Genomic DNA, 57,671 nt, shown 5'->3' on the forward strand with positions numbered 1-57,671 from the left:
ATCAGCTGACGCCAGCCGTTCCCCACCTCGCCGACGACCGCATCCGCGGGGAGGACACAGTCGGTGAAGTAGAGGTCGTTCGTCTCCTTCTGGCCGCCCATCAGCTCGATCGGGCTGATCTTCAGGCCGTCCGTGCGGGCAGGCACGTGGAACATGGTCATGCCCTCGTGCTTGTTCTCGCTGCGGCTCGTACGCGCGACGAGCAGGATGTTCTCCGAGATGTGGGCGTTGGAGCACCACGTCTTCTGGCCGTTGACCAGCCAGCCGTCCGACGTCTGCTCGGCCTTGGTGCTCAGGTTCCCGACATCGGAGCCGGCCTCGGGCTCGGACATCGAGATCGACTGGGACGCACCGCGGACGATGCCGCGCAGCACATCGTCCTTCTGCTGCGGGGTACCGAACTTGGCGTATGCCCCGCCGGTGATGAGCGTCGGCCCGATCGCGCCGATCGGCAGCATCCCGCGTTGGGTCTGCTCGAGCAGGATGCACATGTCGACCATGGTCGCGTCGGAGCCGCCGAATTCCTCGGGGATGGTCAGCCCGAGCCAGCCCAGCTCGGCCATCTTCTCGTATACGCCCTGGTTGTGATTGTGCGCGCCGTGATCCGTCAACTGATCGCGCTTCTCGCGCGTGCCGGCCTCGCGCTTGCAGAAGTCCGTGACGGACTTGGCGAATGCCCTCTGTTCTGTGGTGAATTCAACGCTCATCTTCGTATGGCTCCCGCTGGTCGTGTGGGCGCACGGTGCGCGCCGGGGGATCAGTGTCGATGTGGTCTTGTCGGCGAGCCTGCCGCCGCCTAATGTGATCTTCACAACAGTACATCACATCAAATATATTTGATGCGAAGTATCTACAGCGATCGGCGACGGAGGGAACTGTTCATGCCACAGCAGGCGGCCAAGAAGCGCGAGCTCACCGAGACGGCAGGGTCTCCCGCGGGGGCGGGGGTGATCGAGTCGCTCGATCCGCGCACCGACGAGGTCATCGCCAGCTACCCGGTCGCGGACGCGGGCGAGGTGGCGAGGGTGGTCGAGCGGGCTCGCCCCGCCGCGCGATGGTGGGAGTCGCTTGGCTTCGACGGGCGCAAGCGATGGCTGCTGGGCTGGAAGACGGCGATCGCGTCCGACGCGCAGGCCCTGGCCGCCGTGATCTCCCGCGAGACCGGGAAGCCGCCGGGCGACGCCCTGCTGGAGGTGATGCTCACCGTCGAGCACCTGGATTGGGCTGCTCGCAACGCCGCCAAGGTGCTCGGCAAGAAGAAGGTGCGCGCCGGGTTGGTGAGCGCCAATCAGGAGGCGACCGTCCGGTACCAGCCGCTCGGCGTTGTCGGGGTGATCGGGCCGTGGAACTATCCGCTGTACACGCCGATGGGTTCGATCTCGTACGCACTGGCGGCGGGCAACGCGGTGGTCTTCAAGCCGAGTGAACTCACGCCGGGTGTCGCGGTGTGGATCGCCGACAAGTGGCAGGCGCTCGTCCCCAACCAGCCTGTGCTGCAGGTGATCACGGGTGACGGCGGCACCGGGACCGCGCTCTGCAGGGCCGGGGTCGACAAGGTCGCGTTCACCGGTTCCACGCCGACCGCCAAAAAGGTGATGGCCTTGTGCGCGGAGACCCTGACCCCGATGGTCGCGGAGTGCGGTGGCAAGGACGCGATGCTGGTGGACGCAGATGCGGATCTGGAGGAGGCGTCGAACTTCGCCGTCTTCGGCGCCATGGGCAACGCGGGCCAGACCTGTGTCGGCGTGGAACGAATCTATGTGGCGGACGGAGTGTTCGACACGTTCGTGCAGAAGGTCACCGAGAAGGCCAAGCGGTTGCGACCTGGCGGTGCCCCGGACTCCTCGTATGGGCCGATGACGATGGCACGGCAGTCGGAGGTGGTGCGTGGGCAGATCGACGACGCCCTCGCCAGGGGCGGTCGCGCGGTGCTCGGCGGCCCGGAGTCGATCCGCGGACCCTTCGTCGAACCGGTGATCCTCGTCGATGTTCCTGAGGACAGCAGCGCCGTCCTGGAGGAGACCTTCGGGCCGACGGTGGTGATCAACCGGGTCGCGGACCTGGACGAGGGGATCGCTGCGGCCAACGCCTCCACGTACGGACTCGGTGCCTCGATCTTCGCCGGTGACCGCAGGCGGGCGGTGGCCGCGGCCGAGCGGTTGCGAGCCGGAGTGGTCACGATCAACTCGGTGCTGGGATTCGCGGGCGTTGCCGCGCTCCCGTTCGGCGGGGTTGGGGAGTCGGGCTTCGGCCGGATCCACGGCGCCGACGGACTGCGCGAGTTCAGCCGCGCCAAGTCGGTGGCCCGGCAGAAGTACCGGGCGCCGTTGAACCTGCTGTCGATGGAACGTAAACCCAGGGACATGAAGATCGCCGCGTGGTTGCTCAAGACTCGGCACGGCCGGAGCTGAGGGGGCACCATGTTGCTGGTGAACGAGAACCCGTCCCGACCGCGCGGCAGGTATGGCTGGCTCCACCGGATCGAGCAACTCGATCCGGTGACGGACAACCACGAGATCCATCGGATCACCGCCGGCTTCGAGTTTCCATGGGACTACCAGCGCGCGCTCGAGTTCGCACTGTTCCGGACCTACTGCGTGCCCACGATCTCCGCGTTGCTGCGCAGGACCGGGGAGTTCGAGAAGCGGCCGCAGAAGCGCTATGACGACACCGCGCTGCTGATGGCCGAACTCGTCGAGCACGGCTACGACTCGCCCCGCGGCACGGAGTCGCTGCGAATGGTGAACCGGATGCACGCGAAGTACGACATCGACAATTCGGACATGTTGTACGTGCTGAGCACCTTCGCCTTCGATCCGTTGGACTGGATCGACCGCTACGGATGGCGCCCACTGCACCCGAACGAACGGCTTGCCTCCTTCCTCTTCTACCGGGAGGTCGGACTGCGGATGGGCATCAAGGACATTCCGGAGGACTTTCAGGAGTTCTACCGGTTCAAGATCGAGTACGAGGCCGAGCGCTTCCGGTACACCGAGGACAATCATCTGATCGGCGTCTACACCCGGGACCTGTTCTGCGCGTGGTTCCCCGTCCGCTTCGGCCTGCCGTGCGTCAGGGGGTGTACGCGTTGCTGGATCAGCAGATGCGCTCCGCCTTCGGGTTCCCGGCCGCACCGGCCTGGTTGACGGGCGTCGCGCAGCGTGGATTGGTTGCCAGGTCCAAGGCTGTCCGGCTGCTGCCGCCGCGCAGGAGGTCGAAGGCCGCAAGGGACCCGCACAACCGGACCTATCCCGGTTATCCGGTGGGCTACCGGCCGAGCGATCTCGGAGTGGACCAGAACCACGGTCGGGGCTGACCTGCGGGGACCGCGCATCGTCCCGCGCTGCGGGAGCCTCGGTGCGCGAGGCTTAGTGTCAAACGGTACCGTCTCGCCGGCAGGGGTCGACGAACGGGGAGTTACGTGCTGCAGGTCGATCCGCGGGACGCGGTGTTCCTCTATGTGGAGCGTCCCGTCGCCTGGCAGACCTTTCTGTCCGCCTACGCGTTCGTTCCCGATCGTTCGCAGGCTCGCCCTGCTGATCACCGGCAGATCGCCCGGTGGATCGCCGACCGCGCTCGTGGGATCGCTGTGCTGCGGCAACGACTGGTCCGCGTTCCGTTCGACCTCGACCATCCGTACTGGGTGGAGGATCCCGAGCACTCCGTCGAGGATCACCTCTTCTTCCATGACGGCTCGGGATGGGAGGAGTTGCGCGAATGGATGGCGCTGCTCGTGCAGCAGCCGATGGATCGGTCCAGGCCGCTGTGGGAACTCCACGTCGTCACCGGGGTCCGCGGTATCCCCGGCGTCGAGGGGGAGGCCACGGTCGCGGTGATGAAGTTCCATCACTCGATGGCGGACGGCGAGTTGAGCACCACCATCTCCAGGGCGCTGTTCGGGGCAGACCCGGTCCCGGACATTCGCCAGGGCGCACCGGTCGCCGCACTGCCGGTACCTGCCCCGGCCGGCCTGTTCGCCTCCGCCGTCCGAGCGTGCCCTCGCAAGGTAGGCGAGCTCGTCGGCGGCCTGCGAGAGTTCCGCGCGATGCGCCACCGGCTCCTGGTCGAACGTGAGGAGGGCACGCACACCCTGCCCGTCGCGAAGCGGCCGCGGACCGTGCTCAACCAGCCGCTTGGCCCCGACCGGGTGTTCGACGTGGCGTTTCTCCCGCTCGACGAGGTGCGGGACATGAGGACCGCGCTCGGCGAGGTCACCGTCAACGACCTCGTACTGACGGTGATCGCGGGCGCGTTGCGGAGGTACCTCCAGGAGGTCGATGGCCCGACGACGGGTTCGCTGGCCGCCGCGGTTCCGATGTCCATCCGCAACGCCTGCGCATCCGAGTCACGAAATCAGTTCCTCACGATGGCGGTGGACCTGCACACCGCCACGGTCGATCCGATCGCACGGGTCCGCGCGATCCATCGGTCGGTCCTGGGGAGCGCGAGCGGTTGAGCATTCCGGCCGAGGCCGTTGCGGCTTCGTGTGATGTCGTCGGCGTCATACCCGGATGGGCGATCCGAGCCGCGCTGCGGATCGGTTACGGACGACCGAAGCGACGGGCGGACTCGATTCATTACGTCAACACTCTGGTCAGCAGCGTGCGCAGCGGCGGTGCGGACCTGCACCTGTGCGACGCGACCGTCGTCGCCGGCTTCGGCCTCGCGCCGCTCGTGGGTTTGGGCGGGGTGGCCCACGCCATCGGCTCGGTGGGCAACTCCCTCACCGTCAATGTCACCGCCGATCCGCTGCAGTTGGCCGACATCCGCCGCTATCGCGAGCTCCTGCTCGAGTCGTTTGCCGAGCTAAGGGACCAGATCTGCCTCGGGAATGGTTCGCCGGTACGGTTGGACATCGGGAGCGTCGCCTCGGGGTGAAGCGGCGCGTGTTGGGGATGGGGCGGTACATGGAGCAGATGCATCCGAGAGACACCGTATTTCTGTACGTGGAGAAGGAACAGGCCAAGCAGGCCACCATGACCGCGTATGCCTTTGTGGCCGAACGTGATTCGGATCGACATCCGGATCCTGCGGAGATCACCCGGTGGATCGCCGATCGCGCGGGCGGGATGGAGATCCTGCGACAGCGGGTTGTCCGCGTGCCGTTGGACCTCGACCATCCGTACTGGGCGGAGGACCCGGAGTTCTCCGTTGACAATCACCTCGCCTTCCACACGGCCGAGCGCTGGGAGGACGTGCGGACGCTGCTCGCCGACCTGCTGCAGAGCCCCATGGACGAGTCAAGGCCGCCATGGGAACTCCACGTGATCTCCGGCGTCCGCGGGATCGATGGCATCGCGGGCGAGGCCACCGTGGCGGCGCTGAAGCTGCATCACGCGGCGGCCGACGGCATGTTGAGCGCCGCGATCGCACGCCGCCTCTTCGCGGCGGAGCCGGACGAGCAGGACGAAATGGTCGAGGTCGTGGACCCGGCCGCGCCGCCCTCGCAGGTCGGAATGCTGGCGCGGGCGCTCGGATCGACCCCACGGAATCTGGGTCGGCTCGCGCAGGAACTCCTCAGGGCGCGCTCGGCGCAGCGTGCACTGCAACTCGGGAGCGATCTGGGGCTGTACCGGACGCCCACCGCCGTTCGTCCGCGCACGACGCTCAACCAGCCGTTGGGTCCGGATCGGGTTTTCAACACCGCGATACTCCCGCTCGGCGGCCTGCGTGCGATGAAGGCGAGGCTCGGCGAGGTCACGGTCAACGATCTGGTGCTCGCCGTGATCGGTAGGGCGATGCGGAATTACCTGCACGCGTCAGGCGAGGTGCCTGCCGGTTCGCTGGGTGCTGGGGTCCCGATGTCGACCCGCTCGACAGTGGAGGCGACGTCGCGAAACCGGTTCGTGACCATGTACGTGGATCTGCACACCGAGACCGAGGACCCGGTCGAGCGGGTTCGGGAGATCCACGATTCGGTCCTCGAGGAACGGGTCCGCACGACCACTCCCGCGTCGTTGACGCTCGATGAGCTCCCCGGTGCCGTTCCTGGCGCCCTTCTTCGCGCGGGCCTCGCGGTTCTCGGCGCGCTGCCCAAACCGGAGTCGTCGACTGTCAGTCTGGGGAACGCGCTCGTCTCGAACGTGCCCAAGGGGCCTGCGGACATGAAACTCGGCGATGCGACGGTGGTCGCGAGTTTCGGCCTGTGCCCGCTCTCGGGGCTCGCCGGTCTTGCACACCGGGTCGACAGCGTCGGGGACGTCCTCACGATCAACGTCACCGCGGATCCGCTGCAGTTGCCGGACGACGATCGATACGTCGAAATGCTGCACGAGTCGTACGACGAGCTCGAATCGGCGATCATGAGCGGCGCCACGGTCTGAGGCGACGGCTCGCGGCCGGTCAGCTGTGCAGCACCGTCAGCATGAGGGTCTGCATCCGGCCGCGGGCCTGTGCGCCGGTGTCGAAATGGAGTAGCCGGCCCACGTCGAGGGTCTGGCCGAGAGCCGCGTGCACCAGGAATCTGGCCTCGACCGCGGACAGCTCGGGCCGAACCGCGGTGAGCAGGTGGACCCACTCCTCGACGTGCAGGCGCTGCACGTTGCGGAGGTTGGTGCGCTCCTGTTTGGGCAGGTTGCCGATCTCCGAGAAGTACACGGAGAGCACCTCGGGATGCGTGAATGCCAGGTCGATATAGGTGGCCGAGAGTCGACTGAGCGCCTCGTCCGGGTCGGTGGAGGCGGCGAGCGCCGCGGCCGTCGCCATGGCCAGGCGATCGGCTGCCCGGTGGAATGCGGCCGCCAGCAGGTCCGCCTTGCTGGGGAAGTGTCGGTAGACGCTGGACGCGTTGATGCCCGCTGCAGCGCCGATCTCCTCGATGCTCGACTCGTGATAGCCGCGGTCGTGGAAGATCTTCACCGCCTCCGCGAGCAGTAGTTCACGCTTGGAGGTCACGGCGAGTCCGCGCTGTGCGGCGGGATCGTCGATCGTCGTCGTCGCGGGCGGCGCGCCGGCCAGGTCGCATCTCAACACGCCCCACGCGGTGCCGAGCAGGAGCTTCTCGATCTTGCGGTTCGCAAGCGCGGCGCTGTGGGCGGTGATGCTCCCGATCACGCTGAGCGCGGCTGCCGCGAGGATCACCGATTCGCGGTCGGTGAGTTCGGGTCGCAACTCGCGCAGCGGCCCCGCGACGTTCTGGGTCACCGCGACGAACTCGGTCCGCATCAGGTCCCGATCGTCCGGCCGGAGGTAGCGGCCCTCCCACCGGTAGAGCCCACCGGTCTTGCGGCTTTCGACGGTCGTCACGATCAGTGCTCGCAGCACGGAATCCAACTGCAGCTCAGGGGTGCGGTCCGGATCATCGGACTCGGCGGCGGCATCGGAGGCCGATCGGAGGGCGCCGACCGTTCCCATCGCGGCATGGACCAGCAAGGCGTACTTGTTGGGGAAGTGGCGATAGAGGGCAGGGCCGGAGATGCCGAGAGTGGCGGCTATGTCGTCCACGCCGACCGCGTGATAGCCCCGTTCGCTGAAGGCCTGCGCCGCCACCAAGGCGATCTGCGCCTTGCGGTCCTTCGGTCGTCGCCGAACGGGCGCGGCGGCCGAAGCCGGCCGGCCGGTGGTCGTCTGGGGCATCGACGTCTCCTGACTTCGGTCGCAGCAATCTTAACCGAGAGCCCGGCGGCTTCGGCTCGAAAGCGAATTCGGGATTCCTGTGCCTTCGTCGGTGCTTCCAGTGGATCTTCGACGCAAAGTCTGGACTAGCAACAATATTCGCTATTGACAACCTCGGGTGGGTGCATAAAAGTTAACCGCAATTCGCACTGTGTGAGCGTGCTCACTGACTCAGGCTCGACTGCGGGCCCGACTGCTCGTGCGCCGAATCGAAAGGGGAAGCATGACCGTGTCCCGACCTACCGGAGCGCCGTTGATCTTCGACGCCGTGCGCACACCACGCGGCCGCGGCAAGGCAACCGGATCGCTGCACTCGGTCAAGCCGATCGACCTCGTGGTCGGCCTCATCGATGAGATCCGACACCGCAATCCGGGGCTCGATCCCGGCGCGATCGACGACATCGTGCTCGGCATCGTCTCGCCACTCGGCGAGCAGGGCGCGGTCCTGCCGAGAGTGGCGGCACTGGCCGCGGGCCTGCCCGAGACGGTGGCGGGCGTGCAGGTGAACCGGTTCTGCGCGTCAGGACTCGAGTCCGTCAACCTCGCAGCCCAGAAGGTGGCCTCGGGCTGGGAAGACCTCGTCCTCGCCGGCGGGGTCGAGTCGATGTCGCGGGTGCCGATGGGGTCAGACGGTGGCGCATGGGGAATGGACCCCGCCACCAACTATGCGACCTACATGGTCCCGCAGGGGATCGGCGCCGACCTCATCGCGACGATAGAAGGGTTCAGTCGAACCCGTGTCGACGAATTCGCGGTCCGGTCACAGGAACTCGCGGCCAAGGCGTGGGCAGACGGGCGGTTCGACCGCTCGGTTGTCCCGGTCAAGGATCGGAACGGACTCGTGGTGCTCGACCGCGACGAGCACATGCGACCCGGCGCAACGGTCGAGGGCCTCGGGGCGCTCAAGCCCTCGTTCGCGTCGCTGGGCGAGCAGGGTGGGTTCAACGCGGTGGCGCTCCAGAAGTACCACTGGGTCGAGCGGATCGATCACGTGCACCACGCGGGCAACTCGTCGGGCATCGTCGACGGCGCAACCCTGATGTTGATCGGTTCCGCGGAGGCGGGGGCCAAGGCCGGCCTGACACCCCGTGCGCGCATCGTGGGAACCGCGGTGGTCGGTTCCGAGCCGACGATCATGCTCACCGGTCCGGCGCCTGCGGCCGAGAAGGCGCTGGCAAGGGCGGGCCTCACCGTCGACGACATCGACCTGTACGAGATCAACGAGGCCTTCGCCTCCGTTGCGCTCAAGTTCGTCAAGGACATGGACATCCCGATGGACAAGGTCAACGTCAATGGTGGCGCCATCGCCATGGGTCACCCGCTCGGCGCGACCGGGGCCATCATCCTCGGCACTCTGCTCGACGAGCTCGAGCGTCGCGACAGGAGGTACGGACTGGCGACCCTCTGCGTTGGCGCGGGCATGGGCATCGCCACCGTCATCGAACGCATCTAGGCCTCGATCATCCGAACTGGAGACCAAACACCATGAACGACAGCGCAATCCGGTACGACCGTGATGCCGATGGCATCGTCACGCTCATCCTCGACGACCCGGCCCAGTCCGCGAACACGATGAACGAGGGGTTCATCGTGTCCCTGGGAGAGGTGGTCGACCGTCTGGTCGCCGAGCGTGACTCCATCGCCGGGGTGGTCCTGACCTCGGCGAAGAAGACCTTCTTCGCCGGTGGCGATCTCGGTGACATCCTGAAATCCCGACCGGGTCAGGCCGAGGCCGTCACGGCAAACGTCAACCGGATCAAGGATCCGATGCGGCGGCTCGAGACTCTCGGCAGGCCGGTGGTCGCCGCGATCGGCGGGGCCGCGCTCGGCGGTGGTCTCGAGCTCGCACTGGCATGTCATCATCGGATCGCCCTGAACGTCGGGTCCACCCGGATCGGTCTGCCGGAGGTCACGCTCGGTCTGCTCCCTGGGGCGGCGGGATCGTCCGCACCGTTCGCCTGCTCGGCGTGGTGACCGCGCTGACTCAGGTCCTCCTGCAGGGCCAGCGCCACTCGCCGGACAAGGCGCTCGCGCTCGGGCTCGTCGACGAGTTGGTGGAGGACGCCGACGACCTGGTGCCTGCGGCCAAGCGGTGGATCGCCGCGAATCCCGGAGCATCGCAGCCATGGGACGTGAAGGGGTACAAGATTCCAGGCGGCACGCCCGCCACCCCCGCCTTGGCCGCGAACCTGCCTGCCTTCCCCGCGAATTTGCGCAAGCAGCTCAAGGGAGCGCCCTATCCGGCGCCGATCGCGATCATGAGCGCGGCCGTCGAGGGCGCGCAGGTGGACTTCGACACCGCCCAGACCATCGAGAACAGGTACTTCGCCGATCTGGCGACCGGCCAGATATCCAAGAACATGATCCGCGCGTTCTTCTTCGACATGCAGAAGGCGAACTCGATGGTCAAGCAGTACGGCGGAGCGGACCGCGAGCCCGTGCGCAAGGTGGTGGTTCTCGGTGCCGGGATGATGGGGGCCGCAATCGCCTATGTGTGCGCGAACTCCGGGATGGAGGTCGTGCTCAAGGATGTCTCCCTCGAGGCCGCACAGCGGGGCAAGGGTTACTCGAAGAACCTCCTCGACAAGGCCGTCGCCAAGGGCCGCAGCACACAGGAGGAGGCCGACGCGATCCTCGATCGGATCCGGCCTGCCGACCGGCCCGAGGAGGCCTCGGGTGCCGAGCTCGTCATCGAGGCGGTGTACGAGGACCCGGCCGTGAAGAACAAGGTGTTCGCCGAGATCGACGAGTTCATCACCCCGGACGCGCTGCTCTGCTCGAACACCTCGACGTTGCCCATCACCCTGCTCGGCGCGGGGGTCTCGCGCACCGAGGATTTCATCGGGCTGCATTTCTTCTCCCCGGTCGACAAGATGCCCCTCGTCGAGATCATCAAGGGGACAAGACCAGTGAGGAGGCGCTCGGTCGGGCCCTCGCGGTGGTCAAGCAGATCGGCAAGACCCCGATCGTGGTCAACGACAGCAGGGGCTTTTTCACCAGCCGCGTGATCGGTACCTTCACCAACGAGGGCATCGCCATGCTCGGCGAGGGTATCTCGCCCGCCTCGATCGAGCAGGCGACGCTACAGGCGGGCTACCCGGCCCCGGTGCTCGCGCTGATGGACGAGCTGACCCTCACCCTGCCGCGCAAGATCCGGGAGGAGACCAGGTCCGCGGCGATCGCGGCCGGCCAGGAGTGGGTGCCGCACCCCGCGGATGTCGTCGTAGATCGGATGATCGACGAATTCGACCGCAAGGGCCGCTCCACCGGTGCGGGCTTCTACGACTATGCCGACGGCAAGCGGGTTGGGCTCTGGCCCGGGCTCGGGGCCTTCGGCGGCACCGGCGAGATCCCGTTCCAGGACATGAAGGAACGGATGCTGTTCATCGAGGCCATCGAGACGGTGCGCTGTCTCGAGGAGGGCGTGCTCGACACCGCCACCGACGCCAACGTCGGCTCGATCCTCGGCATCGGATACCCGGGCTGGACCGGCGGCGTAGCGCGGTACATCGATCAATATCAGGGCGGTGTGGCGGGATTCGTGGAGCGGGCGCGCGAATTGGCCCAGCGCTATGGAGATCGCTTCGCCCCGCCGCAGCTGCTGCTGGACAAGGCCGCCGACGGTGACACCTTCGAGGAGGGCAACTGACATGCTGCGTACCCGATTCACCGAGGCGTTCGGGGTCGAGCATCCCATCGTGCAGGGCGGGATGATGTGGGTGGGTCGCGCCGAACTGGTCGCGGCAGTGGCCAATTCCGGTGCCCTCGGTTTCATCACGGCGCTGACCCAGCCGACGCCCGAGGACCTGACGAAGGAAATCGCACGCTGTCGGGACCTGACCGACAAGCCGTTCGGCGTCAACTTGACGATCCTGCCGTCGATCAACCCGCCGCCCTACGCGGAGTACCGCCAGGCCATCGTGGAGTCGGGCGTCACCATTGTCGAGACCGCCGGCTCCAACCCGATCGACCACCTGCCGCACTTCAAGGATGCCGGTATCAAGGTCATCCACAAGTGCACCAGCGTCCGCCACGCGCTCAAGGCCGAACAGGTCGGTGTGGATGCGGTGAGTATCGACGGATTCGAGTGCGCGGGCCATCCGGGAGAGGATGACGTGCCCGGCCTGGTCCTCATCCCGGCCGCGACCCGGCGGGTGCGCATTCCGGTCCTCGCGTCGGGTGGGATCGCGGACGCCCGCGGGCTGGTCGCCGCGCTCGCGCTCGGCGCGGAGGGGGTGAACATGGGCACCCGGTTCATGTGCACGCAGGAGTCGCCGGTTGCCGAGGAGGTCAAGCGGCGGATCGTTGCGAACAGCGAGCTCGACACGGCGCTGATCTTCCGCACGCTCCGCAACACCGCGCGGGTGGCAGCGAACGCCGTGAGCGCCGAGGTCGTCGACATCGAATCGCGCGGTGGGGCATCCTTCGACGACCTCAGGGACCTGGTCGCAGGGGCACGGGGGCGCACGGTATTCGAGGAGGGCGACCTCGACGCGGGCGTCTGGACGGCGGGACAGTGTCAGGGGCTGATCGAGGACATCCCGAGCGTCGAGGACCTGGTGTCGCGGATGGTGGGGGAGGCCGAACAGATCATCGCGGGTCGCTTGGCCGGGGTGATGGCCGCGAGCGAGCCGGTGGGGGCCCTCCGATGACGGCGACCCCCGAGCTCGAGGTGATCGCCGGGCTGCGAGTCGAATTCGGGGATGGGATCCTGCGGATCACCATCGACCGGCAGGAGCGGATGAACGCGATCGACCTGGCGACGATGGATGCCATGGGTGACCTGCTGACCGGGCGCGCGAAAGATCCGTCGGTCCGGGTCGTGGTGATCGGTGGAGCGGGCGCGGCCTTCTCGACCGGCGCCGACCTCGCCGCGGCGGCACACGGTCCCGAGGCGGACCCCCGTGTCGTGATGGACTCGGCCAACCGGGTGGTCCGGGCGATCCTCACGCTGCCGATCCCGGTGATCGCGGAGGTGAACGGGGCAGCGACCGGAGTCGGTGCATCCATTGCCTTCGCGGCCGATCTGGCATTCGCCTCGCCGAGTGCCTACTTCCTGTTGGCCTTCGTCAACGTCGGGCTGATGCCCGACGGGGGATCGAGTCTGCTAGTCCCTGCGGCGATCGGGCGGGCAAGGGCGAGCGAGATGGCGCTGCTCGGAAGGAAACTCGGAGCCACGGACGCCGCAGCCGCCGGATTGATCGCCCGGGTGCTCCCCGAGGGCGAGCTGCCGTCTCATGTGCGAGCGGTCGCGGCCAAGCTCGCCCGCGGTCCCCGGCGCGCGATCGAACTGACCAAACGCGCGCTGACCGCCACCACCCTCGCCCGGATCGACGAGACGCTCGAACGGGAAACCGAGGGCCAGATCGAACTCCTGGCGGCACCCGATTTCCGGGAAGGTGTCGCAGCGATGCTCGGTGGCAGGGCGCCCGAATTCGGCCGTTGACGCGCGGCGTGGCCTGCCCGCCGTGCGTCCCGGACAGGCCGGGCCCTGATTGAACAAACGTCCAGTCAGAGCTGGCTTTCGCGATGCGAATCTGTGTTAACAAAAATCCCGCGCGCGGGATCGCGTGTTGCCATACTGGGCGCATCCGTGAGGGTACGTCAGCCAGCCACACCGTGACAGGGAAGGAACACCAGGATGTCACTCAGCGATGATCTGCTCTCGCAGCCGCTGCAGGCCCGTAGGAACCATTGGAACAATCAGGTCGCCACCCATGCGGCCATGCGGCCGGACGCGGTGGCGCTCCGTTTCCAGGGAGCCACCACCACGTGGTCCGAGCTGCACCTGCGCTCGGAGTCGTTCGCGGACGCACTCGCTCGGCGAGGTGTCGGGTTCGGCGACCGGGTTCTGCTCGTCATGCTCAACCGCCCCGAGTTCCTCGAGGCGGTCCTCGCCGTCAATTCGCTCGGTGCCATCGCGGTCCCGGTCAACTTCCGCCTCACCCCGCCCGAGATCGCATTCATCGCGACCGACAGCGGCGCGACCGCGGTCGTGACCGACGTACCGCTGGCGCCCCTCGTCGCTGCTGTGCGAGCTCAGGTTCCGGCCCTGTCCACCTGTGTCGTCGTGGGGCAGCCGGGTGTGGAGGAGGTGCTCGGGTACGAAGAACTGCTCGACGAGGATGGCGAGGCGCACGCGCCGATCGACCTGATCGAGGACACCCCCGCGCTGATCATGTACACCTCCGGCACGACGGGCAGCCCCAAGGGTGCGGTTCTCTCACATGCGAACATGCAGGCGCAGGCCCTGACCTGTATCCGGGCCCTGCGGATGTCCGGTGGTGACGACGTCGGGTTCTGTGCCTCGCCGATGTTCCACATCGCCGCGCTCGGGAGCATGGCTCCGTCCCTCGTGCTCGGAGTGCCGACCGTGATCCATCCGCTCGGTGCATTCAACCCAACGGAGCTGCTGGAGGTATGGGAGTCGGAGCGGGTCACCACGGCCTTCCTCGTGCCGGTGCAGTGGCAGGCGGTGTGCGCGGAACCGACTGTCCGTCAGCGTGATCTGGCGCTACGGGTCATCAGCTGGGGTGCTGCGCCGGCTTCCGACGTTGTGCTGCAGGCGATGGCGGACACCTTCCCCGGCGCGATCAACGTTGCGGTGTTCGGGCAGACCGAGATGTCGCCGATCACGTGCGTTCTGGACGGCGAGGACGCGGTGCGCAAATTGGGATCGGTCGGAAAGGTCATCCCGACGATCCAGGCGCGCATCGTGGACGACGAGATGAACGACGTGCCCGCGGGGCAGGTCGGCGAGATCGTCTACCGGGGACCGACCATGATGCGCGAATACTGGCGGAACCCGCAGGGCACCGCAGATGCGTTCGCGGGCGGCTGGTTCCACTCCGGAGACCTGGTTCGGCAGGACGAGGAGGGGTTCATCTTCGTCGTCGACCGGAAGAAGGACATGATCATCTCCGGCGGGGAGAACATCTACTGCGCCGAGGTCGAGAACGCGCTTTTCGCACATCCGAAGGTGTTGGAAGCGGCGGTGATCGGGCGACCGGACGACAGGTGGGGTGAGGTGCCCGTCGCCGTCGTGGCGCTGCGGGGTGACGATCTCACCCTCGCTGAGTTGTCCGAGTTCCTCGATGGTCGGCTGGCCCGGTACAAGCACCCGAAGGAACTGGTGATCGTGGACGCGCTGCCGCGCAACGCCAGCGGCAAGGTGGTCAAGGGCGAGCTGCGTAAGGACCACGGATCGGTGTCGGTCAGAGCCGGCTGACACCCGCTCGGGGCATGGACGACGGGGAGGGTCGTCCATGCCCCTCTCTCGCATCGCGGGACCTCCGGAACTCCCTCTCGACGCGGTAGGTCGGAGTGCCCGCTAACTCGGCAGTCCGATCGACGTCATGTCGGACCGCATGAAATCCATTGACATAAAACGAGTAGCTGGGTCCACGTGGGATCTTCTCCGCGAGACCCGCTCGTCTGATCAGTGAGAATCACCGTTTACTTAATCCTTGCGACGGAGTGCATGCCGTGAGAGGCTTCACACATTCGAGGTCCGCGGTTTTCGATCGCGAACTGGTTGAGAGGGGGCTCTGGCGATGACATACGAACTACCGGTCGCCAAGGGGCCGGTTCGTGACGTCGCGAACCAGGGCGGGTACCTGATCGGATTCGCGGTTCTCTCACTCGTGGCTTTGGCCCGAGCGTTGTTCCGCCGCCGATTGTCTCTGCACGAGACCATCACTCAGACATTGTTCATCGGCAGGGTCAGCACCGGCCCCTCGCTGCTGCTGATGATCCCGATCGGCGTGTTCATCGCGGTGTCGGTGGGCGAGCTGGCAGGCCGGATCGGCGCGGGTGGGTATTCGGGTGCGGTGGTGGCCTTCATCATCGTCGGGCAGGCCGCTGCCCTCGTGTGCGCGCTGATGATGGCGGGTGTGGCGGGCTCGGCGATCTGTACCGACCTGGGGTCACGCAAGATCCGGGAGGAGATCGATGCCATGGAGGTCATGGGCATCGACGTCGTCGAGCGGCTGGTCGCGCCCAGGCTGGTCGCCGCGGTGGTGGTCTCGCTCGCGCTGTGTTCGATGGTGACCTTCGGCGGCGTGATGGCCTGCTACCTCTATCACATTTACGTTCAACATCTTCCGGCCGGAACCTTCATGTCGACCTTCAGTCAGTACGGACGGATGTCCGACTTCGTGATGGCGCTGGTGAAGGCGGCAGTCTTCGGTCTCACGTCCACCCTGGTCGCGACCTTCAAGGGCTTGCATACCAAGGGTGGGCCACGCGGAGTCGCGGATGCGGTCAACGAGGCGGTGGTGATCGCCTTCGCCCTCGTGTTCATCGTCAATGCCGCGCTCTCCGCGCTCTACACCGTGATCGTCCCGGCCGTGGGGTCCTACTGATGGTCGGCTTCGACACGATGGTCCGTGCGCGACGTCAGTCGACCGTGCCCGTCAGGGCGGTCTACGGAGCGCTGGTCGACGTCGGCAGGCACGTGACCTTCTATGCGCGGACCGTCGCATCGATCCCGTTCGCGCTCACGAGGTATCGCAAGCATGTCCTCGGTCAGATCAGCGAGGTCAGCTTCGGTACCAATTCGGTGCTCTCCGGGGCGGCACCATCGGAATCGTGTTCGCGATGTCCCTGGCCGCCGCGATGATGCTCGGCGTCGAGACGCAGCGCGGTCTCGAACTGGTCGGGATGACGACGATGTCGGGAATGCTCTCCGCCATCGCGAACACCCGCGAGCTCGCACCGGTCGTGGTCGCCATCGCGCTGGCGGCCAAGGTCGGCACCGGATTCACAGCTCAGATCGGAGCGATGCGGATCTCGGACGAGATCGACGCGCTGGATGCGATGGCAATCCGCTCGATCCCGTTCCTCGCCGGCACCCGGGTGCTGGCCGCCATGGTCTGCGTCCTCCCCATCTTCATGGTCGGATTGCTCGCGAGCTACCTCTCGACGCGGCTGGTGATCGTGTTCTGGGCGGTGCCTCGGCGGGTACCTACGACTACTTCTTCCACCTGGCGCTGTCCCCGCAGGACCTCGTCTACGCCGCTCTCAAGGCGGTGGTCTTCGCCGCGGTGGTCTCGCTGGTGCACTGCGCATACGGCTATTACGCCTCGGGCGGCCCCGCGGGGGTCGGGCAGGCCGCGGGCCGCGCGCTGCGCACCGCGATCCTCGCGATCGGGATCCTCGATGTGCTGATGACCTTCGCGCTGTGGGGCCTGGTCCCCGAGATCCCCGGAATGGGGGTCTGAGGTGGACCAGTTCACGGGACGATCGCGCGGGTGGCTGGCGCTGCGGGGGCGGTCGCGGTGCTCGTCGGTGTGCTCGTCGCGGTGACGCTGGTGTTGCGAGGATCGGGGAACCTGCAGCGCGATCCCGAGGTGGTCGTCGCCATTCCCGCGTCGGCGGGCCTGATCACCGGTGAAGCGCCGGTTCGCTATTCCGGTGTCAATATCGGCAGAATTTCCGGAATCGACTCGGGCACACAGTCTTCTGTGGTGCGCCTGCAGATCGATGCCGCCGCGATCGGTCAGGTGCCCTCCTCGGTCCGAGCGCGGGTGGTACCGCGGACGTTCTTCGGGACATCTACCTCCAATTGGTCGATGATCCGAACGCTCCGTCTGGGGTCGCGCTCGCGGACGGTGACGCGATCGCTGTCGATGCCGGTCCGGACGCTGTGGCCCTCTACGGGATATACACGAAGATGGTCGACGTCCTCGACCACATGCAGCCTCAGAAGATGCAGACAGCGCTGACCGCGCTTGGCCAGGCGCTCGACGGGCGGGGGGAGACGGTCGGCCGAATCGTCGACCGGCTCGGCTCGGCTTCGCGAACGCTTGGCCCCGCCGCCGAGCAGTTCGTCGGGGCGACTCCCGATTTCCGTTCGGTGATGGCGGCGCTCGACACGGCGACACCGGACGTGCTGGCCACCCTGACCGCGGCGACATCGGTATCGCAGCGAATGGTCGATCACGGCGAGCAGGTGGCGGCGATGTTCGGGAGCGCGGCGGGATTCGCCTCGGTGGCGGCGTCGTTCGTCGGCGAGCAACGCGATCAGATCATCACCGTGGTCGATTCGACGGGCACGATCCTCGCTACCACCGCGGCGAACCCGTCCGGCCTTGTCGACACCCTGTCCGGGGCCGAGACCTTCGGGCGGCGGGCGCTCGGGTGTTCGCCACGGGAAAGTTCAACATCACCGCGGTGCCGACGTTTCAGGGCCCGCTGCCGTACACGGCGTCCGACTGTCCGCGCTACGGCGACGAGTACGGCGCCGACTGCGGTGGGGCCCAGGTCTTATCCGCCCAACCGGGACGCCTGGCCGTGGTCGATGTGGGACGCGAGGCCCCCGTGTTGAACCTTCTCGAGGCGGGCCTGCGCGAGAATCGCGCGACCACCGACCCGGATGCCGTCCCGAACCCGGCCACCGTCGTCATGCTCGGACCGATGGTGCGGGGCAGTGAGGTGACCGTCCGATGAAGATCGGTTGGGTGCCCGCGCTGAAGGCCGTCGGATTCTGCCTGACCGGCGTGCTGTGCGGGTCGTTCGTGGTGAACACGCTGACGGTTCCGGTGCGCGGTGCCACCGACAGGTACACGCTCGAATTCACCGACGTGGAGGGCCTGAGCCCCGGCAACCCGGTGACCATGGCTGGCGTTCGGGTTGGGCGCGTCGAGACCATCGACTTCGCCGACGCGGGCGGCGGCACCAGCAAGGCCGTGGTCCGGATCGAGGTCGAATCGGAGCACCGACTGGCCAGGGACGTCACCGCAGCGGTCCGATACGGCGACATGCTGGGCGCACGCTACATCGCGCTGACCCAACCGGACGGCGCCGCGATCGACACCGTGGCGATCGGGCAGCGCCCGGCTGCCCTCGAACCGGATGGGCTGATCCCGGTCGCGCAGACAACGCCGCCGGTGGACCTGACCGCTCTGATGAACGGGTTTCGGCCGCTGTTCGACGCGCTCGCCCCCGATCAGGTCAACACCCTCACCCGTGGATTCGTCGAGACCTTCAGCGGACAGGGACAGACGATCGCGACCCTGCTCGCACAGATCGGCTCGCTGAGCACCGGGCTGGTCGATCGGCAGGACGTGATCGAGCAGCTGGTCGACAATCTGGTCTCCCTGCTCGGCTCGGTCGAAGCGAGGGCCCCTCAGCTCGAGCAGCTGTTGGCAGGGCTCAGCGGGCTGAGCACTTCGGTGGCGGGCAACAGCGACCAACTGATCGCGCTGCTCGGCGACGGGAACCGGGCAGTCGCTCAGATGGCGCAGGCGATGGCCCGGTCCAACGGGGCCTTCGGGAGGTCCGTGACCGATCTGAAGGCGGTGACCGACAGTTGGGTCGCGAGTACCGACGAGTTCAACGCCTTCGTGGCCAAGATGCCGGAGTTCGGGGCCGCGATCAACCGGATGGGCAGCTACGGCGGATTCGTCAATCTCTACCTCTGCAACTTCACCCTGAAGGCGGGCGATGTGGAAGCAAACATCTTCGGCAGCACGCATTCGCCGGTGTGCTCATGATGTTCCTGGTGAAGCTGATCGACGTGTTCGTCGGCGCAACGCGGTTTCTGTTCACCGGCGAGCGACGGCCTGGCAGTGGCACGCCGATGGTGCTGGGCGCCCTCGGGATCATCGCACTGGTGGCGGGCCTCGGGATCGCGATCGGCGCGCCGAAGGTGTGGTATCTGGCGCGGACCGGTCCCTTTGTCGCCGAACTCGACAACGCCGCCGGGTTGTCAGGAGGTGACCCCGTGTACGTGGCAGGGGTCCCGGCCGGCCGGGTGGAGGGCATCGAGTTGTCGGGTGACCACGTCCGGGTCGATTTCCGGTTGGACAAGCAGCAGCCACTCGGTAATCAGAGCACCGCAACCGTGCGGCTCAAGACGGTACTCGGCAAGCGGTACCTGGAGATCGTGCCCGCCGGGGTGGACGACGGCGGCACCGTCATCCCCCGTTCCCGCACCACCGTTCCGTACAGCCTCGACGACGTCAGCAGGGACGCGACGGCGGCCGCCGATGGTGTCGATGTCGACTCGATTCAGGCGATGATGACCACGCTGTCCCAGATCATGCCCGCCGATTCGGACCAACTCGGGAAGACCCTCGCCGGGCTCAGCGGCGCATCGGCCGCGTTCGCCGAGAACGGGCAGCAAATAGACGAACTCCTCGTCATGTCCCGTTCGCTCATCGATCTCGTTGTCCGTCAGAGTGATTCGCTCGTGACGACGATGTCGAACGCGCAGACGGTGTTGCAGATCCTCGCCGTCAGGAAGCAGGCACTGACCGAACTGGTGGACAACCTCAGTGCGGTGGTGGCGAACCTGTCCGCCTCGATGTCCGACCATCAGGAGGAGTTCGGACAGCTGGTCACCAACCTCGTGTCGATCACCGACACCCTGAAGACGAACGCGGGCAACATCGACGTGCTGATGGACCGGCTGCCACCCGCCCTCCGATCCGCGACCGATGCGACCGGTAACGGGGCCTGGACCGATGTCAACGCGCCTGCCGCGGTGATCCCGGACAACATGCTGTGTGCCCTCGGAGTGATGCAGGGGTGCAGATGACCGCCGCCCGGTGGTCGCGAGTTGCGACCGCGCTGACGCTCGCCGTCACGCTGGCGACGGCGGGATGGTTCGTCTTCGCCCGCACCGACGACTCGAAGACGGTGTACGCGAACTTCAGCTACGTCAACGGGATCTACCCCGGTAGCAAGGTCACCGTGCTCGGAGTTCCGGTCGGGTCGGTGATCGCGGTACAGCCGCAGGGCACCTCGGTGCGTGTGACGATGACGGTGCCCGGCGAGGTGGAGCTGCCCGCAGACGCGAGTGCCTACGTGCTCAACCCGTCGGTGATCAGCGACCGGCACGTCGAACTCGGACCCACCTACGGTGGCGGGCCGATGCTCGCGGACGGTGCCGAGATCCCCATGGAACGCAGCCACGCCCCGATCGACTTCGACGGGCTGGTGGGCAGCATCAGCACGCTCACGGATGCCCTCGGTGGCGATGCACCGGACCGGCAGGGCGACAGCACTGGCGACCTGTTGACCGAGGTCGCGGACAACTGGCGCGGCAACGGCGACCAGTTCAACGCCGCCATCAAGAGCCTCAGTGCGGCAACGGGAGTGGTGGGGGCGCGGGCCGAGGACATCGGGGCGCTCGTGCGCAATCTGAACACCCTGATGGTGGCGTTGGACGCCCGTCAGGTGAGCTTGGACTCCCTCGTCGCCGACCTCGGCGAGCTCGGGACGAATGGTCGGCGCGGAAGATCGACATCGCCGGACCGCTGCAGGACCTGCGCGTGGTGCTCGATCAGGTCAACATCTTCATGACCCGACACGGAGACGATGTCGGCACGATGGCCGAGAACACGCGGGTGCTCGGCGACACGATTGCCGCGAACCAGGCCGGCCTCGCCGAGTTCATGGACGTGGTGCCGCTGCTGATGCAGAACCTCTCCAACACCGTCGGGCCCGACAATCGGGGCCGGATCCGGCTGAACGTCTCGACGTCGCTGACCCAGTTCGCTGTCGCGAAGCCGCTCTGTGACGCCTATCCGCTGCCGCTGTGTACCGGGGCCGGGTTCACCAATCCGATCTCGTTCCCGGTCAGTGCGTCTGACCCGCTGGGCATCGTCTCGGCGGTCACAGGGGCCGCGCAGGCGCCGAGGGGGAATTGATGCGCCTCAAGTCGATCGGTCTCGCTTGCGCCACGCTGGCAGGCAGTCTGCTGCTGTCGGGCTGTGGCCTCGGCATCGCGGACCTGCCGCTGGGCCGCTCGGCGGACGGTGCCGACTACTCGGTCACGCTGCAGCTCGCCACCGCGGATGGATTGCTGGCTGGTGCCGACGTACGGGGCGGGCAGAAGGTGATCGGTCGCGTCGCGGGCCTGGCGACCGACACGGTGGGTGCGAGGGTCTCGCTGAGTCTCGAACTCGCGACCGAACTGCCGGACAACGTCGAGGCATCCGTGGAACTTCCTTCCGCACTGGGGAACCCGTTCATCAGGCTCACCGAACCCGCACAGCCCTCGTCGCGGCCACTACGGGACGGCGATGTCATCGCCGAGTCCCGCACGACGATCGGTCCGCAGATCGAGAGTGCGCTGGCCACCCTCGGCACGATCGTCAGCGGAAGCGGGCTGAGTCAATTGCAGACCGTCGTCGGCGAGTTGAACACGGCGTTCGCGGGCCGGTCGGGGGAGGTGCGGGGACTGATGGACACGCTGGCCTCGCTGATGGCTGGCGCGACAGCCAATCAGAGCGAGTTCGATGCCGCCATCGACCTCGCTGCACGGGTCTCGCAGCAGCTGGCAGATCAGCAACGGGTCGTCGACGGCTACCTCGACGCGATGCCGGGTGCGGTCGAACTGCTCACGCAGCAACGGGATTCCATCGGGTCGCTGCTCGCCTCGACGACCGCGCTCGCGACCAACACCGACGCCATCCTCGCTGCGTCGCCGCAGGGCATCGACGGCATACTCGTCGATGCCGGCACGGTGATCGGGGCGTTGAACAGCGTCAACGGCAGGATCGCCACGACGTTGGACAACATGAACACATTCCTGGGGAACTTCGGACGCTCGGTGCACGGGGACTACCTGAACTTCGATGGCGCGCTCGACATTCCGGGAGGCATCGACAAGCTGATCACCGGAGGGGCGCTGCCAGGCGGCGCCGCGAGCCCGCCCGCGGGCACGCTTGCATCGCTGCTGACCGGCGGTGTCCCGCTGCCCGCGCCGGTCCCGGGTGGTGTCCGATGAGACGCCTCGTGCTCGTCCAGCTGGTGCTGTTCGCCCTCACGTCGGCGATCGTCCTCCCGTTCGGTATCAATTACGTCCTCGGGCCGCAGGCGTTCGGGGACCCGGTCAGGGTGCATGCCACGATGACGGACGCGCTCGGGCTCACCGCCGGCACCAGCGTCACTTACCGGGGGTCATGGTCGGGAAGGTGGCGGGGGTGTCGCTCGACCCCGACATCCGCGGTGCCCGTGTGGAGTTCGACCTGGACCCGGGGACCCTGATCCCGCGGGACAGCGTCGCCCGTGTCGGGATGGGGACAGCCGCTGGCATCCAGAACGTCGACATCTTCCCCAACACCGAGCTAGGTCCGTACCTCGCGGAGGGTGACGAGCTCGCCGCGCCCGCCGACGCCCAGCCGGTCCAGATGGGTCAGATGATGTTGCAGGCGGCCCGACTGATCGAGGACATCGATCCGCAGGCGGTCAGCGATATCGGCACGGAGCTCGGCGCGTCGTTCGACGGTCTCGGTCCGGCGATGGCGAGCATGATCGATCACGGTGACCGGCTGTCGGCTCAACTCGACGAGCAGGCTCCGATGCTCAAGGCCCTTCTCGAGCGGACCACCAGTCTGGTCGGAGCGATGGCGGGACAGTCCGATTCGTTCGGGCGGGGGATGGCGGCCGCGCGCAACTTCACCGAGCAGCTCGACTCGAGCGCGCCGGTTCTCGTCTACCTCGCCGACACCTCCCCGCAGGCGCTCGGCAATGCCAGGACCCTGTTCGACCGCTACCGCGACACGTTCGGGGCCGTGCTCGCGAACCTGGTGACCGTGGAGCCGATCATCTCGGATCGCAGCGATGCCCTCGCCGCCGGTCTCGTCGGTATTCCACAGGGTCTGGGCAAGCTGGAGTCGATCGTCACCGGGGACCGGGCGAACTTCGCTCTCGTCGCAACGCAGGGGCCGGTCTGCAGCTACGGCACCGTGCGCAGGGCGGTCGGCGACGTGAGTCCGACCGAAACCGATCTCACCTACTACTGCCCGCCGGGAACGAACATCGCTCAGCGTGGCGCCAGGAACGCACCCCGTCCCGACGAGCTGGGCTTGCAGAACGCGACAACGCCGGGGACCCCCATCGGTCCCCCGTTGTAGCCGACCCGATCCTCATCCCCACCGGGGTCGAGGCACTGAACTACTGGAAATCGCTTCTGGAGGATCTCGGACGATGACAACCGACAGCATCACAGCCGCTACGCCGCGAGAGTCCGACGCACCCCCGCCCACAGCGGAGAGCGAGATCGAGCCGGTGCCGCCGCGTCGCGCGATCGCTTCGCTGCGTCGACCGTCGGCGCTCGTGGCGCTGCTGTTGGTGCTCGTGATGCTCGCCACGTCGGCGGTGCTGACGATCCAGGTACTCCGTGCCCGGCACCTCGACGCCCTACGCGCCGAGGCGGTCGACACCGCGCGGGAGTACTCGGTGGCGATGTCCTCGTTCGACTTCCAGAGCCTCGATGCGAACCGGGACACGATCATGGAGATGTCGACCCCGGCGTTCGCGGACAAGTACAACCAGATGGTCGACGCGCTCGCGCAGATTGTCACGGAGGGCAAGGGGCAGGCGACCGCGACCGCGGACCACGTGGCGGTCGAGCGTATCGACGACTCATCCGCGCTGGTCCTCGTCTTTGTGGACCAGCAGGCGAAGAACGTCGTCTCGCCCGACGGCAACTCCCAGAAGTACCGGATGGTGGTCTCACTCGTCCGTGAGGGCGACCGATGGATCGTCGACAACGTCGACACCAAATAGTCACGTACGAGGACAGGGGAAGCGATGTCCACTCACTACCCGGAGGCCTCGGCCGGCGGATCGGCCCTGACCACGGCACAGACCCGGATCCGGATCACGTCCTCCGCGCGCAGGTGGACGCGGCGACCCGCGCACATCTCCGAGGCATTGGACTTCTGGTCCTTCGCAGGTGGCGCGGCGAACGTGGTCATGCAGCTGAGCTGGCCCGAGGTGGCCTACGGGGTGATCGAGAGCAAGGTGGAGTCCGGCAGCCTGATGCGCCATCCCTGGAAGCGGGCCAGGACGACCTTTCAGTACCTCACCGTCGCGATTCTGGGAACCGACGAAGAGCGTCTCGCCTACCGGGACGCGGTCAACGTCGCACACCGGCAGGTGCGCTCGGACGAGAACAGCCCGGTCAAGTACAACGCCTTCAATCGCGAGCTCCAGCTGTGGGTGGCGGCCTGCCTGTACATCGGTTTCGAGGACACACACCAACTCCTGCACGGAGCGATGTCCGAGGAGCAGGCGGAGTCGTTCTATCGGTCGTCCAGCACCCTGGGGACGACTCTGCAGGTCACCGAGGAGATGTGGCCCGCCACCCGGGCCGACTTCGACCGCTACTGGAACAACGCCTGCCTGCGGGTGTCGGTGGACGACACGGTCCGCGCCTATCTGATGGACCTGGTGAACCTGCGGATGATCGGGTGGCCGCTGCGGCTGGTCTTCGGGAACCTGTTGACGTTCCTGACCGTCGGTTTTCTGCCGCCGCTGTTCCGCGAGCAGCTCCTGGTCGAGTGGAACGAGGACGATCGTAGGCGATTCGAGCACCTGTTCGTATTCGTCTCGTTCGTCAATCGGTTCCTGCCTCGCTTCGTCCGGCACGGAGCCAACTACGTGCTGATGCGCGACATTCGTAGGCGGATCGGCGCCGGGCGGGCGCTGATCTAGGCCGCGGGGGCGGGTTTCGCCGAAATGTGATGAACGCTAAGTTACTCGCTAGTAACAGTCGGGTGCTGGTAGCAAATAGCGCGTAACGCGTGTCGGCTGAATGGGTCTCCCGTCTTTGGTGTGCGATGATTTCGGTTGCTGTATTGCAGGTCATGACGGACTGCGTGCTGTGACGGGGGTCATCGGGAGGTGGAGGCAGGCTCCGCAACCTGCATAGGCCGATCGAGCGATCCTCGACGCGGTCGATGGACCGTGCGCGCTGTTCACCGATGGCGGGCACCCTCGCTGACGTGGACTTATGTGTGCGGCGCCGGGTTACTTCGGGAAAACGGCTAACGCGGATCGTTCGAGCGGCGATGTGATGGGTGGACTGAACGGAAGACCATTTCGCCGCTTGGGCGGGGCCATGACGGGATACAGCGACGGAGTGTCGTCGAGATGGGGGAGCGAACGTTGGACGCCCTGGGTACGGTCGGACCTGCTGAATCTTCGGATGAAGGGGCGCAGGTGAGTGCGCACCCGCAGGATGCCGCACCGTTTCCGCTCTCGTCCGCGCAGCGTGGCATGTGGTTCGCTCAGCAGGCCGCAGGAGATGTTCCCCTCAACATCGCTCAGTACGTCGAGGTCGACGGAGTCCTCGACGTGGACGTCCTCACGGCGGCATGCCGATTCGCCGGCATGGAGCTCGGCTCCGCCTACCTGCGTCTGATCGCCGATGATGGTCTTCCCCAGCAGATCGTCGATCGAACGATCGACGATCGCGTCGAGTTCATCGACCTCTCGGGGCACGAGGACCCGGTCGCGGCGGCGCAGGCCTGGATGCGCAACGACTACGGATCCGCTCGTGACCTGTTCGTCGAGCGCCTCAATGTGTCGACGGTTCTGAAGCTGGCCGATGATCGCAGCTACTGGTACTGCCGCTTCCATCACATCTCCATCGACGGCTTCGGCGCGATGAACATGCTCAACCGCGCCGCGGAGGTGTACACGGCGCTCGTAGAGGGCCGGGAGATCACTCCGGGCAAGGCTGCCGATCTCGTCGAGATCTACGAGGACGAGCTCGCCTACCGCAACTCCGACCGCTTCCAGCGTGACCGGGAGTACTGGATCGAGCGGGTCGTCGACCTGCCTGCGGCGCCCAGCCTCGCGGGCCGTACCGCGCCTGTCGACTCGCACGCCACCGTGGCGGGCGAGCAGGTACCGCCGTCCACGGCCGAGCTGCTCAGCGCGACGGCGTCCGCGAGCGTCGTCGGCGAGACCCCCGCCATCGTCGCCGCCTTCGCCGGCTACCTCGCCGCGATGACCGGCAACGCCGACGTGGTGCTGAGCCTGCCGGTCTCCGCGCGATCGTCCGCGGTACTGCGCAGGTCGGGCGGCATGGTGTCCAATGTCGTCCCGATCCGGCTGCGGATCGACGGCGACACCACCGTCGAGGACCTCATCGGGAAGGCGAACCTCGAGCTGACCGGCGCCCTGCGGCGCCAGCGGTACCGGCACGAGGACATGCGCCGCGATGCCGGAACCGTCGACGGCCAGCGCGGATTCTTCGGACCGTCGATCAACATCATGATGTTCCACCGCGAGATCCGACTCGGTGATCTCACGGGCCGGTTCACCGTGCTCAGCACGGGCCCCGTGGAGGACCTCGCCGTCAACCTCTACCCGAGTGTCGCGGGCAAGAGCGTCCAGATCGACTTCGAGGGCAACCCCAACCTCTACAGCGCGTCTGATCTCGACGCCTACCACCACCGATTCCTGAGCTATCTCGAGCGCTTCCTGTCGGCGGCGCGCGATTCCGAGGTGCGCGGCATCGATCTCCTCGAGGTGGGGAGGCGGAGCACCTCCGATCCCTCGGCGCGGGCGGGTCGGCCCCCTTCGAGCCGAACATCATCGATCGCTGGGAACAGAGCGTTCGGCGTGACGCAGGCGCGGTCGCGGTTGTCGGGTCCGGAAAGTCCGTCACCAGGGGCGAACTCGACCGGCGCGCGAATCAGCTCGCGCGCGAGCTGATCACCAGGGGCGTCGGGGCCGACGACATCGTGGCGCTGATGGTGCCGCGGTCGGTGGACTGGGTCGTCGGGATGCTGGCCACGTGGAAGGCGGGGGCCGCGTACGCCTACGTCGACCCGACGCTGCCAACCGATCGGGTGCAGTCGATCCTGGAGGACTGCGCGGTGAGCTGCGTGGTCGCCACGAGCGCGTGGGAGAGAGCGGGATTCGACGGCCAGGTCATCCTGCTCGACGATCCGATCTCGCAGGCCGCCGTCGCCGAGCTCGATCCCACCGCCCCCGCGAATCGGTGGGCCGAGCCGTGCGCGGGCGAGCGCGTCGCCTACGTCATCTCGACCTCGGGTTCGACCGGTAGGCCGAAGCCGACGCTGGTCCCGATGCACGGATTCGCGAACAACGTGGACTGGTACCGCGGAGAGGTTGCGCTGCAGCCCGGCCATGGCCTGCTCGTGGCAGGCTCACCCAGTTTCGATGCCACCCAGAAGAACGTCTGGGTGGGACTGTCGGAGGGCTGGTCGGTCCATCTCGCGGGCGATCCGTTCGACCCGGTCGAGGTCCTGGACATCGTCGACAGCGGGGTCGTGCGGGTCGCGAACATGGCGCCGAGCCTGTTCAACGTCCTCCTCGATCACGACACCAGGGGTGTCCTGCCCAAGCTCGATGCGGTCTTCCTCGGTGGCGAGGCCATGCGCGTGGACCGGCTGGGTCATCTCGCCGCGGCAGGCACCCGACTGGTCAACCATTACGGTCCCACCGAGGTGACCGACATGACGACCTTCCACGAGGTGTCCGTCGACCACGCGAGCTACCCGGATGGGCGGATCCCGATCGGTGGGCCGCTGCCCAACGTCGATCTGTACGTCCTCGACGAGCACCTGCGGCCCGTCCCCGCGGGGGTGACCGGAGAGCTGTACGTCGGTGGCGCCGGTGTCGCGCGTGGATACGGCAACCGGTTCGGCCTCACCGCGTCGACGTTTGTCGCGGACCCCTTCCGCGCCGCCGGGACGCGTATGTACCGCACCGGCGACGTGGTGTGGTGGAACTCCGATGGCGAGCTCGAGTTCCAGGGCCGCAGCGACTTCCAGGTGAAGATCCGCGGACTCCGGATCGAGCTGGGCGACATCGAGGCCGCCGTCCTCGCGCACCCGGACGTGGTGGCGGCCACCGTGCTGGTCCACGAGAGCGATCTCGGGCAGCGGCTGATCGGCTACGCCGTTCCTGCCGCGGGCGCCGACCTCGACGTCGCCGCCGTCATCGGTCACGTCGGCGAACTGGTGCCCAGCTACATGGTGCCCGCATCGATCATCGTCCTGGATCGGCTGCCGCTGACCGCGAACGGGAAGGTGGACCGGAAGGCGTTGCCGGAACCGGACTTCCGGACCCCGGTTTCCGCCTTCGTGGCGCCGGCCACCGCGATGGAGAAGACCATCGCCGCGGTGTTCGCCGAGGTGCTCGGCCTCGACGAGGTCAGCGTGGAGGACAGCTTCTTCGCACTCGGCGGCGACAGCATCATGTCGATCCAGCTGGTCTCCCGTGCCAAGGAGGCCGGCGCGGTGTTCACCACCCGCGACGTGTTCGACTGTAAGACGGTCGCGGGCCTCGCCGAGGTGGTCACGCGCCGTCAGCTCAGCGACGACGTCCAGTTCGTGCTCGACGAGTTGCCTGGCGGTGGCGTCGGTGACCTCCCGCTGTTGCCGGTGGTCCGGTGGATGGTCGATCGGGGACGCTTCGATCGGCTGGCCCAGGCGGTCCTGTTGACGCTGCCCGACGCCGTCGACGACGGACACCTGCGGGACGCGCTGCAGTCCGTGCTCGATCACCACGATGCGCTGCGTTCACGCCTGTCACGACATGCGGACGGGGAGTGGATCTTCCAGGTCGGCGAGCCCGGTGTGGTGCGTGCAGGAGACGTCATGCGCGCCGTCGCCCTCACTGTCGAGCCCGGTACCGATGAGTTCGAGGCCGCCGTCGACGAACTGCTCGACGCGGCTGCCGACCGACTCGACCCCGCGGCCGGGGTGATGGTTGCCGTGGTCAGGACGACCTCGCCGTCCGGTGCGGGTCGACTGCTGATCGTGATCCACCACCTCGCCGTCGACGGTGTCTCCTGGCGAGTGCTGATTCCCGACGTCGCGATCGCATGGTCGAACACCGCCGCCGGAGAGCCGGTCGCGCTCGAGCCGGTCGGCACCTCCATGCGCCGGTGGGCGCACAGCCTGTCCGAGGAGGCGGGCAGCGACGCCCGCGCGGACGAGTTCGACCGCTGGCGAGAGGTTCTCGACGGACCGGACCCCGTGCTCGGCTCGCGCGCGCTCGACACGGCCGTCGACACGGCGGAGACCGCACAGACGGTCCGGATCGACATCTCGCCCGAGGTCACCTCGGCCGTGATGACAAGCATCCCCCGTGCGTTCCACGGTGGCGTCAACGACGGACTGTTGTCGGCACTGTTGCTCGCGGTGGCCCGCTGGCGCCGCGACCGCGGCGTCGACGAATCCTCGGTCCTGTTGTCCCTCGAGGGCCACGGACGTGACGACGACGTGATCGCCGGGGCCGATCTGTCCCGCACGGTCGGCTGGTTCACCAGCATCTTCCCGGTTCGCCTCGACCTCGCGGGTGCGGATCTCGACGACGCGCTCGCGGCGGGTCCGGCCGCGGGTGCTGTGGTCAAGGCGGTCAAGGAGCAGTTGCTCGCGGTTCCCGACGGCGGCCTCGGCTACGGCATGCTGCGCCACCTCGGGGAGGCGACCGGCGCCAGGCTGGCCGCCATGGCCGAGCCGCAGATCATCTTCAACTACCTGGGACGCACGGCGTCGGTCGGCGAGCACCTGATCGGCGCTCCGTGGACGCCGGACGGCTCCGTCGGCATCGGCGGATTCATGTCGAGCACCGACGGCACGACCCCGCTGTCGGCGACCGTCGAGATCAACGCGGGTATCGAGGGCGAGGGGCCGAACGCGCACCTCGCCGCCTCGTTCACGTTTGCGGGCGCACTGCTCAGCGAGGACGAGACCCGATCGCTCGGGCACTGGTGGGCCTGCGCCCTCGAGGCGATCGCGACCTTTGCGAGCGGAAGCGACGCAGGCGGATTGACGCCGTCCGACCTGAATCTCGTCGACCTGTCGCAGAAGCAGGTCGACCGGCTCGAGCAGCGGTACCCGAAGCTCACCGACGTGTGGCCGCTGGCGCCGCTGCAGCACGGCATGTATTTCCATTCGCTGCTGTCCTCGGACGTCGACGTCTACACCGCGCAGATCCTGCTCGAACTCGGCGGCAACGTCGATGCCGATCGTCTCCGGGCGGCCGGCCAGGCACTGATCGACCGGCACGAGAACTTCCGGACCGCCTTCGTGCAGGACGAGGACGGGGGCGAGGTCCTCCAGGTGCTGCTGCACGACGCGCAGTTGCCGTGGACCCACACCGACCTGTCGTCGATGGACCCTCAGGCGGCCGCAGTCGAGGTGGAGCGGATGCTGGAGGCGGATCGGACCACCCGATTCGATCTCGGTTCGGCGCCGCTGACCCGCTTCCACCTGATCAAGACGGCACCCGCGAAGTGGCTGCTGACGGTCACCAACCACCACATCCTGATGGACGGTTGGTCGACCCCGTTGATCATCCGCGATCTGCTGACCCTCTACGCGGCGGCCGGTTCGTCCGACGTGCTGCCGAGGGCCCGCTCGTACCGGGACTTCCTCTCGTGGCTGGCGGCCCAGGATGCCGAGGCCACCACGGCCAGGTGGCATCGGGTGCTCGCGGGCATCGAGGAGCCGACCCTGCTCGCGGCCCGCAGCGAGGCGGCCGCCGAGGACGCGGTGCCCGAGGAGGTGTCCGCGGCGCTGTCCGCCGACCTCGACCGGCGCCTGTCCGACCTGGGTCGCTCCCTCGAGGTCACCACGAACACGCTGCTGCAGGCGGCCTGGGGTGTGGTGCTCGGCCAGCTCACCGCCCGCGACGACATCGTCTTCGGTGCCACTGTCTCGGGGCGTCCGCCGGAGTTGGCAGGCGTGGAATCGATGGTCGGTCTCTTCATCAACACGGTCCCCGTCCGGATCGAGCTCGACGCCGAGGAGTCGGTCGCGGAGCTGCTCTCCCGCGTCCAGCGTGAGCAGTCCGAGACCCTCGGTCATCAGCACATGGGTCTCAGCGAGATCCTCACGGCGCAGGGCAAGGGCAACCTGTTCGACACCCTGGTGGTGCTCGAGTCCTATCCCGTCGATCGGCAGGGGCTGACCGAGCACTCCGACATCGCGGGCATGCGTCTGCTCGATGTCGGGGTCCGTGACGGCTCGCACTACCCGCTGGCGGTCGTCGGACTGCTCGGCGAGACGCTCGAGCTGAACCTCAAGTACATGCCGTCGGTGTTCGACCGCGCCGCGGTCGAGGGCTTCCTCGGCCGCCTCGTGCGGGTGCTCGAGGCGTTCGCGGCGGACCAGAATGCGCGCGTCGGCGGGATCGAGTTGCTCGGCGCAGACGAGCGCGCCCGGCTGGTGCCGGTGCGCGGCACCGGTGTGGTCGCGGGATCGACTCTGCCCGAGCTGCTTTCGTCGGCGGCAACGGCCAACCCGCAGTCGGTGGCGCTGGTCGCAGGCGGCCGTCAGCTGACCTATGCCGAGCTCGACGAGCGCTCGAACCGGGTGGCCCGCGCGCTCATCGCTGCAGGCGTCGGCCCGGAGACCTTCGTGGCGTTGGCATTGCCGCGCTCGGTCGAATCCGTGCTCGGTGTGTGGTCGGTGTCGAAGGCGGGCGGCGCGTATCTGCCGATCGACCCGGGTTACCCCGAGGACCGGATCGCCCACATGGTGTCCGATTCGGGTGTGCGCATCGGGCTGACCGTCGCCGCGCACCGCGCCGGGCTGCCCGAGTCGGTCACCTGGGTCGTGCTCGACGATCCGCAGTTCATCGCGCGCTGCGAGGACCTCGCGGTGGGCGCAGTGGCCGACGAGGAGCGGCTGGCGCCGCTGCGGCTCGAGCACAGCGCCTACATGATCTACACCTCCGGCTCCACCGGGTTGCCGAAGGGCGTTGTCGTCACCCACGCCGGACTGGCGAACTTCGCGAGTGAGCAGCGGGAGCGGTATGCGCTGTCCGCGTCCTCGCGCACGCTGCACTTCTCCTCGCCGAGCTTCGACGCCTCGGTGCTCGAACTGCTGCTCGCGGTCGGTGCAGGAGCGACGATGGTGATCGCCGGGCCGGAGATCTACGGAGGCGAGGAACTCCGCGCGCTCCTGGCGACAGAGGGCGTGACCCACGCCTTCGTCACCCCGGCGGCGCTGGCGACCGTCGATCCGTCCGGACTCGACACCGTCCGCACGGTCGTCGTCGGTGGCGACGCCTGCAGCCCGGACCTGGTGGCGCGGTGGTCCGTCGGCCGGGCGATGTTCAACGCCTACGGGCCCTCCGAGGGCACGGTCGCGACCAATATCAGCGACCGGCTCGTCGCGGGTGAGCCCGTCACCATCGGCGGACCGATCCGTGGCGTCTCGGCCGTGGTCCTCGACGCGCGACTGCGCCCGGTGCCGGTCGGCGTCGCGGGCGAGTTGTACGTCTCGGGGGTCGCGCTGGCCCGTGGCTACCACGGACGGGCAGGCCTGAGCTCCGAGCGATTCGTTGCCGACCCGTTCGGTGCGTCCGGTAGCCGGATGTACCGCACCGGGGACGTGGTGCGGTGGATCGAGGCGCCCGGCACTGACACAGGCCTGGCCATCGAGTATGTGGGCCGCAGCGACTTCCAGGTGAAGGTGCGCGGCTTCCGCATCGAGCTCGGCGAGGTCGACGCCGCGCTCGGCGCCCACGAATCGGTCGACTTCGCGGTCACGGTCGGACGCCCCGGTCCGTCCGGCGACATCCTGCTGGCCTCGTACGTGGTCCCGGTCTCCGAGGAGGCGGTCGATGCCGCCGAGCTGAAGGAGTTCCTGGGTCAGAGCCTGCCGGGGCACATGGTGCCCTCGTCGATCGTGTTGCTCGACGCGCTGCCGCTGACGGTGAACGGCAAGCTCGATCGCAAGGCGCTGCCGGAACCCGAATTCGTTTCGGACGGGAGCGAATTCGTCGCGCCCGATTCTCCGGTCGAGGAACTGGTTGCCGGGATCTTCGCGGAGGTGCTCGGTCTGGATCGGGTGTCGGCGGCCGATTCGTTCTTCGCCCTCGGCGGGAACTCGTTGTCCGCGACCAGGGTGGTGGCCCGGGTCAACTCGGCGGCGGGCGCGGCACTCGGGGTGCGCGACCTGTTCGAGGCGTCCACGGTGCGGGACCTCGCGGCGCGCGCGGTCAGCACGGACGGACGTGCGCCGCGGCCAGCGCTCGCGGCGGGGGACCGGCCGGATCGCCTCCCACTCTCGCTCGCGCAGCAGCGGATGTGGCTGATCAACCAGCTCGACACCGCCTCGCCGGTGTACAACATCGCGATCGCCGTGCGGCTGTACGGCAGCCTCGATTTCGACGCGCTCGGCTCGGCCGTGACGGATGTGCTCGCGCGGCACGAATCGGTGCGGACCGTCTACCCGGCGGACGAGGGGGTGCCGCGGCAGGTCGTGCTCCCGGTCTCCTCGGTCCCGATCGATCTCGACCCGGTGGAATGCGCGGAGGAGGCGCTCACCAGCGGGCTGGTCGAGTTCGCCTCCCACGGCTTCGACGTGACCTCGTCGCCGCCGCTGCGGACGCGGTTGTTCCAGGTGGGCGATCAGGAGTTCGTGCTCGCGCTGGTCGTGCACCACATCAGTGCCGACGGCGCCTCCATGGGTCCGCTGGCACGGGACGTCATGCTCGCCTACGGGCAGCGGGTCACCGGGCAGGAGCCCGGCTGGGAGCCGCTCCCGGTGCAGTACGCGGACTATGCGCTGTGGCAGCGCGAGGTCCTCGGCGCCGAGGACGACCCCGAGTCGCTGGCCTCGCGTCAGCTCGATTTCTGGGAGCGGACGCTGAGCGGCATGCCTGCGCTGATCGAGCTGCCCACCGACCGGCCGCGGCCGGCGCGGCAGTCGATGGACGGCGGCAAGGTGGACTTCGAGATCGGCGCGGATCTGCTCGCCCGACTGCACGAGATCGCGCGCGGCAACGACGCCACGCTGTTCATGGTCACGCACGCGGCGCTTGCCGTGTTGCTCGCCCGTCTGACCGGTGGTGAGGACATCGCGATCGCCACCCCGGTTGCCGGGCGTGGCGAGGCCGAGCTCGACGGGCTGGTCGGGATGTTCGTCAACACGCTCGTCCTGCGGGCGGGCGTGGACCCGGGCGCGACCTTCACCCAGGTGGTCCAGCAGGCCAAGAAGGTCGACCTCGAGGCCTACGCACACGCCGACGTGCCGTTCGACAGTGTGGTGGAGCGGCTCAACCCGGAGCGGTCGACCGCCTACTCGCCCTTGGCACAGGTGATGCTCTCGTTCGAGAACCTGGGACGTCCGACCCTGGAGCTGCCGGACCTGACGGCGTCGGAGTTCGACAGCGGGTTGGTCGCGGCCAAGCTCGACCTGCAGCTGACCCTCGTGGAGAACCGGGACGCGGAGGGCAAGGTGACCAGCCTGTCCGCCTCGTTCAACTACGCGGCCGCCCTCTTCGACGAGGCCACGGTCTCCAGCTTCGCCGATCGGTTCCTGCGGATCGTGACGGCCGTGGCCGATGACGCCGAGGTGATCGTCGGCGACATCGACATCTGGAGCGCACCCGTCGACGAGTCGCCGAGCATCGCGGGGCCCACCGTCGACGACCTGCCGGTCCTTGTCGCCGCGGTGGCCGAGGTGGTGCCCGCCGAGATCGCTCTCGAGCACGACGGGATCAGCGTCACCTACGGGCAGATGGACGAGCGCCTGAAGCTGCTCACCGCGTCGCTCGCGGACCGCGGCATGGCGGTCGAGGCAATCGTCACGACGGCCCTGACCAGCCTGGTGCCGACAATCCTGCTCGCGGCGGGCGGCAGCGGTGCCGGCGACGGCTTCGCCGACGTGGTCGACCGCCTTGTCGCCGATGCCGCGGCAGCGGCGGCACGACATTCGAAGGACCCGATGGTTCGCCTTGTGACCGGTCACTGATCCACAGCAGCGAGCCTCGTTGTGTCGGTCCCGTATGTTTAGCTGCGGTGATTCGTCGCGTCGGACGGCTCGCTGTTCTGTGATGCGTAAACGAACGAACTAGCTCGAATGCTTCGGAGGAACTGTTGTCTGCTGCGGATCTGACTCGATCGATCGCCGCTCTCGCCTCGGACCGCCCGGACACGATCGTAGTGTCGGTCGACGGTATGTCGGTGACGTATCGGGAGCTCGATGAGCGTCTGCAGCTGTTGGCGGGGGCACTGTCCGATCGCGGGATGGATGCCGATGCCATCGTCTCCGTGGTCCTCACCGGTCTGGTTCCGACGATCGTTGCCGCCGAGGGTGGCATCGGTGGCGTTCTCGACAGGATCCACGCCGACGCCTCCACCCTTGACCTTCCCGAGGAAGCCGCCGAGGCGCCCGCAGACGGATGGCCGTTGGTCTCGGCCGTCGCCCTGTGGCAGGAGTGGGTCGAGCGCGATCCCGAGGCGATCGCCGTCGTCGAGGACGGCCGCCCGACCACCCGTGGTGAGCTCAACCGCATGGCCAACCAGTTGGCGCGGGAACTCGCCTCTCGGGGGTGCGACCCGATGATGTGGTCTCCCTGATCGTTCCCCGTTCACTCGAGTGGATCGTCGGCATGCTCGCGGCGTGGAAGCTCGGCGCCGCCTACTCGCCGCTCGACCCCGCGTGGGCCATCGACCGGACCGAGGGGCTCATCGAGGCGAGCGGGGCCAGGGCCGTGGTCGCACTGAGCGGTTGGCCCGCGCTGGCGGACGCTCCCTTCGAGGTGACGGTCCTCGACGATCCCGACACCGTGGCACGCCTCGAGGCGCACGAGGCGACGGATATGGATCGGGATCCGTGGATGGACGACGACGCGGGCCTGCGACTGGCCTATGTCATCTCGACGTCGGGATCGACTGGCCGTCCGAAGCCGACGCTGGTGCCGATGCGCGGCGTCTCCAACACCTTCCAGGCCTACCGCCGCATGCTGGACTTCGGTGCGGGTACCGGCGTCCTGATGGCGAACTCGCCGCTGTTCGACCTGACCCAGAAGAACATCTGGGTCGCGCTCGCGTACGGCGGCACGCTGCATCTGTCCGAGGACGGCTTCGACCCGCAGCCGATTCTGCGTCAGATCGGTACCGGGGACGTCCAGATCGCCAACATGGCGCCGAGCGCCTTCGAGGTGCTGGCCGACCTCGACACCGAGGGTGTGCTGACCAACCTGGGCGCCGTCATCCTGGGCGGTGAGCAGATCCGGCCCGCCGCTTACAACGGGTTGATCGGCACCGAGACGCGGATGATCAACAGCTACGGTCCGACCGAGGCCTCCGACGTCACGTCGATCTACGAGCTGGACCTCTCCGCCCCTGACGCCGAACAGGGCCAGATCCCGATCGGTACCGCCTGGGAGGGAGTGGATTACCACGTCCTCGACGGCCGCCTGCGGCCGGTGCCCGCGGGTATCACGGGTGAGCTCTACATCGGTGGCAACGCGGTCGGCCGCGGCTACGGCGGCATGACCGCGCTGACCGCATCACGATTCGTCGCGAGCCCGTTCGGTTCCGGCGGCGCCCGCCTGTACCGGACCGGCGACCTGGTGCGCGAGCGCAGCGACGGCGAACTGGTGTTCCTTGGACGTAGTGACTTCCAGGTCAAGATCCGTGGTCTCCGGATCGAGCTCGGTGAGATCGAATCCGCGCTGGTCGCGAACGCCGATGTCCTGCAGTCCATTGTCGTCGTGCACGACGACAACCGGGTACAGCGTCTCGTGGGGTATGTGACCGCGGTCGCGGGCGCGACGATCGACACCGATCAGGTGCTTGCCGACGTGGGCCGGACCCTGCCGGCGTACATGGTTCCCGACCTGCTGCTCGTGCTCGACGAGATGCCGCTCAACACGAGCGGAAAGATCGACAGGAAGGCGCTGCCGCGCCCGCAGTTCGAGTCGCATTCCGATCACTACCGGGAGCCGTCGACCCCGGCCGAGATCGTGGTGGCGCAGATCTTCGGCGAGATCCTCGGCATCGAGCGGGTCGGCGCCGACGATTCGTTCTTCGAGATCGGCGGCAACTCGCTGTCGGCGGCCCGGGTGGTTGCGCGGGCCAACGCGGCGCTCGGCTCGGACGTGAATCTGCGCGAGGTGTTCGATGCGCCGACGGTGGCCGGGCTGGCCGCCCTCGCGGCCGCGGGGGCGGGGACCGGTCGTCATCGGCCGGAACTCGTGGCGCAGCCGCGACCCGAGCGGATCCCGTTGTCGCTGGCGCAGTCTCGGATGTGGTTCATCAATCAGTTCGACACCTCGTCGCCCGCCTACAACCTCCCGCTCGGTATCCGGCTGACCGGTTCGCTCGACACCGAGGCCTTGGCGGCCGCGGTGGCGAGTGTGCTCGAGCGGCACGAGTCGCTGCGCACCGTGTTCCCGGATGACGGAGACGGTCCGCATCAGGTTGTGCTGCCCGTCGACGGACTCGACATCGATCTGACCCCGGTCCAGGTCCGTGACGAGGCCGACCTGATGACCACGCTCGCGGACCTCGCGTCGCGGGGCTTCGACGTGACAGTCGAGATCCCGGTCCGGCCGCGCTTGTTCCGGTTGACCGAGAACGAGCACGTCCTGCTGTTCCTGGTGCATCACATCTCCTCGGACGGCGCATCGATGGCGCCGCTGGCGAGGGACGTCGTCATCGCGTACTCGAGCTGGGCGAGCGGTCAGGGCCCCGAGTGGGCGCCGCTCGAAGTCCAATACGCGGATTTCGCGATGTGGCAGCGCGAGCTGCTCGGTGTCGAGGACGATCCGGAGTCGCTGCTGGCGCGGCAGGTCGGCTACTGGGTCGACGAGCTCGCCGGGATCCCGGAGGTGCTGCCGCTGCCGACCGATCGCCCGCGCCCCGCGGTCATCTCCATGGAGGGCGCACGGGTCGAGTTCGAGATCGGTCAGGATCTGCACGGCCGGTTGCTCGAGCTGGCGCGCGAGCACGAGGCGACCATGTTCACCGCCGTGCACGCCGCGTTCGCCGTGCTCCTCTCCAAGCTGTCCGGCACGGACGACATCGTCCTCGGTACTCCCACCGCGGGGCGTGGCGAGCGTGCACTCGACGACCTCGTCGGCATGTTCGTCAACACCCTCGCGCTGCGGACAGTGGTCGACCCGGCCAAGTCTTTCGTCGAGATGCTTCGCAGCACAAGGGAATCGGACATCGGTGCGCTCGCGCACGCGGACGTGCCGTTCGAACGCCTGGTGGAGCTCCTCGCACCAGAGCGGTCGACCGCGCACTCGCCGATCTTCCAGGTGGTCATCGCGCTGGAGAACACCGAGGCCGCGGTCCTGGAACTGCCCGACCTCGTGGTCGGCGAGGTCGACCCGGGCGTGACCTTCGCGAAGTTCGACCTGCAGCTCTCGGTGGGCGAGCGGGCCGATCACTCGGGGATGACGGGCACCCTGGTCTACGCGACCGACCTGTTCGACGAAACCAGCGTGCGCACCCTCGGGGAGCGGTTCGTGCGCCTGCTCGAGGCGGTCACCGCCGATCCGTCGGTTCCGGTCGGCAACGTGGAGATCACCAGCCCGGACGAGCGCAGCGCCCTCACGCCCGTGCGCGGCGCGGATTCCGCGGCCCCGGTGTCCCTGGCTGCGCTGTTGACCTCCGGAACCGCGGAACGCGGTGCCCCGGCTCTGGTCTCCGGCACCCGCGTGGTGTCCTACGGGGAGCTCGACGACCGGTCCAGCGCCCTTGCCCGGGTGTTGATCTCGCACGGAGCCGGTCCCGAGACCTTTGTGGCGCTCTCGCTCGCGCGGTCGATCGAGTCGGCGGTCGCGGTGTGGGCGGTCGCGAAGACCGGCGCGGCGTTCGTGCCGATCGATCCCGCCTACCCCGCCGACCGGATCGAGCACATGGCCTCGGACTCGGGGGCGACGCTCGGTCTGACCACGACCGGGGCGCTCGCCGGACTGCCGTCCGGCGTGCGCTGGCTGGCGATGGACGACCAGGGCTTCCTCGCGGACTGGAACGCCGAGCGGACGGATCCGATCCACGACGCCGATCGCACCACGGCTGCGCATGTGGACAATCCGGCGTTCATGGTCTACACCTCGGGCTCCACCGGGCTCCCCAAGGGCGTCGTGGTCACGCACACGGGCCTGGTCAACATCGTCGCCGAGCACCAGCAGAAGTTCGGTGTGCAGGCCACGTCCAGGGTGCTGCACTTCGCGTCGCCGAGCTTCGACGGCGCGGTGTGGGAACTGCTGATGGCCTCGGTCGCGGGCGCGGCAGCCGTCATCGTGGCACCGGGTATCTACGGCGGCGACGAACTGCGCGAGGTGATGCTCGAGCAGCGGGTCACGCACGGCTACACGGGACCCGCGGCGTTGAACACCGTCGATCCCACCGGCCTGGTCGACCTGGAGTCGATCTCGGTCGCGGGTGAGGCGGTCAGCCCGGAACTGGTGGCCAAGTGGGCGCCAACCTACCCCTTCCGGAACCTGTACGGCCCCACCGAGACCACCATGATCGCGACCATCTCGGAACCGATGGTCGCCGGCGCGCCGGTCACCATCGGTGGCCCGATTCGCGGGGTGTCCGCGGTGGTCCTCGACGGGCGACTGCGCCCCGTACCCTTCGGTGTGACGGGTGAGCTCTATCTCGCGGGCCCGGCGCTGGCCCGCGGCTATCACGGCCGCTTCGACCTCACCGCGTCCCGGTTCGTGGCCGACGTGACCGGCGGGCCGGGTGCCCGGATGTACCGCACCGGTGACCTCGTCCGCTGGGTCGACCGGTCGGCCTCGGGGACCGGTCCCGGCTCGAGATCGAGTACGTGGGGCGCAGTGACTTCCAGCTCAAGGTGCGCGGCTTCAGGATCGAGCTCGGTGAGATCGACGGCGCGCTTGCGGCGCACGAGTCCGTCGACACCGCGTACACGATCGGCCGCGAGGGACCGGCCGGTGCCACCGTGCTGGTGTCCTACGTCGTGCCGGTGCCTGGTGCCGCGCTCGCGGACCGCGAGCTGACCGAGTTCGTGTCCCGTTCGCTCGCCCCGCACATGGTGCCGTCGGCGATCGTGGTGATCGACGCGCTGCCCGTGACGATCAACGGCAAGGTGGACCGGAAGGCGCTGCCGGAACCGGACTTCGGCTCGGCCGCTGAATCGTATGTCGCTCCGTCGAACGCGATGGAGGAACTCCTGGCCGGCCTGTTCGCCGAGGTGCTCGGCGTCGACCGGGTCAGCGTCGCCGACTCGTTCTTCGCGTTGGGCGGCGACAGCATCGTCTCGATCCAGCTGGTGGCCCGGGCGAAGGCCGCGGGCGTGCTGATCAAGGCAAGGGACGTCTTCGAGCGCAAGACCGTCACCGGTCTGGCTCTGGTCGCCACGACGGCCGCCGAGGCGGGCGTCGTGGTGCTGGAGGAGCTCGCTGGCGGCGGTGTCGGCGACATGCCGCTGCTGCCGGTGGCGCGCTGGGCGCTGGAGAACGGCGCGGGGTCGCGGTTCTCCCAGGCGGTGTTGCTGACGGCGCCGCTCGGACTCGACCGCGACACCCTGGCGGCGACGGTGCAGGCGGTGCTCGACCAGCATCCGATGTTGCGGTCGGTGCTGACCTCCGCGGACGGTGACACACCCGTGCTGCGCGCCCGTGAGCCCGGTGCGGTCGACGCGAACGCGGTGCTCGACCGGATCGAGTTCGATTCCGAGAATGTCCCCGGCAGTGCGGGATTCGAGCGGATCGCGGCCGAGGCACTGGATGCGGCCGCGGACCGACTCGACCCCGCTGCCGGCGCGATGGTGCAGGTCGTCTGGTTCGATCCGGCATCGCAGCTCGGTGAGGCGAACGGACGCCTGCTCCTGGTACTGCACCACCTCGTGGTGGACGGTGTGTCCTGGCGCCTGCTGGTGCCGGCCCTTGCGTCGGCCTGGGGCCAGATCGTCGCAGGCGGCACGCCGAGCTTCGAGCCGGAGGTCACCTCGATGCGCCGGTGGGCACACGCCCTCGCGGACGAGGCACGTTCGGACTCGCGGGTGGCCGAACTCGGTTACTGGCGTGAGGTTCTGGCGACGCAGGAGGCGCCGATCGGGTCACGGCCGCTCGACGCGCAGCTCGACACCGTGGCGACCAGGGGACAGGTGTCTCTCGAGTTGCCAGCCGATGTGACCGACGGGCTGCTCACCGGGGTTCCCGCCCGATTCCGGGGCGGCGCCCAAGACGGACTGCTCGCGGCCCTCGCCGTCGCCGTCGCCGCGTGGCGGCGAGCCCGCGGCGGACGCGGAGCGGCGGAGTCCTCGACCCTGATCACTCTGGAGGGACACGGCCGCGAGGACCAGCTGGCGCCGGGCGCGGATCTCTCGCGGACCGTCGGCTGGTTCACCAGCGTGTACCCCGTTCGGCTCGACATCGGTGGGGCCGACCTCGATGACGCGCTCGCGGGCGGGGCAGCGGCGGGAGCGGCGGTCAAGGCCGTCAAGGAGCAGCTGCTGGCGGTGCCGGACAACGGCATCGGGTACGGCCTGCTGCGATACCTCAACCCGGAGACCGGCGCGGAGCTGGGCTCCGGGGCTGTTCCCCAGATCAGCTTCAACTACCTCGGCCGGTTCGGGACCGGGGAGCTCACCGACGAGATCCGTGGCCTCGGCTGGATCCCGGTCACCGACGGCGGCGCGCTCGGCGGCGCTGCCGATCCGGCCATGGCGCCCGAGTCCGCATTGGAGATCAACGCGTCGGTGCTGCCTGGCGGCGGCCTGTCGGCCACCCTGTCGTTCGCGACCGGCGTGCTCACCGAGGCGGAGGTCGAGGAGTTCGCCGGATTCTGGCGCGCCGCGATGACCGCGATCAGCGCGCACGCGCGCACCGAGGCGGCCGGCGGTCTGACCCCGTCCGACCTGCCACTGGTGTCCCTGTCGCAGGACCAGATCGAACTGTTCGAGTCCCGGTACCCGAGTGTCGAGGACCTGTGGTCCCTGTCCCCGCTGCAGCACGGCCTGCTCTTCCATGCGCTGCTCACCGAGGGCATGCCGGACGTGGTGGACGTCTACACCGCGCAGTTCGTGCTCGACCTGGCCGGATCGGTCGACGCCGATCGGCTGCGTCGTGCCGCCGACCGGCTCCTGGTCCGGAACCCGAACCTGCGCTCGGTGTTCCTCGTCGACGAGGCCGTGGGATCGGTCCAGGTCGTGGTCGGCGACACCAGGGCCCCGCTCACCCTGCACGATCTCAGCGGCCTCGACGAGGAGTCGAGGGCGGCCGAGCGGCAGCGGATCCTCGATGCGGACCGCGCGACGGGCTTCGACATGGCGACCCCGCCGCTGGTCCGGCTGACCCTGCTCGCGTTGGCGGCCGACCGCTGGCAGCTCGTGTTCACCAACCATCACGTGATCCTCGACGGCTGGTCGACCCCGCTGGTCATCCGTGAGCTGATGGCGCTCTATGCCATGGACGGCGACGATTCGGCGCTGCCGCGGGCCAGGGACTACAAGGACTACCTGCACTGGCTCGCCGGACAGGACCGCGCGCAGTCGCTGGAGACCTGGCGCGACGCGCTTGCCGCAGCGGATGATCCGACCCTGCTGGCGCCTGCGGTGCAGGGCGTCAACCACGCCGCGGTGCCGGGCAAGGTGGAGGGTTCGCTCTCCGCCGAGGAGACCGCGGGTGCCGAGGCGCTCGCGGCAGAACTGGGCGTCACGCTGAACACGCTGGTGCAGACGGCATGGGGCGTCGTGCTCGGCATGCTCAGCGGTCGCGGCACCGTGGTGTTCGGTGCCACCGTGTCCGGTCGACCGTCGGACTTGTCCGGCGTGGAGTCGATGGCCGGATTGTTCATCAACACCATTCCCGTTGCCGTGCAGCTCGTTCCGCACGAGCCGGTTCGCGAGCTGCTCGCACGCCTGCAGTCGGAGCAGGCGGGCCTGCTCGACCACCACTTCGTCGGACTGACCGACATCCACCGGGTGGCGGGTGACGGCGCGCTGTTCGACACCGCAGTGATCTACGAGTCCTATCCGGTGGACACCTCCGGCGTCGGCGGCGACGTCGACATCGCCGGGATGCGGTTGATGGGTGTGGAATCCGCGGCCGCGAGCCATTTCCCGCTCTCGATCGTCGCCGCTCCCGTCGACGGCCGTCTGCACCTCGCCGCCGAGTTCCAGCACGAGGCCTTCGACGAGGCGACCGTCGCGGGTCATCTCGACCGCACGATCCGGGTGCTGCGCGAGTTCGTGGCGCGTCCGGAGGCGAATGTCGGTTCGCTGCGTCTGATCACCGACGACGAGCTGCAGCTGCTCGACTCGTACAACCGCACCGAACTCGCCCGCACCTCCGAGACGTTGCTCGAACGCATCGACGCGCGGGTCGCCGAGGACGCGTCCGCGATCGCCGTGGTGGCGTCGGGCACGAGCATCACGCGCGGCGAGCTCGACCGTCGTGCCAACCGGTTGGCACACGAGCTGATCGCGGCGGGCGTCGGCATCGATGACGTGGTGGCCCTGATCGTCCCGCGGTCGGTGGACTGGGTGGTCGGCATGCTCGCGGCGTGGAAGGTCGGCGCTGCCTACCTTCCGGTCGACACGAAGGCGCCCGCGGACCGGATCGCAGCCGTTCTCGAGGACTGCGAGGTCGGGGCCGTGGTGCTCGCGGACGGGTGGAGCGAGCAGCTCGCCTACTCCGGAGCGCTCGTGCGGCTGGGCGATGCGGACACCGAGGCCCGGCTCGCGAGCAGGCAGGAGACGGCCCCGCCGAACCGCTGGACCGAACCCGGCGCCGGTCACCGCCTCGCCTACGTGATCACCACCTCTGGATCGACCGGCAGGCCGAAGCCGACCCTGGTGCCGATGGCGGGCGTTCTCAACACGGCCGAGTGGTACCGCGGTGAGATCCGCCTCGAGCCGGGTGACGGTGCGCTGGTCGCGAACTCTCCGGTCTTCGACCAGACGCAGAAGAACGTGTGGGTCACGCTGTCCGACGGTGGCGTGCTGCACCTGGCGGGGGACCCCTTCGACCCGGTCGAGATCCTCGAGATCATCGGTGGTGGCTCGGTGGTCAACGCGAACCTGGCACCGAGCGCCTTCGCCACGCTGCTCGACGCGGATGCGGACCAGTCGGTGCTGCCCGCGCTGCGGTCGTTGCACCTGGGCGGCGAGTCGTTCAACCCGGCCAGGCTGGCGCACCTCGAGGCGGCGGGCACCCGGCTGCACAACAATTACGGGCCGACCGAGGCCACCGACATGATCACCGATCACCGGTTGAGCTCGGTGACCACCGGCTACCCCGACGGCCGGGTCCCGATCGGGCCCGCGCTGCCGAACTACGAGCTGTACGTGCTCGACCAGCACCTGCGCCTGGTGCCGCCCGGGGTGCCCGGCGAGCTGTACATCGGCGGTCCGCTGGTGCTCGCCCGCGGCTACGGAAGCCGGTTCGCGCTCACAGCGGCCCGGTTCGTGGCGAACCCGTTCCGTGGCGGCGGCGAGCGGATGTACCAGTCCGGTGACGTCGTGTACTGGAACGCCGCAGGCGAGCTCGAGTACGTCGGCCGCACCGACTTCCAGGTGAAGATCCGTGGTCTGCGGGTCGAGCTCGGCGAGATCGAGATGGCGCTGCTGGCCGACCCGCGGGTGGGCCAGGTCGCCGTGGTGGTCAAGACCACCGATACCGGGATCGACCGATTGGTCGCCTACGTGGTTCCCGCCGACTCCGCGGACGGACTCGAAGAGGCGGTCACCGAGGTCGCCCGACGTGCCCTGCCCGACTACATGGTGCCCTCGGCGGTCGTTGTCCTCGACGAGTTCGAGCTGACCCCCAGCGGAAAGGTCGATCGGAAGGCGCTGCCGGATCCCGATTTCGGCTCCGCGGAGGAGTCCTACCGGGCACCCGCGAATGTCATCGAGGAGATCATCGCGGCCGTGTACGGCGAGCTGCTGTCGGTGCCCCGGGTGTCCGCGACCGACAGCTTCTTCGCCCTCGGCGGCGACTCGCTCGTCGCGACCAAGGTCGTGGCGCGGGTCAATGCGGGGACCGGGGCGGCGCTCCGTCTGCGCGACCTCTTCGAGGCGCCGACGGTGGCCGAGCTGGCCGCCCGGATCGAAAGCGGGGAAGGCCGCACCGAGGCGCGCAGCGAACTGTCGGTCCGACCGCGCTCCGGCCGGATCCCGTTGTCGCTGGCGCAGTCTCGTATGTGGTTCCTGAACCAGTACGACACCTCCTCGCCGGTCTACAACATCCCGATGGCGATCAGGCTCACCGGCGCACTCGACACCGACATCCTCCGGGCCGCGCTCGGTGACGTTCTCGAACGCCACGAGTCGCTGCGGACGATGTTCCCGAACACCGACGACGGCCCCACCAGCTGATCGTGCCCGTGGCCGATGCCGATCTGGACGTGAGCACCGCGACCGTCCCGAGTCCGGACTCGCGGCCGAGCTGGTCGCGTTCTTCTCCAAGGGCTTCGACGTGACGACCGGGATCCCGCTGCGGGTCGAGATCGTCCAGGTCGCCGATACGGATGTCGCCGAGCATGTGCTGGCGATGTCGATCCATCACATCTCGTCCGACGGCGCCTCGACAGCGCCGCTGGCCAGGGACCTCGTCACCGCCTACCTCGCGCGCACCGCGGGCGAGGCGCCGCGGTGGACCCCGCTCGAGGTCCAGTACGCGGACTTCAGCATCTGGCAGCGCGAGGTCCTCGGCACCCCCGACGATCCGAAGTCGTTGGCGGCGCAGCAGATCGAGTACTGGACAACGGCACTCGCCGGGATCCCCGAGGTCCTCGAACTCCCGGGGGACCGCCCGCGGCCCTCGCAGCAGTCCTTCCGGGCCGGCAGCGTTTCCTTCGCCGTCGATCCCGAGCTGCGTGGACGCCTGGATGCGCTCGCCCGCGAGCACGGGGCCACCTTGTTCATGGCCGTGCACGCGGCGCTCGTGGTGTTCCTGTCTCGGCTCGGCAACACCGATGACGTCGCCATCGCGACGCCCGTCGCGGGTCGCGGCGAACGTCAGCTCGACGATCTCGTCGGCATGTTCGTCAACACGCTGGTGCTGCGTACGGCCATCGATGCGGATGCTTCCTTCGCCGAGCTCCTCGCACAGGTTCGGGAGACCGACCTCGGTGCATTCGGCAACGCCGACGTGCCGTTCGAGCAGTTGGTCGAGGCGCTCAACCCCACCCGTTCGCGGGCGCATTCGCCGTTCGCCCAGGTGATCCTCGGGTTCCAGAACCTCGAGCAGGCCGCGCTGGAACTGCCGGGGCTCACGGTGAGCGCGCTGGAGAGCGGCCTGCAGGTCGCGAAGTTCGACCTGCAGCTCATGATGATGGAGAGCGACCCCGCGGGCGGCGGCGGGCTGACCGCCGAGTTCACCTACGCCTCCGATCTGTTCGACGAGTCGACGGTCCGGGACTTCGCCACTCGCTTCCTTCGGGTCCTGGAGGCCGTCGTCGCGGCTCCTGCGCAGGCGGTCGGCGACCTGAGCCTGCTCGATTCGCACGAGCGGGCACGGCTCGCGCCGGTGTCCGGGACCCCGAGCATCGCCCCGGCCACCCTGCCGGAATTGCTGGCCGCGGCTGTCGCGCTGAACCCCGATGCGCACGCGGTGGAGTTCGGTGACCTCGCGATGACGTACAGCGAGCTCGACGAACTCTCGAACAGGCTGGCGCGCAGGCTCATCGGAGCAGGCGTCGGCGCCGAGGACTTCGTCGCGGTGGCGCTGTCCCGGTCCGCCGGATCGGTGCTCGCGGTCTGGGCGATCGCCAAGACCGGCGCCGCATTCGTCCCGCTCGACCTGTCGTACCCGCAGGAGCGGATCGACTACCTGGCCGCGGATTCCGGCGTCCGGGTCGGGCTCACCGACCTGGCGAGCATCGACTCCGTGCCCGGCTCGGTGACCTGGTTGGCGCTCGATGACGTCGAGTTCTCCGCCTCGGTCGACGAACAGTCGTCCGAGCCGATCACCGACACCGATCGGGTCCGGCCGCTGACGGTCGAGTCCGGGGCCTACATGGTCTACACCTCGGGCTCCACCGGGAAGCCCAAGGGCGTGCTCGTCACGCACACCGGCCTCGCGAACTTCGCTGCGGCGCAGCGTGAGCACTACTCGGTGACCCGCGACTCACGAACCCTGCATTTCGCGTCGCCGAGCTTCGACGGTGCGGTGCTGGAATTGCTGCTCGCGATCGGCGCGGGCGCCACGATGGTGATCGCACCGCCGAGCATCTACGGCGGCCAGGAACTGGGTGACTTCCTGCGTGAGGAGCGGGTGACCCACGCATTCGTCACGACGGCCGCCCTCGCGACCGTCGACCCGGTCGGGCTCGACGAGCTCACCGACGTCGCGGTCGGCGGCGAGGCCGTGCAGGCCGAGCTGGTCGCCAGGTGGGCGCCCGGCAGGCGCCTGTTCGACGTCTACGGTCCCACCGAGACGTCGATGGTGATCACCATGAGCCGGCCGATGGTGCCGGGCGGATCGATCAACATCGGCGGTCCCGTCCGCGGCGCCGACGCGATGGTGCTCGACGGCCGCCTGCACCCGGTCCCGGTCGGGGTGCCTGGCGAGCTGTACTTCGCGGGCCCCGCGCTCGGCCGCGGCTATCACCAGCGGTTCGCGCTTACGGCGGACCGCTTCGTCGCCAACCCGTTCGCGCAGGACGGATCCCGGATGTACCGGACCGGCGACGTGGTGCGCTGGATCGAGAATGACGGCGTGCTGGCCATTGAATACGTGGGCCGCAGTGACTTCCAGCTCAAGGTGCGCGGCTTCCGCATCGAGCTCGGTGAGATCGACGCGGTTCTCACCCGGCACGAGAGCGTCGAGTTCGCGGCGACGATCGGTCACAAGACCGCCTCGGGCAACACGGTGCTCGTGGCGTACGTGCTCGCAGGCACCGGTCGGAGCATCGACAGGTCGGTCCTCGCCGAGTATGCGGGCGTCGAGATGCCCGCGCACATGGTGCCCTCGGCCTTCGTCGAGCTCGATTCGATCCCGCTGACGCCCAACGGAAAGCTGGATCGCAGGGCACTGCCCGAGCCGGTCTTCGAGTCGGCCGCCGAGTACCGCGCCCCGCGTAACCCGGTGGAAGAGGTGATCGCGGGAGTCTTCGCCGACGTCCTCGGCGTGGACCGGGTCTCGGCGGACCAGGACTTCTTCGACATCGGCGGCAACTCACTGGTGGCCACCCGGGTGGTGGCACGGGTGAACGCCGCGCTCGGTATCTCGATGGGCGTGCGGGAACTGTTCGACGCCCCAACGGTGGAGTCGCTCGCGGTGGCCGCGGCATCGATGTCCGGCAGGGACGCCAACCGCCCCGCGCTGGTCGCGCGTCCGCGGACCGGCCGGATCCCGCTGTCGATGGCGCAGAAGCGGATCTGGTTCCTCAACCAGTTCGACACCGCCTCGGCCGCGTACAACATCCCGCTCGGTGTCAGGTTGTCCGGTGCGCTGAACGTGGAGGCCTTGCAGCAGGCCATGTTCGACGTGCTGGCCAGGCACGAGTCGCTGCGGACGATCTACCCCTCCGGACCGGACGGACCGGAGCAGCGCGTGATCGAGGTGGGCGCGGCGTCGATCGAGCTCGCCCGGATCGCCGTCACGGAGCCCGAGCTGATGGCAAGGGCGGCGGAGTTCGCAGGCCGGGGCTTCGACGTCACGGATTCGATGCCGGTGCGCGCGGCCCTGTTCGAACTGTCAGCCGACCAGCACGTGCTGTTGGTCGTTGTGCACCACATCAGCGCGGACGGCTCCTCGATGGCGCCGCTCGCCCGGGACGTGATGAGTGCCTACGTGGCGCGGTCGCAGGGCGAGGCGCCGCACTGGGAACCGCTGCCGGTGCAGTACGCCGACTACGCGCTCTGGCAGCGCGAGGTCCTCGGCGCGGAATCGGACCCGGAGTCGGTGATCGCGAAGCAGGTCGACCACTGGCGTGATGCCCTGTCCGGCCTGCCGGACCTGCTGGAGCTGCCGACCGACCGCCCCCGGCCTGCCATGCAGTCGATGCTGGGCGAGCGGGTGGACTTCGAGGTCCCGTCGCAGCTGTCGACCCAGATCGATGCGCTCGCGCGGACGACGGGCACCACCTCGTTCATGGTGATGCAGGCCGCCTACGCCGTGCTGTTGATGCACCTGAGCGGCACCGGCGACATCGCGGTCGGCACCGCCGTCGCCGGACGTGGCGAGGAGGCACTCGACCCGATCGTCGGCATGTTCGTCAACACTCTCGTGTTGCGTACGCAGATGGAGTCGGCCGACACCTTCCTGTCGGTTCTCGAGACGGTGCGCGAGGGCGACCTGCAGGCCTTCTCGCATGCCGATCTGCCGTTCGAGCGGCTGGTCGAGATCCTCGACCCGGAACGGTCGACCGCGCACGCCCCGCTGGTGCAGGTCTCGTTCGGCTTCGAGAACGTCGACACCCCGGTCTTCGAGCTGCCCGGACTGACGGTCAGCGGCCTGTCCACCGACCTGGGCCAGGCGAAGTACGACCTGGAGCTCTCCTTCTCCGAGCAGTCCGACGAGTCCGGGAACACCGGTTTCGCGGGCGTGTTCGGATTCGCGACCTCGCTGTTCGACCGCGAGAGCGTGGAGCGGATGGCGCAGCGGTTCGTCCGGATCCTGACCACGGCCGTCGCCGACCCCGAGGTCGTCGTCGGGGACATCGACCTGCTCGAGCCGGACGAGCGCGAGCGCGTGCTGACCGAGTTCAACCAGACCGCGGTTCCTGTGGAGCCGACCACCCTGGTGGAGCTGATCGACCGGTCGGTCGCGCGGACGCCCGATGCGCCCGCGATGACCTTCGAGGACACCACCCTCAGCTTCGCCGAGTTCGACGCCCGCGTGAATCGTCTGGCCCGGTATCTGATCTCCGAGGGTGTCGGACCCGAGACGCTGGTCGTCCTCGCGGCCCGCCGGTCCCTCGAGATGATGGTCGGGATGTACGCCGTGATGAAGGCGGGCGGCGCCTACGTGCCGGTCGACCCCGATCAGCCGGCCGAACGACTGGAGCTGGTGCTCTCGATCGCGCAGCCCGTCGCCGTCCTCACCACGTCGTGGGACGAGGTCGAGCTGCCAGCGGGTGTTCCGGTCGTGGAGATCGACACGGCTCCGACCGGCCACCTCGAGGCCGCCCCGATCACCGACGCCCAGCGGTTGCGTCCGCTCCGCCGCGGCAATCCCGCGTACGTGATCTTCACCTCCGGCTCCACCGGTGTGCCCAAGGGCGTGGCCGTCAGTCATGCCGCGATCGTCAACCAGCTCAGCTGGTTCATCGGCGAGTACGAGATGACGGCCTCGGATGTGGTGCTGCAGAAGACGCCGATCGTGTTCGACCCGTCGGTGTGGGAGCTGTTCGTGCCCTTCATCTCCGGCGGTCACCTGGTGATCGCGAAGCCGGACGGGCACCGCGACGCCGAATACCTCATCGATGTGTCCCGTCGGTGGAACGTCACCACTCTCGGCTTCGTGCCGTCGATGCTGGCGGCCTTCCTGTCCAGCCCCGAGCTGGCGTTCCCACCGTCGGTGCGGTCGCTCCAGTTGGCGGGCGAGGCGCTGAGTCCCGAGCTCGCGGCCCGCACGCTTGCGAGCGCGTCGCTCGGGATCAACAACGCCTACGGGCCGACCGAGACCACGCTGACCTCGGTGCACTACTGGGCCGACGGCACCGAGTCCGGCTCGATGCCGATCGGCATCCCGGTCTGGAACAGCCAGGCCTACGTGCTCGACTCGCGCCTGAACCCTGTGGTCCCTGGCGCAAGGGGAGAGCTCTATCTCGCGGGCGGTCAGGTTGCCCGCGGCTACCACGCCCGTTCGGGGCTGACCGCGGAGCGGTTCGTGCCGAATCCCTTCGGTGCACCCGGCTCCGTCATGTACCGGACCGGTGACCTCGGGCGCTGGGGTCGCGGCGGGCAGCTGGAGTACCTGGGACGCACCGACTTCCAGGTCAAGATCAGGGGTCAGCGGATCGAACTCGGCGAGATCGAGTCGGCCCTGCTCGACCACCCGTCGGTGGACCAGGCGGTCGTGATCGCGGCGGACACCGAACGGGGTCAGCGACTGGTCGCCTACCTGGTGGCCGCGACGGGCGTCACCGTCGACACCGGCGAGGTGCGGGCCGAGGTGGCAAGGGCGTTGCCCGGCTACATGGTGCCGGACGCCCTGATCGTGCTCGAGGCGATGCCCGTGACCAGCAACGGCAAGCTGGACCGGCGGGCGCTGCCCGCACCGGAGTTCGCCTCCGTCGCCGACACCTACGTCGCGCCCCGCACCCCCGCGGAGCAGACGATCGCCGCGGTGTTCGCGGAGGTGCTCGGTGTGGAGCGGGTCAGCGTCGAGGAGTCGTTCTTCGCCCTCGGCGGTGACAGCATCATGTCGATCCAGCTGGTCACGAGGGCGAAGGCCGCAGGCCTGGCCTTCACAGCCCGCCAGGTCTTCGAGCACCGCACGGTCGCCGCTCTCGCCGCGGTCGCGGGCGAGGCCGCCGCGGCCGCCATCACCCTGGCGGAGCTGCCTGGCGGCGGGGTCGGCGAGATGCCGCTCACGCCGATCATGCGGGCTACGGCCGAGCGCGGCGGCCTGCTGCGCCGCTTCTCGCAGTCGAGCTTCGTGACATTGCCGCACGGAATCGACCGTGCCACGGTGGAATCGACGATCCAGTCCGTCCTCGATCGGCACGACGCGCTGCGTCTGCGCTGGAACGAAGACGGCTCCGGGCTCACCGTCACCGAAGCGGGGTCGGTCCCGTCGGCGCGGCTGGTCCACCGAGTCGAGTTCGCGTCGCGGCCGGGAACCGAGGAGTTCGCCGCGCTGGTCCGTTGCGAGTTCGAGGCGGCCGCAGATCGGCTCGATCCCACGGCGGGGATCGTGGCCCAGTTCGTCTGGTTCGACCCGTCGGTCGGGGCCGGTGACACCAACGGCCGCCTGCTGATGGTGATCCACCACCTGGCCGTCGACGGTGTGTCCTGGCGGATCCTGTTGCCGGACTTTGCTTCCGCGTGGGGTCAGGTGCAGTCGGGTGCGGAGCCCGAGCTGCCCGAGGTCGGTACCTCGCTGCGGCGGTGGGCCCACGGACTCGCCGAGGCCGCGATGTCCGAGCGGCGCACCGAAGAGCTCGGATACTGGCGGAGCGTGCTCGAGGGGACCGACCCGACGCTCGGGTCGCGTCCGGTCGATCCCGCTCTCGACGTGGTGTCGGCGACCGTGGGGGTCCGGGTCGAGGCGTCCGCCGAGACCACCGAGGGGCTGCTGACCGCGGTTCCGCGGGCCTTCGGCGGCGGTGTCAACGACGGACTGCTCGCCGCCCTCGCCCTCGCGGTGGCGCGCTGGCGTGAGCGACGCGGGGTCACGGCGTCGGCGACGCTGCTGGGCCTGGAGGGACACGGCCGCGAGGAAGAGGCCGTCGAGGGTGCGGACCTGTCCCGCACCGTCGGCTGGTTCACCTCGCTGTTCCCGGTGCGGATCGACGTGTCGGGGGTGGACCTCGACGACGCCTTCGCGGGCGGCCCGGCCGCGGGCCAGGCGATCAAGTCGGTCAAGGAACAGCTCCTCGCCGTCCCGGACCGGGGCATCGGATACGGACTGTTGCGGTACATGAACGCGGACACGGCCCCGCAGCTGAGCGGTTTCGCCGCTCCGCAGATCGGGTTCAACTACCTCGGCAGGACCGGCGCGTTCGAGGTCACCGACGAGATGCGCGACATGGGCTGGGTGCCCGTCGGTGACGGCGGCGTACTCGGGTCGGCACTCGACCCGGACATGCCGGTCGCCGCGCTCGACATCAACGCTGTCGTGTCGAACTCCGAAGGCGTCGAGACACTCTCGACGGTGTTCGACTTCGCGACCGGCGTGCTGTCGGCCGCGGACGTCGACGAGTTGGCGGAGCTGTGGACCGGCGCGCTCGACGCGATCGCGCGTCATGCGAGCGGCCCGGGCGCGGGCGGGTTCACCCCCTCCGACCTTCCGTTGGTCTCGCTGACGCAGTCGCAGATCGAACGCTACGAGGCGCGCTTCCCGACGATGTCGGACATCTGGTCCCTCTCGCCGCTGCAGTACGGCATGTACTTCCATGCGGCGCTGGCAGAGTCCGCCGTCGACGTCTACACGGCACAGCTGTGTCTGCGGCTCGGTGGCGTCGTCGACGCCGAGCGGATGCGCCGCGCCGCTCAGGCCCTGATCGACCGGCACCCCAGCTTCCGGACCGCCTTCGTCACCGATGACACGGGCATCGCGGCGCAGGTGGTGCTCGAGGACACCGAGATCCCGTTCGTCACCGTCGACCTGTCCGGCCTGGACCAGGCCGACCGGGGTGCCGAGCGGGCCCGGATCGTCGAGCAGGACCGACTGGCCAAGTTCGACCTCGGCTCGCCGCCGCTGATGCGGTTGACGCTGATCACCCTCGGCGAGGGCGAGTACGAGCTGGTGGTGATGAACCACCACATCGCGATCGACGGTTGGTCCACGCCGTTGGTGCTCAAGGAACTGCTGGTGCTGTACGCGGCGGACGGCGACGCCTCGGTGCTGCCGCAGGCACGCTCGTACCGCGACTTCCTGGCGTGGCTGGCCGAGCGCGACCATGTGTGCTCGCTGCAGGCGTGGGAGGACTCGCTCAGTGGTGTGGAGGGGCCGACGCTGCTCATCTCCGGCGACCGGGGTCGTCAGCAGGGCAGCACCTCCGGCCAGTACCTCACGCAGTTGGGTGCCGCGGAGACCGCGGAACTCGTCGCCCGCGCCCGCGAACTCGGCGTCACGCCGAACACCTTCGTGCAGGTGTCCTGGGCGATCCTGCTCGGGTCGCTGACCGGCCGCGAGGACACCGTCTTCGGTGCCACCGTCTCGGGCCGGCCGCCGGAGATCCCCGGCGTGGAGTCGATGATCGGTCTGTTCATCAACACCGTGCCGCTGCGCGTGCACCTGGACCCGTCGGAGTCGGTGGCGCAGCTGCTCGCCCGGGTGCAGGCCGAGCAGGCCGACCTGCTCGACCATCACTACGTCGGCCTGGCCGAGATCCAGCGTGCCGCAGGCGAAGCCGCGATGTTCGACACCCTCGCGGTGTTCGAGTCGTTCCCCGTGGACATGGCGGGTGCGACCTCGCAGACCGACATCGCCGGGATGCGGGTGCTCGGGATGGACGGCATCGATGCCGCGCACTACCCGGTCGCGATGACGGCCAGCCTGGACAGCGCGCTGCACCTGAAGTTCATCCACGCCACCGAACTGGTGGACGAGGACTCGGTCCGGACCCTGTCCGAGCGCTTCCTCCGTGTGCTCGGCACCGTCGTCTCGGCGCCGTCGACCCCGGTCGGCGACGTCGAGGTCACCGATCCGGACGAGCGCGCTGCGCTGTCGCCGGTCTCCGGCCCGGCCGCGGAGCCCGCCACCCGCATGCTGCCCGAGTTGCTGGCCGCCGCCGCGACCGACCGGGATGCCCCGGCGTTGGTGTCGGGCGACAGGACCGTGTCGTACGGCGAACTCGACGATCGCTCGAATGCGCTGGCGCGGGTACTGATCGACCGTGGCGTCGGCCCCGAGTCGTTCGTGGCGCTGGCGCTGCCGCGGTCCGTCGAATCGCAGGTCGCGTTGTGGGCGATCGCGAAGTCCGGCGGTGCGTTCGTGCCGATGGACCCGGCGTACCCGTCGGACCGGATCGAGCACATGACCACCGATTCGTCCGCCCTCGTCGGCATCACCGATGCCGAGCACCTGGCGGACCTGCCGACCACCGTCTCGTGGCTCGTCCTGGACGACCCCGAGTTCGCGGCGGCCGTGGATCAGGGGTCGACCGAACCGGTCACCGACGCGGATCGCCGTGCGCCCGTGCGAGAACAGCACGCGGCCTACGTGATCTACACCTCCGGATCCACTGGACTGCCCAAGGGCGTCGTGGTCAGCCACCAGGGCCTGGCGAACTTTGCCGCAGAGCAGCGCGAGCGCTATTCCGTCACCGCCCGGTCGCGCGCCCTGCACTTCTCGTCGCCGAGCTTCGACGCATCGATGCTCGAGCTGTTGCTCGCCGTCGGCGCGGGCGCGGCCATGGTGATCGTGCCTCCTGGCGTGTACGGCGGCACCGAGCTCGCGGACATCATCTCCGCGGCAGGCGTCACCCACGCGTTCATCACCCCTGGCGCGCTCGCGTCCGTCTCACCGGAGGGCCTGGACTGCCTGCAGCACCTGGTCGCCGGTGGCGAGGCGGTGCCGGACAACCTGGTGGACATCTGGGCGCCCGGCCGCAACTTCTACAACGGCTACGGTCCGACCGAGACGATCATCATGGCGACGATCAGCGGGGCACTGACCCCGGGCGAGATCCTCACCATCGGTGGGCCGATCCGCGGCATGTCCGCGACGGTGCTCGACCGCCGGATGCGTCCGGTGCCGGTCGGGGTCGCGGGTGAGCTCTACCTCGCGGGCGCGCAGATGGCGCGCGGCTACCACGACCGCCGCGCGCTGACCGCGGACCGCTTCGTGGCGAACCCGTTCGGCGAGGCCGGATCCCGGATGTACCGCACCGGCGACATGGTGCGCTGGGTTGATCGGTCCGAGGCGGGCGACCGGTCGCGGCTCGAGATCGAGTACGTCGGACGCAGCGACTTCCAGGTCAAGGTCCGCGGCTTCCGCATCGAGCTCGGCGAGATCGACGCGGCGCTGTCCGCACACGAGTCGGTGGACTTCGCGGTCACCGTCGGCAGGCAGGGACCGTCGGGCGCCACGGTGTTGGTGGCGTACGTCGTCCCGGTCGCGTCCGCAACGGTCGACGTGGCCGCCCTGACGGAGTTCGTCGGTCGCTCGCTGCTCGCGCACATGGTGCCGTCGGCGATCGTGGTCCTCGATGCGATCCCGCTGACCGTCAACGGAAAGGTGGACCGCAAGGCCCTGCCCGAGCCCGACTTCGGTTCCTCGCTCGAATCGTTCGTGGCTCCCACGAACCCGGTGGAGGAGATCCTGGCCGGCCTGTTCGCCGAGGTGCTCGGCGTCGAGCGGGTCAGCGTCACGGACTCCTTCTTCGCGCTCGGCGGCGACAGCATCGTGTCGATCCAGCTGGTGACCAGGGCCAAGGCCGCAGGTGTCGTGCTCAAGGCGCGGGATGTGTTCGAGCGCAAGACCGTTGCCGGACTGGCTCAGGTCGCCACGCTGACGTCCGAGTCCGGCGGCGCGACAGTGCTCGCCGAACTCGACGGTGGGGGAGTCGGCGAGATGCCGCTCACCCCGATCATGCGGTGGATGACCGAGCGCCCCGGCGGCCACAACCGGATGCTCATGCCCGCCTTCCTGGCGCTGCCCGAGGGCATCGACCGGGCCGGGCTGGTGGCGACCCTGCGTGCGGTCTTCGACCGGCACGACATGCTCAGGTCGTCGATCCCGCAGACCGGCGCGGAGCCGATCCTGTCGATCGGCGACGCGGGCTCGGTCGACGTGGACGCGATGGTCGCCCGGGTCGAGTTCGGCGCAGCGGCCCTGCCCGGCAGCGCCGAGTTCGACGCGCTCGCGGCCCCCGCCTTCGAGGACGCGGCCGCGGAGCTCGACCTCGCCACCGGTTCGGTGGTCCGGTTCGTCTGGTTCGATCCCGAGCCCGGTGCCGACGGGTCGGGACGACTGCTCATCGTCGCCCACCACCTCGTCGTCGACGGTGTGTCCTGGCGCATCCTGGTCGCCGACCTGGTTGCCGCCTGGCAGTCGGTCGCCACGGGCGCCACGCCGGAGCTCCCGCCCGTCGGGACGTCCATGCGCCGCTGGGCACACGGACTGGCCGAAGAGGCGAACAGCCCGGCCAGGGAAGCCGAGATGGCGTACTGGCGAACGGTGCAGGGCGGGGTGGACCCGCTGCTGGCGTCGCGCCCGCTCGACCCCGCGGTCGACCTGTTCGCCTCTATCGCCGAGGTCAAGGTCGTGCTGTCCGAGCAGGCCACCGACGCCCTGCTGACCGCTGTGCCCGCGGCCGTCCGGGGCGGCGTCAACGACGGTCTGCTCGCCGCGCTGGCGCTCGCGGTCTCGGCGTGGCGGCGTGATCGCGGTGTCGACGAGTCCTCGACGTTGATCAAGCTCGAGGGCCACGGTCGCGAGGAAGACACCGTTCCCGGTGCCGACCTGACCAGGACCGTCGGCTGGTTCACCAGCATGTTCCCGCTCCGACTCGACCTGCCCGAGATCGACCTCGACGAGGCACTTGCCGGCGGACCCGCCGTCGCGTCGGCCGTCAAGGCGGTCAAGGAGCAGCTGCTGGCCGTGCCGAACAAGGGCATCGGGTACGGGTTGCTGCGGTACCTGAACGAGCGGACCGCGGCCGAGTTGGCCGCTCAGCCGCTGCCGCAGATCGGTTTCAACTACCTCGGCCAGCTCGGCGGCGAGGAGCCCACGGACTCCGTGCCGATCGGGTGGTTGCCCGCGCCGAAGGGCGAGCTCTCGGTGTCGGCGGCTCCGGACGCGGACCTGCCCGCGGCCGCGGTCGTCGACATCAACGCCTCGGTGACGGGTTCCCGGCTGAGCGCCACCTTCGCGTTCCCCCTGGACTGATCGACGAGTCCGAGGTGCGCGAGCTGTCCGAACTCTGGTCCCGGGCCCTCGAGGCCATCGGCCGGTGGGCCGCGGCGACCGGGTCGGCGCAGTTCACACCC

Annotated in this window: 27 protein-coding genes and 5 pseudogenes (2 of these 32 cut by a window edge); 30 read left to right on the forward strand and 2 right to left on the reverse strand. The window is 68.7% G+C overall.

The features are described from left to right. Positions 1–707, reverse strand: partial view of an acyl-CoA dehydrogenase family protein gene (locus BTZ20_RS06610; RefSeq protein WP_077040812.1) — the 5' portion only. Its footprint begins 439 nt before the window's first position; 707 of the gene's 1,146 nt are visible here — the first part of the coding sequence; its start codon is at positions 705–707; its stop codon lies off the left edge, out of view. Between the two features lie 174 nt (positions 708–881). On the opposite strand from BTZ20_RS06610, the gene BTZ20_RS06615 reads away from it, so the two are divergent. The 5 genes and pseudogenes from BTZ20_RS06615 to BTZ20_RS06635 all read left to right on the forward strand — a co-directional run bounded on the left by BTZ20_RS06615 (position 882) and on the right by BTZ20_RS06635 (position 6,323). Beyond that, positions 882–2,411 (forward strand): aldehyde dehydrogenase family protein, encoded by a 1,530-nt coding sequence (locus tag BTZ20_RS06615; RefSeq protein ID WP_077040813.1) that lies wholly within the window; start codon positions 882–884, stop codon positions 2,409–2,411. 9 nt (positions 2,412–2,420) lie between these two features. After that, a pseudogene (locus tag BTZ20_RS06620) lies at positions 2,421–3,316 on the forward strand (oxygenase MpaB family protein). Between the two features lie 105 nt (positions 3,317–3,421). Continuing rightward, positions 3,422–4,456, forward strand: a complete 1,035-nt coding sequence (locus BTZ20_RS06625; protein ID WP_077040814.1) for a wax ester/triacylglycerol synthase domain-containing protein — start codon at positions 3,422–3,424, stop codon at positions 4,454–4,456. Further along, on the forward strand, positions 4,453–4,878 hold the full coding sequence (locus tag BTZ20_RS26650) for a WS/DGAT domain-containing protein (protein WP_077040815.1): 426 nt from the start codon (positions 4,453–4,455) through the stop codon (positions 4,876–4,878). Before BTZ20_RS06625 ends, BTZ20_RS26650 begins: the two co-directional genes overlap by 4 nt. Before the next feature lie 38 nt (positions 4,879–4,916). Then, complete coding sequence (locus tag BTZ20_RS06635) at positions 4,917–6,323, forward strand: wax ester/triacylglycerol synthase domain-containing protein (protein ID WP_223263759.1); 1,407 nt, start codon at positions 4,917–4,919, stop codon at positions 6,321–6,323. Between the two features lie 19 nt (positions 6,324–6,342). Here BTZ20_RS06635 and BTZ20_RS06640 read toward each other — a convergent pair whose 3' ends face one another. Then, positions 6,343–7,575 carry a TetR/AcrR family transcriptional regulator gene (locus tag BTZ20_RS06640; RefSeq protein ID WP_077040816.1) on the reverse strand — a complete coding sequence of 411 codons (1,233 nt, stop codon included), beginning with the start codon at positions 7,573–7,575 and terminating at the stop codon, positions 6,343–6,345. 262 nt (positions 7,576–7,837) lie between these two features. Between BTZ20_RS06640 and BTZ20_RS06645 the strand changes: the two genes are divergently transcribed. The 25 genes and pseudogenes from BTZ20_RS06645 to BTZ20_RS06750 form a co-directional block, all read left to right on the forward strand. Beyond that, positions 7,838–9,067, forward strand: coding sequence for an acetyl-CoA C-acetyltransferase (locus BTZ20_RS06645; RefSeq protein ID WP_077040817.1), 1,230 nt, complete (start codon positions 7,838–7,840; stop codon positions 9,065–9,067). A 32-nt stretch (positions 9,068–9,099) separates the two neighbouring features. Continuing rightward, positions 9,100–11,263: pseudogene (locus tag BTZ20_RS06650) on the forward strand (3-hydroxyacyl-CoA dehydrogenase NAD-binding domain-containing protein). Position 11,264: 1 nt separating this feature from the next. Further along, a complete protein-coding gene (locus BTZ20_RS06655) occupies positions 11,265–12,266 on the forward strand; it encodes an NAD(P)H-dependent flavin oxidoreductase (protein ID WP_077040818.1) in 1,002 nt (333 codons plus the stop codon). Then, a complete protein-coding gene (locus tag BTZ20_RS06660) occupies positions 12,263–13,060 on the forward strand; it encodes an enoyl-CoA hydratase (RefSeq protein ID WP_077040819.1) in 798 nt (265 codons plus the stop codon). The genes BTZ20_RS06655 and BTZ20_RS06660 overlap by 4 nt, the downstream gene beginning before the upstream one ends. A 195-nt stretch (positions 13,061–13,255) precedes the next feature. Next, positions 13,256–14,842 carry a fatty-acid--CoA ligase FadD5 gene (fadD5, locus tag BTZ20_RS06665; RefSeq protein WP_077040820.1) on the forward strand — a complete coding sequence of 529 codons (1,587 nt, stop codon included), beginning with the start codon at positions 13,256–13,258 and terminating at the stop codon, positions 14,840–14,842. A 325-nt stretch (positions 14,843–15,167) separates the two neighbouring features. Then, positions 15,168–15,977 carry an MlaE family ABC transporter permease gene (locus BTZ20_RS06670; RefSeq protein WP_077040821.1) on the forward strand — a complete coding sequence of 270 codons (810 nt, stop codon included), beginning with the start codon at positions 15,168–15,170 and terminating at the stop codon, positions 15,975–15,977. Continuing rightward, positions 15,977–16,835 (forward strand): annotated as a pseudogene (locus BTZ20_RS06675) (MlaE family ABC transporter permease). Before BTZ20_RS06670 ends, BTZ20_RS06675 begins: the two are co-directional and overlap by 1 nt. Positions 16,836–16,904: 69 nt before the next feature. After that, positions 16,905–17,339 carry an MlaD family protein gene (locus BTZ20_RS27785; protein WP_223263658.1) on the forward strand — a complete coding sequence of 145 codons (435 nt, stop codon included), beginning with the start codon at positions 16,905–16,907 and terminating at the stop codon, positions 17,337–17,339. Continuing rightward, a complete protein-coding gene (locus BTZ20_RS27790) occupies positions 17,261–17,941 on the forward strand; it encodes an MCE family protein (RefSeq protein WP_262982549.1) in 681 nt (226 codons plus the stop codon). The genes BTZ20_RS27785 and BTZ20_RS27790 overlap by 79 nt, the downstream gene beginning before the upstream one ends. Next, positions 17,938–18,063, forward strand: a complete 126-nt coding sequence (locus BTZ20_RS28945; protein WP_262982550.1) for a hypothetical protein — start codon at positions 17,938–17,940, stop codon at positions 18,061–18,063. Before BTZ20_RS27790 ends, BTZ20_RS28945 begins: the two co-directional genes overlap by 4 nt. Next, positions 18,060–19,109, forward strand: coding sequence for an MCE family protein (locus BTZ20_RS06685; protein ID WP_077040822.1), 1,050 nt, complete (start codon positions 18,060–18,062; stop codon positions 19,107–19,109). Before BTZ20_RS28945 ends, BTZ20_RS06685 begins: the two co-directional genes overlap by 4 nt. Then, on the forward strand, positions 19,109–20,155 hold the full coding sequence (locus BTZ20_RS06690) for an MCE family protein (RefSeq protein ID WP_077043537.1): 1,047 nt from the start codon (positions 19,109–19,111) through the stop codon (positions 20,153–20,155). Before BTZ20_RS06685 ends, BTZ20_RS06690 begins: the two co-directional genes overlap by 1 nt. Next, positions 20,152–21,269 (forward strand): annotated as a pseudogene (locus BTZ20_RS06695) (MCE family protein). Before BTZ20_RS06690 ends, BTZ20_RS06695 begins: the two are co-directional and overlap by 4 nt. Beyond that, positions 21,269–22,351 (forward strand): MCE family protein, encoded by a 1,083-nt coding sequence (locus BTZ20_RS06700; RefSeq protein ID WP_077040823.1) that lies wholly within the window; start codon positions 21,269–21,271, stop codon positions 22,349–22,351. Before BTZ20_RS06695 ends, BTZ20_RS06700 begins: the two are co-directional and overlap by 1 nt. A gap of 196 nt (positions 22,352–22,547) precedes the next feature. After that, positions 22,548–23,480 carry an MCE family protein gene (locus BTZ20_RS06705; RefSeq protein WP_317616081.1) on the forward strand — a complete coding sequence of 311 codons (933 nt, stop codon included), beginning with the start codon at positions 22,548–22,550 and terminating at the stop codon, positions 23,478–23,480. A gap of 73 nt (positions 23,481–23,553) precedes the next feature. Continuing rightward, a complete protein-coding gene (locus tag BTZ20_RS06710; protein WP_077040824.1) occupies positions 23,554–24,135 on the forward strand; it encodes a mce associated protein mas1a in 582 nt (193 codons plus the stop codon). A gap of 24 nt (positions 24,136–24,159) precedes the next feature. Further along, positions 24,160–25,065 carry an oxygenase MpaB family protein gene (locus tag BTZ20_RS06715; RefSeq protein WP_077040825.1) on the forward strand — a complete coding sequence of 302 codons (906 nt, stop codon included), beginning with the start codon at positions 24,160–24,162 and terminating at the stop codon, positions 25,063–25,065. A 438-nt stretch (positions 25,066–25,503) separates the two neighbouring features. Beyond that, positions 25,504–27,075: a condensation domain-containing protein gene (locus BTZ20_RS06720; protein ID WP_083742559.1), complete on the forward strand. Its 1,572-nt coding sequence runs from the start codon at positions 25,504–25,506 to the stop codon at positions 27,073–27,075. Continuing rightward, positions 27,027–28,673 (forward strand): annotated as a pseudogene (locus tag BTZ20_RS27795) (non-ribosomal peptide synthetase); the annotation flags it as partial. The gene BTZ20_RS06720 and the pseudogene BTZ20_RS27795, both read left to right, overlap by 49 nt. A gap of 111 nt (positions 28,674–28,784) precedes the next feature. Continuing rightward, positions 28,785–35,102, forward strand: a complete 6,318-nt coding sequence (locus BTZ20_RS06725) for a non-ribosomal peptide synthetase (RefSeq protein ID WP_223263761.1) — start codon at positions 28,785–28,787, stop codon at positions 35,100–35,102. A gap of 212 nt (positions 35,103–35,314) precedes the next feature. Beyond that, on the forward strand, positions 35,315–35,710 hold the full coding sequence (locus BTZ20_RS26185; RefSeq protein ID WP_145982237.1) for a hypothetical protein: 396 nt from the start codon (positions 35,315–35,317) through the stop codon (positions 35,708–35,710). Continuing rightward, a complete protein-coding gene (locus BTZ20_RS26655) occupies positions 35,683–40,116 on the forward strand; it encodes a non-ribosomal peptide synthetase (protein ID WP_077040829.1) in 4,434 nt (1,477 codons plus the stop codon). The genes BTZ20_RS26185 and BTZ20_RS26655 overlap by 28 nt, the downstream gene beginning before the upstream one ends. After that, the gene (locus tag BTZ20_RS27800) at positions 40,029–45,437 is read left to right on the forward strand and encodes a non-ribosomal peptide synthetase (protein ID WP_262982588.1); all 5,409 of its coding nucleotides are present in this window, start codon (positions 40,029–40,031) and stop codon (positions 45,435–45,437) included. Before BTZ20_RS26655 ends, BTZ20_RS27800 begins: the two co-directional genes overlap by 88 nt. Positions 45,438–45,537: 100 nt before the next feature. Beyond that, positions 45,538–57,570, forward strand: a complete 12,033-nt coding sequence (locus BTZ20_RS06745) for a non-ribosomal peptide synthetase (protein ID WP_077040831.1) — start codon at positions 45,538–45,540, stop codon at positions 57,568–57,570. 14 nt (positions 57,571–57,584) lie between these two features. Then, a protein-coding gene (locus BTZ20_RS06750) for a non-ribosomal peptide synthetase (RefSeq protein WP_077040832.1) crosses the window boundary here: on the forward strand, positions 57,585–57,671 show its 5' portion. It continues 3,996 nt past the right edge of the window; the window shows 87 of its 4,083 coding nt (coding positions 1–87); it begins with the start codon at positions 57,585–57,587; the stop codon falls past the right edge of the window.

The organism is Rhodococcus sp. MTM3W5.2, from assembly GCF_001984015.1.
GTDB lineage: Bacteria > Actinomycetota > Actinomycetes > Mycobacteriales > Mycobacteriaceae > Rhodococcus_G > Rhodococcus_G oryzae.

Excerpts from the sequence above, each read along its gene's own strand:
- BTZ20_RS06615 (WP_077040813.1), top strand. The coding sequence starts at position 882 with ATGCCACAGCAGGCGGCCAAGAAGCGCGAGCTCACCGAGACGGCAGGG.
- BTZ20_RS06635 (WP_223263759.1), top strand. The coding sequence starts at position 4,917 with ATGCATCCGAGAGACACCGTATTTCTGTACGTGGAGAAGGAACAGGCC.
- BTZ20_RS06640 (WP_077040816.1), bottom strand. The coding sequence starts at position 7,575 with ATGCCCCAGACGACCACCGGCCGGCCGGCTTCGGCCGCCGCGCCCGTT.
- BTZ20_RS06645 (WP_077040817.1), top strand. The coding sequence starts at position 7,838 with ATGACCGTGTCCCGACCTACCGGAGCGCCGTTGATCTTCGACGCCGTG.
- BTZ20_RS06655 (WP_077040818.1), top strand. The coding sequence starts at position 11,265 with ATGCTGCGTACCCGATTCACCGAGGCGTTCGGGGTCGAGCATCCCATC.
- BTZ20_RS06660 (WP_077040819.1), top strand. The coding sequence starts at position 12,263 with ATGACGGCGACCCCCGAGCTCGAGGTGATCGCCGGGCTGCGAGTCGAA.
- fadD5 (WP_077040820.1), top strand. The coding sequence starts at position 13,256 with ATGTCACTCAGCGATGATCTGCTCTCGCAGCCGCTGCAGGCCCGTAGG.
- BTZ20_RS06670 (WP_077040821.1), top strand. The coding sequence starts at position 15,168 with ATGACATACGAACTACCGGTCGCCAAGGGGCCGGTTCGTGACGTCGCG.
- BTZ20_RS06685 (WP_077040822.1), top strand. The coding sequence starts at position 18,060 with ATGAAGATCGGTTGGGTGCCCGCGCTGAAGGCCGTCGGATTCTGCCTG.
- BTZ20_RS06690 (WP_077043537.1), top strand. The coding sequence starts at position 19,109 with ATGTTCCTGGTGAAGCTGATCGACGTGTTCGTCGGCGCAACGCGGTTT.
- BTZ20_RS06700 (WP_077040823.1), top strand. The coding sequence starts at position 21,269 with ATGCGCCTCAAGTCGATCGGTCTCGCTTGCGCCACGCTGGCAGGCAGT.
- BTZ20_RS06710 (WP_077040824.1), top strand. The coding sequence starts at position 23,554 with ATGACAACCGACAGCATCACAGCCGCTACGCCGCGAGAGTCCGACGCA.
- BTZ20_RS06715 (WP_077040825.1), top strand. The coding sequence starts at position 24,160 with ATGTCCACTCACTACCCGGAGGCCTCGGCCGGCGGATCGGCCCTGACC.
- BTZ20_RS06720 (WP_083742559.1), top strand. The coding sequence starts at position 25,504 with ATGGGGGAGCGAACGTTGGACGCCCTGGGTACGGTCGGACCTGCTGAA.
- BTZ20_RS06725 (WP_223263761.1), top strand. The coding sequence starts at position 28,785 with ATGGTCGATCGGGGACGCTTCGATCGGCTGGCCCAGGCGGTCCTGTTG.